The sequence below is a fragment of the uncultured Sphingomonas sp. genome (assembly GCF_913777625.1).
Taxonomy (GTDB): domain Bacteria; phylum Pseudomonadota; class Alphaproteobacteria; order Sphingomonadales; family Sphingomonadaceae; genus Sphingomonas.
Map to the genome: position 1 here is coordinate 55,129 of NZ_CAJYTI010000011.1, position 54,905 is coordinate 110,033.

Genomic DNA, 54,905 nt, shown 5'->3' on the forward strand with positions numbered 1-54,905 from the left:
TGATGCGGGCGTCAAGGCCGATGCGATCGACGAAGTCGTGCTCGTCGGCGGCATGACCCGCATGCCCAAGGTCCGTCAGATCGTGAAGGACTTCTTCGGCAAGGAGCCGCACACCGGCGTGAACCCGGACGAAGTCGTCGCCATTGGTGCTGCGATCCAGGCCGGCGTGCTCCAGGGCGACGTCAAGGACGTGCTGCTGCTCGACGTGACCCCGCTGAGCCTCGGCATCGAGACGCTGGGCGGCGTGTTCACCCGCATGATCGACCGCAACACCACGATCCCGACCAAGAAGTCGCAGGTCTACTCCACCGCCGATGACAATCAGCAGGCGGTGACGATCCGCGTCTTCCAAGGCGAGCGCGAGATGGCGGCCGACAACAAGATGCTCGGCCAGTTCGACCTGGTCGGCATTCCGCCGGCGCCGCGCGGCGTGCCGCAGATCGAGGTCACCTTCGACATCGACGCCAACGGTATCGTCAACGTGTCCGCCAAGGACAAGGGCACCGGCAAGGAGCAGCAGATCCGCATCCAGGCCTCGGGCGGCCTTTCGGACGGCGACATCGAGCAGATGGTCCGCGATGCCGAGAAGTTCGCCGAAGAGGACAAGAAGCGTCGTGCCGCGGCCGAAGCCAAGAACAACGCCGAGAGCCTCGTCCACACCACGGAGCGCCAGCTCGCCGAGAATGGCGACAAGGTCGACGCGGCGCTGAAGGGCGAGATCGAGGCGGCGATCGCCGAGACCAAGTCGGCGATCGAGAGCGGCGATGCCGATGCGATGACCGCCAAGGCGCAGAACCTCGCCCAGGTGGCGATGAAGCTCGGCCAGGCGATCTACGAGAAGCAGGCGGCCGAAAGCGCCTCGCCGAACGCAGCCGGCGCCGCTCCGGGTGGCGAAGCCGGGCACGAGGAAGTGGTCGACGCCGAGTTCTCGGAAGTGGACGACAACAAGGCGTAACGGATGAACCCGGGCCGTCATGCCAGCGAACGCTGGCATCTCCCGCCGCGCAGCCCGCGGTTGGAGACCCCAGCGTTCGCTGGGGTGACGGCCGAGGGTTGGGGGCCGAGTGAATGACCACCGAAGTCGATTATTACGAACTGCTCGAAGTCGAGCGCACCGCGGACGATGCGACGATCAAGTCGTCCTACCGCAAGCTCGCGATGAAATATCACCCGGACAAGAATGCCGGGTGCAAGGATTCCGAGGCGAAGTTCAAGGCGATCAGCGAAGCCTATGACTGCCTGAAGGACCCCCAGAAGCGCGCGGCGTACGACCGCTTCGGCCATGCCGCGTTCCAGAACGGCGGCGGCGGCCATCATGCCGGCCAGGGCGATTTCGGCGCGTTCAGCGACATTTTCGAAAGCGTGTTCGGCGAGTTCATGGGCGGCGGGCGCGGCGGCGGCCGGCCCCAGCGGCGCGGCGCGGACCTGCGCTACGACATGGAAATCTCGCTCGAACAGGCGTTCCACGGCCATTCGACCGACATCACCATCGACGTCTCGGGCCCCTGCGACAGCTGCCACGGCTCGGGCGCCACGCCGGGGACCAAGGCCAAGACCTGCACCACCTGCGCCGGCCACGGCAAGGTGCGCGCGCAGCAGGGCTTCTTCATGGTCGAGCGCACCTGCCCGACCTGCCACGGCGCCGGCGAGGTGATCGCCGAACCCTGCCGCAGCTGCCGCGGCGAGGGCCGGACCGACAAGACCAAGACGCTCAAGATCGAGATTCCGCCCGGCGTCGACGAAGGCACCCGCATCCGCCTGACCGGCGAAGGCGAGGCCGGCGCGCGCGGAGCCCCTGCGGGCGATCTCTACATCTTCCTCCACGTGACGCGCCATTCGCTCTACGAGCGCCAGGGCACGACGCTGTACGCCAATGCGCCGATCAGCTTCACGACGGCGGCGCTCGGCGGCGAGATCCGCATCCCGGGCCTCGACGGCGAGGAGCATGTGATCAAGATCCACGCCGGCACCCAGTCCGGCCGCGAGATGCGCCATCGCGGCGCCGGCATGCCGGTGCTGCAGGGCCGCGGCCGCGGCGACCTGGTCGTCCGCCTGGAGGTGGAGACGCCGACCAAGCTCACGGCCAAGCAGCGCGAGCTGCTCGAGGAATTCCGCAAGACCGAAACGGGCGAGGAATGCCCGCAGTCGAGCGGCTTCTTCGCGAAGCTGAAGGCGGCCTTGGGTTGAGCCTGGTTTCCCGCACCCATCGATCGTCATCCCGGCGAAAGCCGGGATCCATTGGGGTCGCCGTACCGGCTTTTGCCATGACGGAGTGGCGAATGGATCCCGGCTTCCGCCGGGATGACGGGCCGGTGGCATGACCCCCCGCGAACTGCTCGACACTGCCGACGTCCCCGGCGGCGAACCGCTGCGGCTGTTCCGCCGAGGCGACGATCACATGATCGTGCTCGAACGCAACGAGCTGATGAACAGCCGGATGAGCGGGTCGGAAGAAGCGCTCGCGGTGATGACGCTCGAACGGCTCGGCAAGCGCGAGGCGCGGCTGCTGATCGGCGGCTATGGCATGGGCTTCACCCTGCGCGCCGCGCTGGGCGTACTGGGCAATACTGCCAAGGTGACGGTGGCCGAGCTGGTCCCCAAGATCGTCGACTGGGCGCGCGGGCCAATGGCGGCGCTCACCAATGGATGCCTCGACGATCCGCGCGTGAAGATCGTGTTCGACGATGTCGGCCGCGTGATCGCCGACGGGCAGAATGCCTATGACGCGATCCTGCTCGACGTCGACAACGGCCCCGATGGGCTGACGCGCGTGGGCAACGACAGCCTCTATTCGATGCGCGGCCTCGATTCCGCCCGCCAGGCGCTGCGCCCCGGCGGCATTCTCGCGGTATGGTCGGCGGCGCCCGACCCCGCCTTTGCCCGCCGGATGCGCGACAGCGGCTTCCAGGTCGAGGAAGTGGCGGTCCGCGCACGCCAGAACGGCAAGGGTCCGCGCCACGTGATCTGGTTCGGCAAGCGCCGCTGAACCCTGTGGACAAGGTGCGGCGCTTCTGACCTATTTCGCCCCAAGGCCCACCGCGCTCCGGCGCAATGCGAGGCAGGACCATGGGGATGGATCGGACGTCGGGCGGCCTGGCCGCGATGCTGCTGGCAGGCAGCTTCCTGCTCCTCGCGGCACCCGCCGCCGCACAGACCGAGCCCCAGAAGAAGCAGGACGAGCTGGTCGTCCGCGGCCAGCGCATGCCCGCTGCCGAAGCGCCGCGCTCGGCGACCTGCGAGGCGTTGGCCCGCAATCCCTATTTCGCGGCGCTGAGCGGCTTCGCGGCCGACAAGGACGTCCTCGGCCCTACCGTGTACCTGCCCACCCGGTTGCCGCGAAACCCCGACTATAGCGCCCCGCCGCTGGTGCCGCCGGGCGCCCCGATCCCAAAGGCACCGAAGAGCCGCTTCGGCACGGCCCTGCTCTATTCCGGCGTGATCGACGCCGCAGGCACCACCTCCGATGTCGCGAGCACGGGCGACGACGGCAGCGCCGCAAGCGGATCCCCGGTGGCCGCCAATGCCTCGGCCGACGATGTCGCCGCCGCCTGCCGGGCCAGGTACCAGCCCAATGCCGGCAGCCCGGAAGTGACCAGCCGCCCGGTAAACATCCCGGTCGAGTTCGCCGGCCCGACGTCCAAGACCGATACCCGCGCCTCGCGCATCGCGCATGATGACACGCTGCCGATCGCGCTCCAGCTGTTTGACCAGCGCCGCTTCGCGGAGTCGCTGGTCTGGTTCAAGCGGGCCGCGAGCAAGCTGCCGCTGGGCGCGGGCGGTGACGAGGCCGCGCTCTATATCGGCAAGCTCTACCTCATGGGGCTCGGCGACCGGAGCGATCCGGCCGAGGGCGTGCGCTGGCTGGAAAAGGCCGCGACCGCGCGCTTCAGCCCGATCACCGACACACCGATGTTCAACCCCGACGTGCCCGAGCTCAACACCGCCTCGGGCGAGGCGTCGGTGATCCTCGGCAATGTCTATCGCACCGGCTTCAAGGGCATCGCCAAGGATCCCGAAGCCTCGCGCAAATGGTTCGCGCGGGCCCTCGCGGTAGGGCATGTCCCCGCCGCCAAGATGCTCGGCGACCTCTACCGCGACGGCGTCGACGTGGCCCGCGATCCCGCCAAGGCCGCATCCTATTACCGCCAGGCCGCCAAGCTCGACCTGCCAGCGGCGCAGGTGGCGCTGGCCCAGCTGCTGGAGACCGGCGACACGGGCGTGAAGGCGGCCCCCAAGGAGGCGCTCGCCTGGTACCGCGCCGCGGCCCGGCACGAGAATCCTGACGCGCTCTACGCGCTCGCCCGCGCCTATGATCTCGGCCAAGACGTGCCCGCCAATCTGGACGAGGCGCTCGGCCTCTACAAGCGTGCCGCACTTGCCGGCAGCGCGGGTGCGATGACCGCGCTCGGCACCTATTTCTACGAGGGCAAGCAGGTGGCCAAGGACGCAGCCGCCGCCCGCCGCTGGTTCGAGCAGGGGGCGAAGCGTGGCGATGCGGACGGCATGGTCGATCTGGCGGCAATGCAGATCCAGGGCCAGGGCGGCGACAAGGACGTGGTGCAGGCCTGGGTCTGGCTCAAGCGCGCCGCGACGCTGCGCCATCAGGCCGCCCCCGATGCCGTCGCGGCGCTCGAACGCCGCATGACCCCGGCCGAACGCGCCGCGGCGCTGGGCGCACTCGGCACGCGCTGAGGCTTTCCCCAAGAGTCATCCCGTCTGCGGAACGACATGGCGGGCTCGTGCATTTTTCGCGCTGCAAGCACGTGCCCAGAAGGAATACCGTTGATGTCCGATACGCCCGAAACCACCAGCCTGCTCGTCACCGCCCGGGTCGACGGCCTCAAGGTCCGCAGCCGCGACGGCGATTCGCTGGGCTCGGTCCAGGCGCTGATGGTGGAGAAAGGCAGCGGCCGCACACTCTACGCGGTGCTCAGCCTCGGCGGCTTTCTGGGCATGGGCAAGAGCTACTATCCCCTGCCCTTCGAGCTGATCGCCTATGATGCGGGCGGCGACGATTATGTCGTGACGATAGACCGCCGCGTGCTGGAAGGCGGCCCGAGCTGGGCGAGCAACGCGCCCGAATTCACCCAGGCCTATGCCGATCGCGTCTCGGGCTATTACGGCCTCTCCGCCGCGCGGGTGGACCGGGTGGCGCAGGACTGACCCCAATCCTCCCCTGTAAGCGGAGGTGGCGCGCGCAGCGCGACGGAGGGATGTAGACGCCTAAACTGCGGTCTACCGCAACAGCCGGGACACCCCCCCACCACCGCCTTCGGCGGCGGTCCCCAGCGTCGGGTCGATCATGCCGCCAGCATGATCTTGGATTGCCGGGGGCAATCCAACCCGACGCTCCTCCAGGGGAGGATCAAGTACCTCGTCGCAAGCGCTTCGCCAGGCCTTGGCCGCCGATTCGCTGCATTGCCCGCTTCGCCAGCGAAACCGCAGCGTCGAAGCCCATCAGCGCCGCCAGCAGCATCCGGTTCGCCAAGGTCGGGCGGAGCAGCAGCAGGTCGACACAGGCGACGCCCCCGCTCGCCATCTGGCGCTTGTGCTGGCCTTCCCCTTCCGTGAAGTCGAACCAGGCGAAGCGGTCGCCGAACAGGTCGCGCAGCGCTTCCAGTTGCAGCACCGCGCCCGGGGAGAGCGCCGCGACGTCGGGATCATGGCCGACATGGGTGTAGCGCAACGTGTCCGCGTCCGCCGTGCAGCACAGATAGGCGATCGGCCGATCCTGCAGATAGAGCAGCCACGCCCGCACGCGATCCTCGGCCGCCAGCCGCTGCAGCATCGCGAGATCCTCGGGCAACCCCGCCCCCAGCAACCGCTCCTGATAGGTCCGCGCCGACACCGCGCGGGCGAGCGGATGGAAGATTGCCAGTTCGTCCGCTGTGCGGAAGCGGCGCACGTCGAGCTGCCCGCCCGAGTCCGCTGCCAGCCGCTTCGCCTTGCGCTTGAGGCTCTGCCGGCTGTTGGCCGACAGCGCGGCGAACCAGCGATCGAACCCGATCGACAGGTCGACGAAGCTGCGTGTGTAGCGCTGCCGCACCAGCGCCAGCAGGCCGCCTCGCCGCAGGGTTTCGACCTGCGCTTCCGGCAGCGAGGTACCCAGATAGCCGTCGGCATCGCGCGGCAGGTCAGGGAGGGCAGGCGCATCTCCGGTGCGCGCCTGCCGCAGGTTGCACGGCACCCGTACCAGCCGTCGCCGCACCGTGCACAGCGTCCGCGCGCCGATCATGAAGCGCAGCGGCACCGAGGCGGCGCCACTCACCCCGCCCGCTCCTCGACCAGGTTGGACCAGAGCTGCTCGGCCTGGCGCAGGCCGGTGCGCAGATAGCTGGAGACCAGCGGCGCATCGTCCTGGTCGAGCGGCAGCGGCGGCCGGTCGGCAAAATGGGCGGTCGGCAGTTCGTCCCGCCGTGCCGCAAGCATCCGGCACAGGGCCTCGAACCGGCGGACATGCACCGCATTGGGCCGGGTGCCGGCGCGGTTGGCGAGTTCGAAGCCGTGGCTGACGATCGTCACCGCCGCATGGCGCTCGCGCACCGCATGGTCGAGCGCCGCCTGCATCTCGCCCACCGACAGCGCGCAGATCTGGAAGTGGCGCAGCCGGGCACCGGCGTCGATCAGCGTCACCGGTACTTCGACCAGCCCCTCGTGCAGCACCGGCGCGATCCGGCGCGGGACGAGCGAAATCGCACTCGGCCAGGGATGTTCGGAGCCGTCATGGCTCGAATCATAGACGAAGCCCTGCGCCGCCAGGGCGGCGAGCGTCGCGTCGTTCGCGGCATAGCTGCCGGCGCGGAAGGCGATCGGCGCCGGTGCCCCTGCCTCCATCAGCAGCGCCCGGGCCCGGGCGATCAGGTCGGCCTGCGCCTCCGGGGGATATTCGACCAGCTCGAACCGCCCCGCCCGCCGCTTGCGATCGCGCGCGGTGGCGTCGGACCAGGCGGGATGGAGATGCAGCTGCACTTCCTGCCCCGCCGCACGGATGGCCTCGACCACTGCCGCGATCGGCGCCAGCCCGTGCACCAGCGCCGGCATCGGATCGACGAAGAAGCACGCCTTCAAGCCATGTTCGGCCAGCCGCGCGAGCTGCCAGCCCACACCCACCCCGGCAGGCTCGAACGAGCGCGCCACCATCTCCGCCAGATCGAGACCGGCGACGTGGTGGCGCCACATCAGCTCGGTATCGATCGTCAGGAACACAAACGGCATGCCGGGTCTCGCTAGCGCCCCCGCGCGGGGTCGGTCGGTGTCCGGCGTACCCCCAGCATCATGAAGAATTCACGAAGGCAGCTGCGCCTCTGTGCGGAAATGCGCTGCGGCGACGTTCCAACCTGCCGCTCAGGGCTTGATCCCATAGCGGGCATAGTCCGCATCGACGCGCGGCCAGATCAGCCGGGCCGCCGCGAGATCCTCGGCCGCCGCCTTGTCGCCCGCCTTGCTGCGGATCACCCCGCGCAGGAACAGGCTGGAGCTTTGCAGCGGCGCCACCTCCAGCGCGGCATTCAGATCCGCCAGCGCATCGTCCATCCGCCCCATCCGGAAATAGACCATGGCGCGGCTGTCGAGGATCGAGGCGGGCTGCTCGGCCAGCTCGATCGCCTTGGTGCAGTCCTTCAGCGCCCCCTCCAGGCCGATATTGCCCGTTCCCTTGATCCAGCAGCGGCTGTTGAGCAGCAGCGCGTTCCCCGGCGACTTGGCGATCACCGGATCGAGCACCGCCACGCCTTCCGCCGCACGGCCCGCTTCGCCGAGCAGTTCCGCCTCGAGCGTCACGAAGCCGTTGCGCTCGCTGCCGCCCTTGGCCACCCGCTCCGCCGCCATCGCGACGGCCGCGTCGGTCTGACCGACATGCGCGGTATAGGTCGCCAGCAGGTTGGCGACTTCGGCATTACCCGGATCGAGCGCCTTGGCCGCCTGCGCATCGGCGAGCGCGCCCTTGTCGTCGCCCAGCGCCGCCTTGATCCCCGCCCGCTGCGTATACAGCCCCACGCTCGCCTGCAGCCCGATGGCATGGTCGAGATCGGCGAGCGCGGCCTTCCAGTCCCAGATGCCGGCAAAGAAATTGGCGCGGCTGCTCCACGGCCCGACGTCCTTGGGATTGGCGGCGATCGCGGCGGCATAGGCGTCGAGCAGCGGCTTGAGCCCACCGCTGCGCTTCGCCTCGGCGACCACCTTCCAGCGCGGCGCCACCTGCTCGGGGCCAAGCGCGGTCAGCAGCCGCGTCTTGGCGAGCGCCACCTGCGCGCGCACATCGGCCACCTTGGCCGCCGGCACCTCGGCCGCATCGGGGCTGCTGCGGTCCTCGACACGCAGTTCGCCCGCCTCCAGCGTGACCTTGCGGATCAGCGCGCGGCCGGCCAGCGAGGCGGGCAGCGTCTGGTCGCCGTCGAGCGCAAAGCCCTTGCCGCCATCGGGAAGCCGGATGCGCCAGCGCGCGACACCGCTGGCCAGGTCGTTGACCGCGACCGGGATGTCCGCCCATTCGGCACGGGTGCGATCCGGCTCGAAGCCCAGGCCGCTGATCGTCTTGTCGAGCACGGTCTTGAACCGGCCCTCCTCGCGATACCAGGGCGAGCTGGCGATGCCGCGCACCGTCACCGTCGTCGCCGCGGCATCGCCGTCATAGGCAATGCTGCGCTCGGCGATCAGCCCGTCGCTGACGAAGCCATTGGCAAAGTTGCTCGCCATCTGGTCGAGCTGCTCCTTGGTCGCCTGGCCCGATCCGGCATGGACCATTTCGGCAAGCGGCCCGCGCATCGTCAGCTTGAGGGTGAACGGCGTCGGCAGATCCAGCCCGGCACGCTGATCGAGGTCGACCTCCGCCTCGAAGGTCGGCCGCGCCGATGCCCGCACCGGCAGCGCAAGCAGCGCCGCGCCGTCGGGGCGCACCGGCAGCACGTTGCGGAACGGCGGCACGTCGCCCAGATCGGCGATCCGCGCGCCGCTGCTGGTACCGTCCAGCCACAGGCTCTGGCCGTCGATCATGGCGTGGACCAGCACATGGTTGAAGGCGCCGGGCGCCGGCAGCCTTTTCGGCACCAGATCCCCCGCCTCGGTGTTCGCCAGCACCGGCTCCGCCTCGACGTCGAGCGCGCGGAGCAATGCCAGCAGCAGCAGCGTCTTGGCCTTGCAGTCGCCGTAGCGGCGCGACCAGGTCTCGGCCGGTGCCTGGGGGGTATAGCTGCCGCCGTCCATGCCGACGAACAGGTAGCGGACATCGTCCTGCACCAGCCGCAGCGCCAGCGCCGCGCGGGTGCGCGGATCGCTCGCCTTGGCGCGGATCTTCGCCACCTCGGCGGCAAGCGGGCTGCCCGGCGCGATCAGCCCCTCGGTCCGATAGAGCGGCGCCATCACCTTCGATACGGCGGCCCAGCCGTCATAACTCGACGCCTCGATCAGCGTGATCGGCTTGAACCGGGCGGGCGCATCGTTCGGGATTTCGGGCTGCTTCGCCAGCGGCATCGCGATGTCGATCAGCTGATACTCGCCCTCGGTCACCGGCGCCGGCGCGGTGCCGCCCATGTGCACCTTCCAGGCGAGCTTGTTCGCCTTGGGCCAGGACAGCCGCGCCCGGGCGAATTGCGCGCGCACCGGCTCGGCGAGCAGCGGCAGGAAGGCCTGGGCATTGCCCTGCAGCGCCGCATCCTTATGCGTGGTCGAATAGCTCAGCCGCAGCACGTCGCCGACGCGCAGCCCCTCCACCGCTAGGCTGGCGGTGAGCGTGCCGCTGATCTGCCACTGCTCCAGCTGCTGCTCGCGGCGCAGCACCTGGAAGCGCTGCCCGGCCGCGATCAGGTCGATATGTTCGCTGCCGCGGATGATCTCGGCGCGGTGGATGATCAGGTCGCCGGCATCGGGCTGCCAGGGCAGCGTCACCGTGCCGACATTGCTGAGCATCTGGGCGGAGACGACGCGCTGCGCCTGGTCATAATAGGTCCACACCTGCCCGTCGGCGATCCGCGCCTGCTCGTCGAACAGCACGACCATCGGATCGCTCTCGGCATTGCGCTTGGGATCCGGGGCGGGCGCCGCCTTCACCCAGGCCGGCGCCGGTTGATAGAGCGGCTTGTCACCCGCATGCGCCACTCCGGCCGTGGACAACAGCACGGCCACCAACCCTTTACGCCCCCGCATATTTCCCGGTCCCCAAGACATTCAGGCGACGGAATGTACCGGGTTGCCGCGTGCGCTCAACTGTTTCTTTCCATCGACGGACCGAGCCGGTCAGGGTTTGATCCCCCAGCGGGCATAGTCGGTATCCACTTCCGGGTTGAGCAGCCGCGCATCGGCGAGATCGGCCGCCGCTTCGCTCTTCTTGCCCAGCCGCATCTCGACGACGCCGCGCATGTAGAGGCTGGCGGCGGCACCTTGCCGCTGGTCGAGCGCGGCGTTGAGATCGTTCAGCGACTGGTCCAGACGGTTGAGGCGAAAATACACCATGGCCCGGCTGTCGAGGGCGTTCGCCGTATCCTGCCCACCCAATTCAATCGCGCGATTGCAATGCTTCATCGCGTCCTCGAGTGCGAAGTTCATCGTCCCCGCAATCCAGCAGCGGTCGTTGCGCAATGCGCCATCGTCAGGCTTGTCGGCGATCGCCTTGTCGAGGGCGGCAAGCGCTGCTTCGCCCTCGCCGGCGCGGGCAAGCACCGTAGCCTTTGCCGATAGCAGGGCGGGAAGGTTCTCACCGCCCTCGTCGATGCGCGGATCCAACAGCGCGAGCGCGTCGTCTTTTTGCCCTGCTTCCGCCATCAGCATGGTCAGACGAGCGAGTAGCGGAACATTGCCAGGCTCTTGATCCCTGGCGGCCTCGAGGTCGGCGATGGCGCCCTTCTTGTCGCCCAACGACGCTCGAATTGTGGCCCGGGCAAGCAAGTTCTTGACGCTCGCGTCGATCGCGATCGCCTTGTCGTAGTCCGCTAGCGCCTGCTTGCGTTCAAAGATCAGATCGAGAAAGCTGCCGCGGGTGGCGTAGCGCGCCGCCTCGTCCGGGCGTTCGGCGACAAAATCGGCCAGCCGCTGCAACGTGACATCGTACAGATGTGCCTGCTTCGCCGCGCCCACGGTGCGCCAGCGACCAGGATAGCCGACCGCGGTCCGGACCTTCAGCTTCTGGTTCTGGAGTTCGGCCAGCTTGACGCGCACCGCCGAAAGCTCCGTGGGCGGTATCTCCGCGCCGGTCGCACTCTCCTCGGTGCGAACCGTCAGGGTATCCCCGTCGAGCGACAGCGCTGCCGTCACATGGCCGCCAGGCTTGTCGAGGTCGACTGCAGGCTTGCCGTCGATGGCAAAGTCTTTGCCGCCCTGGGGCAGCATCACCTGGATCGTCGTCGTTCGCCTTCCCGCATCGCCGGTAGCGACCGGAATAGTCTTCCAGATAGCGCGGGACCGATCGGGCAACCGCGTCGCATCAACCACGGCGAAGTCGCCATTGTAGCGCCGGTCGCCATATTGCCACGCAGCCATGGAGATCCCGCTGAAGCGGATCAGGGCAGTTCCGGCCTTGTCGTCGAAAGTGATATTCGCGGATGTCGTCAGCGCCCCACGCTGGAACGGACGGGGAGTGAACTGGCGAACGGCGTTGCGCAGCGCGTCCTTATCGGCATTGGCTGCAAACGCCTTCCACGCGCCCACCGCAGCCCCGTGCAGTTCCACTTGCACATCGAACGGCGCGGGCAGATTGACGCCGCCGCGCGCATCCATCTTCCCCGTCACGACAACCATAGGCCGCGCCGGCGCGCGGTTCGGCGCGGCGAGCAGCGACGCGCCCTCGTTGCGGAGCGGCAGCACCCAGCGATAGGCGGGGACATCGCCAAGGTCCTCGTAATGCGTACCGGTAGCCGTTCCCTCCAGCCACAATTGCTCGCCGCCGACCTTGGCGAGCACGAAAACATGATTGAACGCCCCCGCCGAGGGCAGCCGCGCCGCGACCAGATCGCCCTGCCCCAGATTGGCCAGCGCCGGCTCCGCCTCGATCCCCAGTTCGTGCAGGATGGCGAGCAGCAGCAGCGTCTTGGCCTTGCAGTCGCCATAGCGCAGCGACCAGGTGTCGGCAGGCTTTTGCGGCACGAGATTGCCGTTGTTCATGCCGTTCATCAGATAGCGGACCCGCTCCTGCACCAGCGCCACCGCAGCGGCGACGCGGTGGCGGGGATCCTTCTCCGCCGCGGCGATCCTGGCGACTTCCTGGGCCAGCGGGCTGCCCGGCGCGATCAGCCCCTCGGTCCGATAGAGCGGCGCCATCACCTTCGACACCGCCGCCCAGTCGGCGAAGGTCGACGCGTCCACCACCGGGGGACGGGTGAAGCGGCCGGGCGCGTCGGGCGCCGGATCGGGCTGGCGCGGCAAGGGCTGGGTGAAGACCAGCTCGTGCCAGCCGCCGCTGTCACTCTCGGCGGGCGTTGCACCCTCCGGATAGGCCTTCCAGTGCACCACGGCGCCGGTGGGCCAGAGCAGCCGCGTGCGGGCAAAGCCGATCTTGACCGGCTGCGAGATCAGCGGCCCGCGCGCTTCCGCATTCCCCTGCAGCGTGGCATCCTTCACCGTGCCGGAAATCCGCACGTCGAGCACATCGCCGACGCGCAATCCCTCCACCGCCAGCGTGGCGGTGAGGGTACCGTCGACCGTCATGTTCTCCAGCCCCTGCTCGCGCCGGAGCACCGTGAACTGCTTGCCCTGCAGCGCGTCGATGCGCTGGCCATCGCGCAGGATGTCGACGCCGTGCACGATCAGATCGCCATGCGCCGGGTTCCAGTTGACCGTCACCGTCCCCGCCTTGGACAAGGCCTCTAGCGAGGTCGGGCGGACCGCCTGCTCATAATAGGTCCAGCTGGTCCCGTCGCTGATCCGCGCCTGCACGTCGGTAACCAGCACCGCCGGTGAGGCGCTGGTCAACGTCTTGGTATCGATCGGGGGCGCGGGCTTCACCCAGGAGGGCACCGGCTGGTACAGCGGCTTATCCCCCGCATGGGCCACCCCCGCCGACGAAAGCAACACGCCAACCAACACACCACGCCGTACCATCAATCCGTCCCCACCCAGAAGTGAGGCAATGGTAACGGCCGCGCGGTGCTTCGCAAGTCGAGACGACGAAAAAACAAGAGGATGCCTCCCGTCTTGGAGACATCATCTTGTCTTCATCGGCGGTTATCGTGAATGGTAGAAGTCGTAGACCTGTTGCGCCACCGCCGCCGAGACGCCGGGCGCCTTCTGCAAGTCCTCGAGGCTGGCGTTGCGCACCGCGCGCGCCGTGCCGAAGTGCATCAGCAGCGCCTTCTTCCGCGCCGGGCCGATGCCGGGCACCTCGTCGAGCGGGCTCGCGCCGATCGCCTTGGCACGCTTGTCGCGGTGGGCGCCGATGACGAAGCGGTGGACCTCGTCGCGCAGCCGCTGGAGGTAGAAGAGCAGCGGCGCGTTGACCGGCAGCATCCGCTCGCTGCCGTCCATCAGGTGGAACACCTCACGGCCGTCGCGGCCGTGATGCGGGCCCTTGGCGACGCCGACCATGCACACGTCCTCGATGCCCATTTCCTCGAGCACCGCCTTGGCGGCGTTGAGCTGGCCGCGGCCGCCGTCGAGCAGCACCAGGTCCGGCCAGTCGCCCTGGCTGCGATCGGGGTCCTCGTCCTGCGCGCGGGCGAAGCGGCGGCTGAGCACCTCGCGCATCATCCCGTAATCGTCGCCGGCGATGGTCTCGGGACGCTTGATGTTGAACTTGCGATACTGGCTCTTGCGGAACCCTTCCGGCCCCGCGACGATCATCGCGCCCACCGCGTTGGTGCCCTGGATATGGCTGTTGTCGTAGACCTCGATGCGGTTCGGCGGCTCGGGCAGGTCGAACAGGTCGGCCATCTCGCGCAGCAGCTTGGCCTGGGTCGTGCTCTCGGCGAGGCGGCGGTCGAGCGCTTCCTCGGCATTGCGCTTGGCCTGGTCGAGCAGGCGGCGGCGGGTGCCGCGCTGGGGGACCGACAGCGCCACCTTGTGCCCGGCGCGCTCGCTCATCGCCTCGGCGAGCAATTCGGCCTCGGGCAGATCGCGATCGACGAACACGTTCCGCGCGGGCGGTACTTCCTCGTAGAATTGCATCAGGAAGGCGGCGAGCACCTCGTCCTCGGGCACGTCCTGGGTGTGGCTGGGGAAGAAGCTGCGATGGCCCCAATTCTGCCCGCCGCGGATGAAGAAGGCCTCGATGCCGATCACGCCGGACTTGGCAGCGAGCGCGAAGATGTCGGCATCGCCCACCCCTTCGGCGTTGATCGCCTGGCTGCCCTGGATGAAGGTGAGCGCCTTCAACCGGTCGCGCAGGATCGCGGCCAGCTCGAAATCGAGATTCTCGGCCGCCGCCTGCATCTGCTCGCCCAGCTTGGCCTGGACCTTGGTCGACTTGCCCTGCAGGAAGTCGCGTGCGTCGTTGACCAGCTCGGCATAGCCGTCCTGATCGATCCGCCCGACGCAGGGCGCCGAGCAGCGGCGGATCTGGTAGAGCAGGCACGGCCGGTCGCGATTTGCGAAGAAGCTGTCGGTGCAGCTGCGCAGCAGGAACAGCTTCTGCAGCGCGTTGAGCGTCTTGCGCACCTGCCCCGCCCCCGCGAACGGCCCGAAATAATCGCCCTTTGCCCGCCTTGCGCCCCGATGCAGCTGGACGCGGGCGAAGTCGTGATCGTGGCGCAGCAGGATGAACGGGAACGACTTATCGTCGCGCAGGAGCACATTGTAGGGCGGCCGATAGCGCTTGATCAGCTGCGCCTCGAGCAGCAGCGCCTCGGCCTCGTTGTTGGTGGTGACGATCGTCATCGACCGGGTCTGCGCGACCATGCGCTGGAGCCGCTTCGACAGGCGGTTGACCTGGGTGTAGTTGGTCACCCGGTTCTTCAGCGCGCGCGCCTTGCCGACGTACAGCACGTCCCCGCGGGCATCCTGCATGCGGTACACGCCGGGACGAATCGGCAGCGTCTGCAGCACGTTGCGGATCGCGGCGACGCCGGCCTCCAGGTCCGGCGTCTCGGCACCGCGGACCGCGAAGGTGGCCTTTTCCTCGTTGAATCGCTCGGGGGAATTGGGGTCGTTCATTGCCGCCGATGTAGGGGCGAGGCGCTCACCTTGCCACTAAATCTCCCCTCCCGCTTGCGGGAGGGGGACGGCGGCAGCGAACGCCCCACATATCCTCCCCCGCCAGGGGGAGGTGGCCCGCGGCAGCGGGTCGGAGGGGGAGGAAGCACGACGGCCGAGAGGTTCTGGTATCCTCACCCTCCGTCGCCTCCGGCGCCACCTCCCCCTGGCGGGGGACGATAGCCTTGCTACTGCGCCCCCGCCTCGTTCTCCAGCTGGTCCACCTGCGCCTCGATCCGCCGCATCGCCTGGTCCGCCCGCGCCTTCACGTCGGTCGCGCGCGCATGATCGGTCGCCGCGTGGCGCACTGCCACCACCGCCACAAACGCAGCGAGCGCCAGTGCCACCAGGGCACCGGCGCTCAGCCAGCGATAGGATTTATGTTCCGCCATCACCGCCCCATAGCATGGGCGGCGTGGCGGGCCAGCTCAGTTGAGCCGGCCCAGCCCGGCAATGGCCTTGTCGACCAGCGCCTTGTCAGCCTCGGCGCCGTGCTTCTCCGCGATCACCGCGGCAGCGGCGGTCGTGGCGGCATCGGCAGCCTTGGTGCGGATCGCCTGGATCGCGCTGCGCTCGGCGGCGGCGATCTTGTCCTCGGCCATGCGGGTACGGCGGGCGATCAGCTCGGCCGCATCGGCCTCCGCCTTCGTCTGCATCGCGGCCGCCTCGGCCTGGGCGTTGGCGAGCACGGCCTTGGCATCCGCATCGGCAGACGCGGTGCGGGCCTTCGCCTCGGCCAGCATCGCCTCCGCTTCCGCGCGCAGCTTCGACGCTTCGTCGAGCTGGGTGCGGATCTTGGAAATCTGCTTGTCGAGCATGGCGCCGATCATGCCCGGCACCTTCTTGACCAGGATGATCAGCACGACGACGAGCATCGAGATCGCCACGAAGCCCGGCGCAGTGATCACGCCGAACACAGCCGGCTCGTGATGGAGTTCCACCGTACCGACCTCGGCGTTCAGGGAATGAGCTTGTTCAGCCATGGGCAAGCGCCGCCTTTACCTTCTGTTCGACGCTGGCGCGGTCGACCGCGACGCCCGACAGACGCGCAACGATCGCTTCGACCGCCTCGACGGTCGCCGCCTCGATCTCGCCGATCGCCGCCTGCTCGCGCTCGGCGATGCTGCGGGTCGCGTCGGCCAGCCGTGCTTCATCGGCCGACGTGGCAGCCTTGAGCTTGGCTTCGGCGGCGGTCGCCGCCTGCGCCTTGGCGCCGGCGGTCACCCGCAGCGCCTCGGCACGGGCAGCGTCCAGCCCCGCCTGATAGGCCTCGTCCGCGGCCTTGGCGGCGTCGCGCGCCGCTTCGGCCGCCGCGAGGTCGCCGCTGATGCGGGCGGAGCGATCTTCCATCGTCCGCTCGATCTTCGGCACCATCGCCTTGCCGATCCCGAAGTAGATCAGGGCAAATACGATCGCGAGCCAGAAGACCTGCGAGGCGTAGATCTCCGGGATCTGATCTAACTGCGGCATCGGCCGAGGCCTCCGTTCTGCTTACTTGACGACGAAGAGGATCAGGATCGCGACGACGAACGCGATCAGGCCCAGCAGTTCCGACGCGGCGAAACCGATGAACAGGCGGCCCTGCTGGCCGTCTGCCGCACCCGGGTTGCGCAGCGCGCCCTCGAGGAACGAACCGAACACGTTGCCCACGCCGAGCGCGGCGAGGCCGATACCGATCGCAGCCAGGCCGGCACCGATGTACATTGCACCAAGATCAGTCATGTCTAGCTCCCTAGATAATTCGGTAGAAACGATAAGTCGAAACGGAACGACTTAGTGCAGGTGCACCGCGTCGTGGAGATACAGCGAAGTCAGCAGCGCGAACACATAGGCCTGGATCGCGCAGACCAGCAGCTCGAGCGCGCTGACGCCGACGATCATCGCGAAGCTCAGCACGCCGACCACGCCACCCAGCGGCGTGCCGCTGGTGAAGCCCTGGACGACGAAGCTGCCGAACACTTCGAGCAGGATGTGCCCGGCGGTCATCGCGACGAACAGTCGCAGGCCCAGCGAGAACGGACGCACCAGGAACGAGACGAGCTCGACCGGAATGATCACCGGCATCAGCCAGCCCGGCGCGCCGTGCGGCACGAACAGCGAGAAGAACTTGAAGCCGTGCTTGATCAGGCCGACCGCGAGGACGATGCCGAACGAGAAGAAGGCGAGCACCGCGGTGACGGTGATGTGGCTGGTGACCGCGAAGGTGTGCAGCCCCGGCAGCACCGCCAGCGGCAGCACGCCGACCAGGTTCGCGAACAGGATGAAGAAGAACAGCGAGAAGATGTACGGCGCGAACTTCTTGCCGCCCTTGCCGATGTTCACGTTCACCATCGAGTCGATGAACCCGACCGCGCCTTCCACCATCAGCTGCCACTTGCCCGGGATCAGCTTGCGCTGCATGCCGCCCACCATGAAGAGGAACAGCAGCGCGGCGACCACGAACATGAACAGCGCCGAGTTGGTGAAGGAGATGTCATAGCCGAACAGGTCAATATGGCGGCCCAGAATGGGCTCGACCTTGAACTGCTCCATCGGATCGATTTTGCCGGCGCTCACTCTGCGCGCTCCTTCGAAATCTTGTAGATGTTGCGAAACGCCACGATCACGCTGAGCACCAGCAGGATCAACAGAGCCCAGGGGCTCGTTCCCAGCCAGCGATCGAGCGCGAAACCGATCACCCCGCCGCCCAGCGGTGCGCCGATCAGTTCGGCGAGCACCCGCGAGCCCTGCTTATAGCCCTTTTCGGGCTTGCGCACCGGCGTCTGGCCCTCGCGCACCGCCGCCTTCGCATCGGCGATGCGACGGTCGAGGTCGGAACGGATAGGGTCGTCAGACAAAGCGAGCACGGCGATCCAGATATGAAAAAGCCGCCGCGCATAGGGCGGGCGACAAACAGCATCGCAAGCCGATGGCCGCGATGTACGGGCGCTTTAGGAAGACCAATCGACCGAGTCAACCGTTGCAACATTCGCTGCTTCATCACGAATTCATCGGGGGACAACACCTTCGCACCCGCGGAAATCCGCCGTTCGTGGCTGCTGCGGCGCAACGGTGCGCGAGGGCCGCGCGGTTTCGCGCCCTCGCATTGCGGGCCATCGGCGATCGCTGCATAGTTGCGCGGATGTCCGACGATGCGCCTGACAATAGCGGCCACCGCGCGCGCCTGCGCCAGCGCCTGTTCGAGGGCGGCACGGAGGCGCTGCTCGATCACGAGCTGGTCGAGTATCTGCTGGCGCTGACCATTCCGCGGCGCGACACCAAACCGCTCGCCAAGACGCTGCTCAAGGAATTCGGCGGCCTGCCCGGCCTGCTCGCCGCCGACCCGGAGGCGATGCTGCGGATCGACGGCGTCAAGGACACGCAGATTGCCGCGCTCAAGGCGGTGCATGCCGCCGCGCTCCGCCTGCTCCAGGCCAGGGTTCGCGAACAGCCGGTGCTCGCCAACTGGCAGGCGCTGCTCGACTATCTGCGGGCGGACATGGCCCCGCACGTGATCGAGCGGGTGCGCGTGCTCCACCTCAACAGCCGCAACCTGCTGATCCGCGACGAGCTGATGAACGAAGGCTCGATCGACGAGGCGCCGATCTATGTGCGCCAGGTGATCGCCCGTGCGCTGCATCTGGGCTCGGCGGCGCTGATCCTGGTCCACAACCACCCCTCGGGCGACCCGAGCCCGAGCCGAGCCGACATCGACGTGACGCGCAGAATCATGGAAGCCGGCAAGCCGCTCGGCATCACGGTGCACGACCACCTCATCATCGGCAGCGAGGGCCATGCGAGCTTAAGGGCGAAGGGGCTGATGTAGGAGCCGCAGTAGATAGCGCATCGTCCCCCGCCAGGGCAGGGCGATCGCATGTGGATCGAGATCGCGCTCGCCCGAAAGTACGTCGTCATTCCCGCGAAGGCGGGAATCCATTTGCCAGGACGCCCGCGGAAAGAACCGAAACTTCGGCGTCAATGGGTCCCCGCCTTCGCGGGGATGACGGCGTGGGATTGCCATTTGCGACTGCCCCCCTGGCGGGGGAGGACCGGGGAATCCCCTACTTCTTCCGCTTGAAGTCCACCGAGACGACGTTCGAGCCGTCCTCGACCGGCTTGGCCACGGGGCCGTCGCCGTCATTCTCGGCATCGTCATGCTCGTGCGGCTCGGGGCCTTCGGGGCCCTCGGTCGCCTGGAAGCGCAGCTCGAAATTCACCGCCGGATCGTGGAAGCCGGTGATCGCCGCGAACGGGATCGTCAGGATCGACGGAATCTGGTTGAAGCTGAGCCCCACCGAGAATTTCCGGTCGTCCACCGTCAGGTCCCAGTAGCGGTGCTGGAGGACGATGGTCATCTCGTCCGGGAACCGCTCCATCAGCCGCTGCGGGATGTCGACCCCGGGCGCCTGCGTCTTGAAGGTGATGTAGAAATGATGCGCGCCCGGCAGGCTGCCCGACTGCGCCACCGAGCCGAGCACACGGCCCACCACGGCGCGCAGGGCTTCCTGCACGATCTCGTCATACGGAATCAAACTATCGGGCACGGTGCCGTTCATGCTCCCTTGGGTAGCGGCTGAAATGTTGGGGTCAAGATTGCATGCACGGCCATCGGCGTTATGTGCACCTTCATGCGTATCGCGACCATCAGCCGCAAGACCAGCGAAACCTCGATCGACGTCACCGTCAACCTCGACGGCACCGGCGTCTACACCATCAGCACGGGCATCGGATTCTTCGATCACATGCTCGAGCAGTTGAGCCGCCACTCGCTGATCGACATGGACGTCAGGACCGTGGGCGACCTCCATATCGACCAGCACCACACGGTGGAGGATACCGGGCTCGCGATCGGCGAAGCCATTGCGAAAGCGCTGGGCGACAAGAAGGGCATCCGCCGCTACGCCGACGCGCTGTCGCCGATGGACGAGACGCTGACCCGCGTCGCGGTCGACATTTCCGGCCGCCCCTATCTCGTCTGGAAGACCGAATTCAGCCAGAAGAAGCTCGGCGAGATGGACACCGAGATGTTCGAGCACTGGTTCCACAGCTTTGCCCAGACCGCCGGCGTGACGCTGCATGTCGAGACGCTGTACGGCAGCAACAACCACCATATTGCCGAAGCCGCGTTCAAGGGCCTGGCCCGCGCACTGCGCGAGGCGGTGGAGATCGATCCGCGCAAGGCGGATGCCATCCCGTCGACCAAGGGAGTGCTGTGATGATCCTCGTGCTGCTGACCTACAAGGTGGATATCGCCCAGATCGACGCACTGCGCCCCGCGCATGTCGACTGGCTCAAGCAGGGCGTCGCCGATGGCCGCCTGCTGGTCGCCGGCCGCAAGGTGCCGGTGACCGGCGGCTTCTTCATGGCGCGCGGATCGCTGGACGAGGTGCAGGCCTGGGCCGCCACCGATCCGTTCGCGACCGCGGGTGCGGCCGAATACGCGTTCATCGAAGTCGCCCCGAGCGTCCTCGCGCCGGGGCTGGAGTCGCTCGGCCAGTGACCGTCGCGCTGATCGATTACGGCGCGGGCAACCTCCATTCGGTGCACAATGCGCTGAAGGCGGCGGGTGCTGCCGACATCGCGGTGACGGCGGACCCGGCCGTCGTGCTGGCCGCCGACCGGGTGGTGCTGCCGGGTGTCGGCGCGTTCGGCGCCTGCGCCTCGGGCCTGCGCGGGCTGCCGGGCATGATCGAGGCGCTGGAGACGCGGGTGCTGCGCGACGCGGTGCCGTTCCTCGGCGTGTGCGTCGGCATGCAGTTGCTGGCGACCACCGGCGAGGAACTGGGCAGCCATGCCGGGCTCGGCTGGATCCCCGGCACGGTGCGGCAGCTTCCCGCTAGCGCGAATCTGCGCGTGCCGCACATGGGCTGGAACGACGTGGTCCCCACCGTCGACCACCCGCTGATCGAGCGCGGCGAGGCCTATTTCCTTCACAGCTTCGCCTTTGACGGCGACGCGGTGCTCGCCACCACCGAACATGGCGGCCCGGTGACCGCCGCGATCGGCCGCGACAATATCGTCGGCCTGCAGTTCCACCCCGAGAAGAGCCAGCGCTACGGCATCGCACTGCTGGAGCGGTTCCTCGCGTGGAAGCCTTAGAATGCCTCGGCGCACGCCCCTTTTTTGCGGAGCCGTCGGACGTCCCAAACCAGCCCGTCATCCCCGCGAAGGCGGGGATCCATTGGCGCTGAATTCGAAGTTCCTTCCCCCGGCGGTACGGCAAATGGATTCCCGCCTTCGCGGGAATGACGGGGGTTTCTTGGCGGGAAATTTCCCCTTCAACATCCGTCGCAATACGCCTGCCTCAAACGAGAAGGCAGTTTGGAAGAAATCATGACCCTGCACATCTTCCCCGCCATCGACCTCAAGGCCGGCCAGGTCGTCCGCCTCGCCGAAGGCGACATGGCCCGCGCCACCGTGTACGGCGACGATCCCGCCGCCCAGGCCGAGCTGTTCGCACAGGCAGGCGCCGAATGGCTGCACGTCGTCGACCTCGACGGTGCGTTCGCCGGCGAATCGGTCAACGGCCTCGCCGTCGCCAACATCCTGGCGCGGACGCCGAGCAAAGTGCAGCTCGGCGGCGGAATCCGGAACCGCGAATCGATCGCCCGCTGGCTCGACCTGGGCGTCACCCGCGTCGTGATCGGCACCGCCGCGCTGGAGAATCCGGACCTCGTCCGCGAGGCCGCCCGCGCCCATCCCGGCCAGATCGTCGTCGCGGTGGACGCCCGCGACGGCATGGTCGCGACGCATGGCTGGGCCGATGTGTCGGACGTGAGCGTGGTCGATCTCGCCCGCCGCTTCGAGGATGCGGGCGTCGCGGCGCTGCTCTTCACCGATGTCGGCCGCGACGGGTTGCTCAAGGGCTGCAATGTCGAGGCGACCGTGGCGCTCGCCCGCGCCGTGTCGATCCCGGTGATCGCCAGCGGCGGCGTCACCGACATCCACGACATCCATGCGCTCCGCAAACACGTGGCCGACGGTATCGAAGGGGTGATCTCGGGCCGCGCGCTCTACGACGGCCGGCTGGACCTCGCCGAGGCGATCGAGGCCGGGCGATGACCGTCCGCGCCCGCGTCATCCCCTGCCTCGACGTGGCGAACGGCCGCGTCGTCAAGGGCGTCAACTTCGTCGAGCTGCGCGACGCCGGCGATCCGGTCGAGCAGGCCCGCGCCTATGATGCGGCGGGCGCCGACGAGCTCTGCTTCCTCGACATCACCGCCAGCCACGAGGCGCGCGGTACCATCCTCGACGTGGTGCGCCGCACCGCCGAGGTGTGCTTCATGCCGCTCACCGTCGGCGGCGGGGTGCGCAGCGTCGAGGATGCCCGCGCGCTGCTGCTCGCCGGCGCGGACAAGGTCGCGGTGAACAGCGCGGCGGTGTCGCGGCCGGAAGTGGTCGCCGAGATCGCCGACCGCATGGGCAGCCAGTGCGTCGTCGCCTCGGTCGACGCGCGGCGAACCGGCAACGGGCGCTGGGAGGTGTTCACCCATGGCGGCCGCCGCGAAACCGGCATCGACGCGGTCGAGCACGCGCTGCGCCTCGCCGAACTGGGCGCGGGCGAGCTGCTCGTCACCTCGATGGACCGCGACGGCACCCGCGACGGCTATGACCTCGACCTGATCCGCACCATCGCCGACCAGGTGACGGTACCCGTGGTCGCCTCGGGCGGCGTCGGCGGGCTGGACGATCTGGTCGCGGGCATCCGCGACGGCCATGCCTCGGCGGTGCTGGCAGCGTCGATCTTCCACTTCGGCCAGGCGACGATCGCCGAGGCGCATGCCGCGCTGGCAGCGGCGGGGATACCGGTTCGGGGGTAAAGGGAGCGCCTATGCTCTCTCCGACCCTAGTTGCGGTCGCAGAGCATATCTGTCATTTGGATGCTCCGTACTTTGCCGGAGCGAGTTATGCGCTTGAAAATCCCCGCGCTGGTCCTTTTCATTTGCACGCCGGTCATGGCTTATAGTGGCGGCAACCACCAAGATGTTCAAGTGAGCAAGAAGTTGACGGTGTGGGGTCCCAAAGCGGGGGTTACGCGCTTTCTTGCACTGCAAGGTGCGCTAAAACCTGCATTGGCGGTGTCGGCACCCAAATCTCTTGGAACAGACAAGGCCGAAGCCACCGTCACGCTTCCCGCTGGCTACAAGGGTGAAGACGTCGTTCACACGACGCGCGAGGCCTTGGCTGCTGGACTCTGGTACAAATACGAGGAACGTCGATCCGCTGTGACGACTCGATCCTAGAATCCTAGCGTCTCGAAGACCTTATAGCCTACTCGACAGCAGGCCAGCAGCTGCCCACCAACTCCCGGTGTTTGCGGCAATGACCGACGGCGACGTAAAACGCAGCAGCCGCCGTCTTGCAGCACCAAAACTGTTCCCTATATGTACCAATTGCCGTCTTCTGGCGGCGGCTCTTTGATCCTGTTTGGCACCGCTTTTACTGCTCACGAAGCGATGCGCTTCGCGGCACCTGCCCAATTCCGACGGTCTAACTTCGGCTAGAAAGCCCGGGCAACTCTCCACACGCCTAAACTTCCTGAACTTCGCAGGCCGTTTCGATCCCGTCCCCCCACCAGTCGTCACCCCAGCGAACGCTGGGGTCTCCGGGGGCCTGGGCGAGCCGGCGCCACGCTCCTGCAGGACATGCCGGCGTTCGTTGGCATGATGCTGGGGATGGGTCGCCGTGCATGCAGCCTGGCCTAAACTTCCTAAACTTCGGTCGGTGGCCACCACCCCGGCGCAGCGGTCCTCCGCCAGTTTCTGCTACCTACCCCGACTTCAAACTTCAGCGGCACGCGCTCGCGCCTCAAACCGCGGTCGGCCGGCTCAGCACATACCACGCGCACCCCAGCATCGCCGCCGCCACGCCGACCGCCAGCCACGGCCCCGGCCGCGCACCCCAGGCGAACAGGCCGTAGCCGAGCGCCATGCCCGCACACGCCATCGCCTTGCCCTTACGCGGGATCGCGCCCTGTTCGCGCCAGGCGACCAGCGTCGGGCCGAATCGCGGATGGTCGAGCAGCCACGCCTCCAGCCGCGGCGAGGAGCGGGCGAAGCAGCCGGCGGCGAGGATCAGGAAGATCGTCGTCGGCATCAGCGGCAGCAACGCGCCGACGAAGCCGAGGCCCACGAACACGAACCCCAGCCCCAGCCACAAGGGCCGCGACAGCCGCCCCTGCCCTGCCCCCGATTCGCGTTCCTGCACCATCGTCATCCTGCCCTGCTGCCGCGAATCGCTCGCAGCGACCATAAGGGAAGCCCCGCAATCCCGCGCCCCAGGATTGACAGCGCCGCACGGCTCCCGCAGCCGGAGATCATGGCCGACCTTCTCGACACGCTCGAACAGACCATCCGCGACCGCCGCCTGGGCGACCCTGCGACCAGCTATGTCGCCAAGCTCACCGCCCGCGGCCGCGCCAAGATCGCGCAGAAGCTGGGCGAGGAAGCCACCGAAGCGGTGATCGCCGCGATCCAGGACGATCGCGACGAGCTGGTGAAGGAATCGGCGGACCTCGTCTTCCACCTGCTCGTGCTGCTGGCGGACATGGGGCTGAGCCTCGACGATGTCCGCGTCGAGCTGGCGCGGCGCGAGGGCGTGTCCGGCATCGCCGAAAAGGCGGCGCGGGGGGCGTGACCCCGCCGGCCCTTCGATCCTCCCCGGAACGGGGAGGGGGACCGCCGCCGAAGGCGGTGGTGGAGGGGGACCGCCGCACCGGACTCGCTTGCTGTACGCCCCCTCCACCATTCGCTGCGCGAATGGTCCCCAGCATCGGGTCGATAGTGCCCCCGGCACGATCTTGGATTGCCGGGGGCAATCCAACCCGATGCTCGTTCCGGGGAGGATCTAAGTTACGGAGCTACCAATGCCGATCGATGCCACCAAGCCCTATGACGACCAGAATGTCTTCGCGAAGATCCTGCGCGGCGAGATCCCGGCGAAGAAGGTCTATGCGGACGACTACGCCCTCGCCTTCCACGACATCGCCCCCCAGGCGCCGCACCATATCCTGGTGATCCCCACCGGCGCCTATGTCAGCTGGGACGATTTCTCGGCCAACGCCTCGGACGCCGAGATCGCCGGCTTCGTCCGTGCGGTGGGGGCGGTGGCCCGCGCGGCGGGGCTGGTCGAGCCCGGCTACCGGCTGCTCGCCAACACCGGCCTCGACGCCGGCCAGGAGGTGCCGCACTTGCATGTCCATGTCTTCGCCGGCCAGCCGCTCGGCCCGATGCTGGCGCGCTGAGCTTCGGTTTCGGCGCAATATTGTTTCGCGTTGGTACGCCGTAAGGGATTGCACGCCCCGGATTTGGGGTTAGGCTCCGCGCTTTACCAATTTGGGGGCGGCGCAACGCTCGCCGCATAGGGGACCAGGAAATGATATTCGGGCGCGTAAAGCCTCTCGATGCCATTCTAGCCACAGCCGAAAAGAAATCGCTCCACCGCTCGCTGGGCGCCTTCCAGCTGACCATGCTCGGCATCGGCGCGGTGATCGGCACCGGCATCTTCGTGCTCACCGCCGAAGCCGCGCAGAAGGCCGGGCCGGGCATGATGATCTCGTTCGTCATCGCCGGGTTCGTCTGCGCGGTGGCGGCGCTCTGCTATGCCGAAATGGCGGCGATGGTGCCGGTTTCGGGCTCGGCCTATACCTACAGCTACGCCGTGATGGGCGAGTTGGTCGCCTGGATGGTCGGCTGGGCGCTGATCCTCGAATATGCGATCGCGGCGGGGGCCGTCTCGGTTGGCTGGTCCGGTTACATGATGGGATTCATCCAGCACAATTTCGGGATCGAGGTGCCGCTGCAATTGATCCGGGGGCCGTTCGACGGCGGCCTGATCAACCTGCCCGCGATGGCGGTCGCCGCGATCGTCACGGCGCTGCTGGTCAAGGGCACCAAGGAAAGCGCCACGGTCAACGCGGTGCTGGTCGGCATCAAGATCCTCGCCCTGGCGATGTTCGTGATCGTGACCATTCCGGTGCTCAAGACCGGCCAGTTCACGCCGTTCGCGCCGCTGGGCTTTGCCGGTATCTCGGGCGCGGCAGCCTCGATCTTCTTCGCCTATGTCGGCTTCGACGCGGTCTCGACCGCCGCCGAGGAGACCAAGAATCCGCAGCGCAACATGCCGATCGGCCTGATCGGCAGCCTCGCGATCTGCACCATCTTCTACATGCTGGTGGCCGCCGGCGTGATCGGCACGGTCGGCGCGCAGCCGGTCCACGGCCCCGCGGGCGAAGTGCTGTCGCCGGGTACCCCGGCGCTGTCGCAGGCCTGTGCGGCGATGGCGGAGCAGGTCGTGGTCTGCTCGAAGGAAGCGCTGGCCTGGACGCTGCGCTCGATCGGCCATCCGTTCCTCGGCTGGCTGGTGGGTGCCGCGGCGATCATCGCGCTGCCTTCGGTCATCCTGATGATGATGTTCGGCCAGACCCGCATCTTCTTCGTGATGAGCCGCGACGGCCTGCTGCCCGAGTTCTTCTCGCGCGTGCATCCGAAGTGGCACACACCGCACGTCATCACCATCCTCACCGGCGTGTTCGTGTCGCTGTTCGCGGCGTTCTTCCCGGTGGGCCTGCTGGCGGACGTGTCGAACTCGGGCACGCTGTTCGCCTTCGCCGCCGTGTCGATCGCGGTAATGGTGCTGCGCAAGACCGATCCGAAGCGCCACCGCCCGTTCCGCACGCCGGCGATCATGATCACCGCCCCGGTCGCGATTGCGGGCTGCCTGTATCTGTTCGTCAGCCTGTCGGGCCCGACGATCGCGCTGTTCTTCGGCTGGGCGGCAGTCGGCCTGGTTGTCTATTATGGCTATAGCCGCTCGCGCAGCCATGTCGGCCGCGGGATCGACGACCGGGACGGACCCGACGCCTATGAGGATCTGGAGCCGCCGGTGCCCGGCACCCGCTGATCCTTCCCGTACAGGCAAAAAGAAAGGGCCGGAGGAGCGATCCTCCGGCCCTTCTTCTTTGACTGGCCTGGGCGATCAGCCGATCTTGGCGGCGGCGAGCGCCTTCAGATCCTTCTCGGCGCGGGCGCCATAGTGCTGGATGATCTCCGCCGCGCAGATCGCGCCGAGCTGGAGCGATTCCTTCAGGCCCCTGCCCTGCGCCTGGCCGTGCAGGAAGCCGGCGGCGAACATGTCGCCCGCGCCGGTGGTGTCGACCAGCGCGCCGATCGGCTCGGCGGAGACTTCCACCCGCTCGTCGCCCTGAAGGGCGATCGCCCCCTTCTCGCTGCGGGTGACGACGAGTAGCGGCACCTTGCCATGGATGTGCTGCACCGCCGCTTCGAAATCCTCGTGCCCGCACAGCGCCAGCAGTTCGGCCTCGTTGGCGAACAGGATGTCGATCAGGCCGTCGGCGATCAGCTGGCGGAAATCGTCACCGTGGCGCGAGATGCAGAACACGTCGGACAGGGTGAAGGCCACCTTGCGGCCGGCGGCGCGGGCGATCTCGATCGCCTTGCGCATCGCGGCGCGCGGCTCTTCCGGATCCCACAGATAGCCTTCGAGATAGAGGATCGCACCGTTCCCGATCAGCTGCTCGTCCAGCGCGCTGGCGGGGAGGAACTGCGAGGCGCCGAGGAAGGTGTTCATCGTGCGCTGGCCGTCCGGCGTCACGAAGATCAGGCAGCGCGCGGTGGTCGGCTGGCCGGGGCGGACGGCGGTGTCGAAATGCACGCCGGCGGCGCGGATGTCGTGCGCGAAGACGGTGCCGAGCTGGTCGTCGGCCACCTGGCCGATGAACGCCGCCTTGCCGCCGAGCGCGGCGATGCCCGCGACGGTGTTCGCCGCCGAACCGCCCGAAACCTCACGACCCGGGCCCATCTTGGCATAGAGCGCATCGGCCTCTTCCGGCGAGAACATCAGCTGCATCGAACCCTTGGGCACGCCGATCGATTCGATGAAGGCGTCGTCCGCCTGGGCGAGAATGTCGACGATAGCGTTGCCGATCGCGACCACGTCATAGCTGGGGTTGGTCAAGGTTCAGGGCTCCAATTGCAATGGGCGTCGCCCTAGAGAGAGGCAGATACAAGTGCAACCAAGGGAAACCCGTTTGAACGCCATGCAGATCGTCAAGCCGTCCGCGCCGCTCGCCGCGCTGTTGCTCGCCGCGTGTTCGGGTACGGTGCCGACCGCGCGACCGGCGGCCCCGCTGGCTGTGCCGGGCCGGGTGCCGGTGCCGGAGCAGCCGGCCAATCTCGCGCCGATCCGCGGGCTGAACGCGGCGCAGCTGCTCGCCCGCTTCGGCCAGCCGCGGCTCGACGTTACCGAGGGCAAGGGCCGTAAGCTGCAGTTCGTCGGGCCGATCTGCGTGCTCGACGCCTATCTCTACCCACCCGAGCATGGCAGCGGCGCGGCGACCGTCACCTGGGTCGATGCACGGCAACGCGACGGCAGCCCGCTCGACCAGGCGAGCTGCGTCGCGGCGCTGAGCAGGCGGAAGTAAAGGCGCGGTCCGCTCTCACAAACGATCGTCATTCCCGCGCAGGCGGGAATCCATTCGCCTGTGCGCCGGGGGGAAGACCGCGGCTTCAGCGCCAATGGATCCCCGCCTGCGCGGGGATGACGTGCTCTTACGTCTGCCGCCCCCGCGCCAAACGATCCTACGGCAGCAGGATCGTCGACCCCGTGGTCCGTCCGCCCTCGATCGCGCGGTGGGCTTCCGCCGCATCCTGGATCGCAAACCGCTGGCCGATCTCGGGCTTCACCGCACCTTTCTCCAGCATCGCGAACAGCCGCGCGGCGCCCGCCTCGCGCTCCTCCGGCGTGGCATAATAGTCGAACAGCTTCGGCCGCGTGACGAACAGCGAGCCATGCTGGTTGAGCGTGGCGAGCTTGACGCCCTCCACCGATCCGCTGGCATTGCCATAGCTCACGATCAGCCCGCGCCGCGCCGCCGCGCCCAGCGACGCCTCCCAGGTCGCCTTGCCGATCCCGTCGAACACGACCGGCACGCCCGCACCGCCGGTGATCTCCTTCACCCGCGCCGCGACATCGTCCTCGCGCGAGAGCAGCACATGATCGCAGCCGACCGCACGGGCCTTCTCCACCTTGTCCGCATGGCCGACCGTGCCGATCACCGTCGCGCCGATCGCCTTGAGCCACGCCACCGCGATCTGGCCGACGCCGCCCGCGGCGCTGTGGACCAGCACCGTCATGCCCGGCTGCACCTTGGCCGCGCGCTCGACCATGAATTCGACCGTGCAGCCCTTCAGCAGCACTGCCGCTGCGGTTTCGGCACTAATATCGTCGGGCAGCTTGAACAGGCTGTCCGCCTTCAGGTTGCGTGCAGTGGCATAGGCGCCCAGCGCGGGGCCGAAGGTCGCCACGCGGTCGCCGACCGCAAAGCCCGTCACGCCCGCGCCCACCGCCTCGATCACGCCGGCGCTCTCGCCACCCAGGCCGGAGGGGAGCTGCACGGGATAGACACCGGTGCGGTGGTACACGTCGATGAAGTTCAGTCCCACCGCCTGGGTGCGCAGCCGCACCTCGCCGGGGCCGGGATCGGGCAGGTCGACCTCGACCCATTGCAGCACCTCGGGCCCGCCCGTCGTGTCGAATCGAATTGCATGTTCCATCGCCGATCCCTTCCTTGCCGTCTCCAGCTAGGGATGCGGACCGCGGGCGCAAGGGTGCTTCAGCCCTGGTTCAGCCCGCCCAGCCCATCAGGGCGCGACAATCGGGGGAAGTCCGGCCATGTCTCTTGCGTTGATGCTGCTCGCGCTGGCCGGGATCGGCGATCGCGCAATCCCGTCTCCGCCCTGTACCACAGACGACCCGGCGCGAGCGGGCCAGGTCGCGGCCCTGCCCCGCTGGGCGCGCGCCGCGCTGCCGATGCCGATGGCGGACCGCGACCAACCCTTCAACCCGAGCGATATTCTCCAGGCCGGCGGGCCGCCGCAGCGCCGGCTGATCTGCGCCTATCGCCGCGACGCCGAGTGGGTGGTGGAATATGAGCAGGGCGGGATCGGACATTTCCGGAAGCGGGTCGTCCTGCGCCCGCCCGCAAAGGCGGGCTGAAGCCTCCCGCCTCAGTGCACCGTGCCGAGCGCCTTGGGCACGGAGAGCAGCACCACCAGTCGTTCGATCTGGCGCCAGCGGCAGAAGTGGATGACGTTGCCGCGATCGCGGCTCGCATCGGCGCGGGCCGCGGCTTCGCCGCAGGCCGCCTCGCCGAACCGGCGAATCAGCTCCGCCGCGTCGACCACTTCGTCCCGATCGCTCAGATAGGGATAGACGTCCATTCCAACTCCAACGCAACGGCGAGCCCCCTAGCCCGTGTCGACCTGATACACCGGTTTCCCTTCCCCTCGGGTGGACGAGGCTGGTGAACGAACGGGCAACCATAGGCCGGGCTGGCGTGCGCGGCGATTTCGTGGCAAAGGGCACCATGCAGTCCACCCCTTCGCGCACGCCGATGGCCGGCGGCTTCCTGTTGACGACGAGCATTCTCGTCGGCGCAGTGGCCGGAGCCCTACGCGGTCAAGCGACGGTGGGGCTGCTGGCCGGTCTGGCAGTGGGGTTCGCCCTCACGCTCGCCGTCTGGCTGATCGATCGCGCGCGAGGATAAAAGGGGCGCGCCTGCCACTGTCGTACGGGCTTGCGGTGCGCCGCGCGTAGCCCCAATTTTAGGGTCTCAATGTCTATTTCGAATCTCCCGACGCGCCTCGCCGAGGCGCTGGAACAGCGTGGCTATTCCACGCTGACCCCCGTTCAGTCCGCCGTTCTGGAAGACCAGGCCGCGGGCCGTGACCTCATCGTTTCCGCCCAGACCGGGTCGGGCAAGACGGTCGCCTTCGGCCTCGCCATGGCGCCGGAGCTGCTCGCCGGCGAAGAGATGCTGCCGCCCGCCGGCGCGCCGCTCGCCCTCATCATCGCGCCGACGCGCGAACTCGCGCTGCAGGTCAGCCGCGAGCTGATCTGGCTCTACAGCCCGGCCGGTGCGCGCATCGCCACCTGCGTCGGCGGCATGGACGCCTCGAAGGAGCGCCGCACGCTCAACCACGGCGCGCACATCGTCGTCGGCACGCCGGGCCGTCTGCGCGACCATCTGGAACGCGGCGCGCTCGACCTGTCCAGCCTCCGCGTCGCAGTGCTCGACGAGGCCGACGAGATGCTCGACATGGGCTTCCGCGAAGAGCTCGAAGCGATCCTCGACGCGACGCCCGAAGGCCGCCGCACGCTGCTCTTCTCGGCGACGATGCCGCGCCCGATCGTCGCGCTGGCCAAGCGCTACCAGCGCAACGCCTTCCAGATCACCACCAAGAGCGACGATCGCGGGCATGGCGACATCAGCTACCAGGCGGTGACCGTCGCGCCCGCCGACATCGAGCATGTCGTGATCAACCTGCTGCGCCTGCACGAGGCGGAGACAGCGATCCTGTTCTGCGCGACGCGCGACAATGTCCGCCATCTCCATGCCAGCCTGATGGAGCGCGGCTTCGCGGCCGTGGCGCTGTCCGGCGAGCATTCGCAGTCCGAGCGCAACCACGCGCTGCAGGCGCTGCGCGATCGCCGTGCCCGCGTCTGCGTCGCCACCGACGTCGCCGCGCGCGGCATCGATCTGCCGACGCTGACGCTGGTGGTCCATGTCGAGCTGCCGCGTGATGCCGAGACGCTCCAGCACCGTTCGGGCCGCACCGGCCGTGCGGGCAAGAAGGGCACCGCGGTGCTGATCGTCCCCTATCCGCGCCGTCGCCGCGTCGAGCAGATGCTGCACGGCGCGCGCATCCCGGCCGAGTGGATCGACGCGCCGACCCCCGAGCAGATTCGTGCAGCGGACCGCGAGCGCCTGATCGCCGCCCTGCTCCAGCCGATCGAGACGGACGAGGAAGACGTGGCACTGGCCGAGCGCCTGCTCGCCGAAAAGACCCCGGCCGAGATCGCCGCGGCGCTGGTCCGCGCGCATCGCTCGCAGCTGCCCGAGCCGGAAGAGCTGATCGAGGCGACGCCGGAAGCACGCCGCGCCGCGCAGCAGGAGCGTCACCGCCCCGGCTTCGACGACACGGTGTGGTTCCGCATGGACATCGGCCGTCGCCAGAACGCCGATCCGCGCTGGATCCTGCCGCTGATCTGCCGCCGCGGGCACATCACCCGCAACGAAGTCGGCGCGATTCGCATCGCGGCGAACGAGACGCACTTCCAGATCCCGTCGCAGCTGGCGGCGAAGTTCGCGGCTGCGGTCGACAAGTTCGCGCGCACCGCGGGCGACGATGACGACGGCATCCGCATCGAGCGGTCGACCGAAGCGCCGCAGCCCGGCGCGCGTGCCGATGGCCCCGTGCGTCGCGGCCCGCCGAACCGCAGCAACGCCAACGGCAAGCCCGGCGGCTTCCGCAAGGGCCCGCCGCGCCGCTGAAGGTTGGGATATGCTCCCCTTCCCACGCGGAGGGGGAGCTGGCGTTCTACTTTTAAGCCGCCATCCCGGCGAAAGCCGGGATCCATTCGCCACTACACCGCAGCAAAAGCCACGCCGGCGACCCCAATGGATTCCGGCTTTCGCCGGAATGACGGCGGTGAGATCGCGGGCGAGCTGCTGGCCGCTCGCCCCTACTCCGCCCGGTGGCGTTTCCGGCCATCCAGCGCGGAGAGCACCCCGCGCAGCGTGCGCAGTTCCTGGCTCGACCAGCGCGGCTTGGTCAACAGCGTGCGCAAGGTGCGCTTGGTCGACGGCACCCGGTCGGGCGGAAAATAATAGCCCGAATCGTCGAGCATCGCATCGAGCTGGCCGATCATCCCGTCCAGTTCTTCCTGCGGCGCCGGCGGATCGAGATCGACCGCGGGCGGGCTCTCCAGCCCGACATGCTTCGACCATTCATAGGCGACCAGGATCACCGCTTGGGCAAGGTTCAGCGAACCGAACTCGGGATTGATCGGCACGGTGATGATCGTGCGGGCAAGCGCGACATCGTCGGTCTCCAGCCCCGAGCGCTCCGGCCCGAACAGGATCGCGCTGCGCGTCGGCGCGCCGTGGATCTCGCGCGCGGCGACCTCGGGCGTCACCACCGGCTTGGTCACGCCGCGCTTGCGCACCGTGGTGGCATAGACCTGCGCGCAGTCCGCCACCGCATCCGCGACGCTCTCGAACACCTGCGCCTTTTCCAGCACGATGTCGGCGCCGCTCGCCGCGGGGCCAGCCGAGGGGTTCGGCCAGCCGTCGCGAGGGCTCACCAGCCGCATCTCGGTCAGCCCGAAGTTGAGCATGGCGCGCGCGGCCTTGCCGATATTCTCGCCCAGCTGCGGGCGGACGAGCACGATCACGGGAGACTTCAACTTTTGCCGACCTCGCTGACGTTACCGGCGAATTCCTCGAAATCCTTCGCCTCACGAAAATCCTTATACACGCTGGCGAAGCGGATATAGGCCACCGAATCCAGGCCCTTGAGCGCCTCCATCACCAGCGCGCCGATCCGCTGGGAGGGGATTTCGCTCTCGCCCGTCGTTTCCAATTGTCGCTGAATGCCGGAGACCAGCCGCTCGATCTGGGCGGGCTGGATCGGCCGCTTGCGGCAGGCGGTGGAGACCGAGCGCATCAGCTTCTCGCGCTCGAACGGCTCTCGCCGCCCCTCGACGCCATTGGCCCCGCTCTTCACGACGGTCAGGTCGCGCAGCTGGATGCGCTCGAAGGTGGTGAAGCGCGCCCCGCACGCCTCGCACTGCCGGCGCCTGCGGATCGCCGCCCCGTCGTCGGTGGGGCGGCTATCCTTTACCTGGCTGGCTTCATTCGAACAGAAAGGGCAGCGCACTTAGCCGCCGTAGATCGGGAAGCGTTCGCACAGCGCGCGGACGCGGGCCTTCACATCGGCCTCGACCGCGGCGTCGCCCGCTTCGCCCTTGGTGCGCAGCCCTTCGAGCACGTCGGCAACCATGTTGCCGATCTCGCGGAACTCGGCCGGGCCGAAGCCGCGGGTGGTGCCCGCCGGCGAGCCGACGCGGATGCCGCTGGTCTTCATCGGCGGCAGCGGATCGTTGGGGATGCCGTTCTTGTTGCAGGTGATCGCGGCGCGCTCCAGCGCCTCGTCGGCGTCCTTGCCGGTCACGCCGAGCGGCGTGAGGTCGACCAGCGCGAGATGCGTGTCGGTGCCGCCCGAGACGAGGTTCGCACCGCGCTCCTTCAGCGTCGCCGCCAGCACCTTGGCGTTCTCGACCACCGCCGCGGCATAGCTCTTGAACTCGGGGCGCAACGCCTCGCCGAACGCAACCGCCTTGGCGGCGATCACGTGCATCAGCGGACCGCCCTGCAGGCCGGGGAACACCGCCGAGTTGATCTTCTTGGCGATCGCCTCGTCATTGGTCAGGATCATGCCGCCACGCGGCCCACGCAGCGTCTTGTGCGTGGTGGTGGTGACGACATGGGCATGGCCGAACGGGGTCGGGTGGACGCCGCCGGCGACCAGGCCGGCGAAGTGGGCCATGTCGACCATGAACATCGCGCCGACTTCGTCCGCGATCGCGCGGAAGCGGGCGAAGTCGATGTGGCGCGGATAGGCCGAGCCGCCGGTGATGATCAGCTTCGGCTTGTGCTCGCGGGCGAGCGCGGCGACCTGGTCATAGTCGATCAGGTGATCGTCGGGGCGCACGCCGTACTGGACCGCGTTGAACCACTTGCCGCTCATCGCCGCGCGGGCGCCGTGGGTCAGGTGGCCGCCGGCATCGAGGCTGAGGCCGAGGATGGTGTCGCCCGGCTTGGTCAGCGCGAGCATCACCGCGCCGTTGGCCTGCGCGCCCGAGTGCGGCTGGACGTTGGCGAAGCCGCAGCCGAACAGCTGCTTGGCGCGGTCGATCGCCAGCTGCTCGACCTCGTCCGAGGGGTGGCAGCCTTGGTAATAGCGCTTGCCGGGATAGCCCTCGGCATATTTGTTGGTGAACACCGAGCCCTGCGCCTCGAGCACCGCCTTGGAGACGATGTTCTCGGAAGCGATCAGCTCGATCTGATACTGCTCGCGAGCGAGCTCGTGCTCGACACCGGCGAACACTGCCGGATCGACGTCGGCGAGCGATTTGGTGAAGAAGCCATCCGGCTGAAGGCCTGCCGTAACGGGATTGGTGCTCATGCGGGGCTCCTTTCGGGGTTGCCAAGCTTCTCCACGCGACGCTGGTGGCGGTCGCCGAGGAAAGCCGTTTCGAGGAAACTGGTGATGCAGGCCTTGGCCATCTCGATGCCGACCAGCCGCGCGCCGAGCGCGATGACATTGGCATCGTTGTGCTGGCGCGCAAGGCTGGCGGACAGCGGCTCGGAGACGAGCGCGCAGCGGGCGGCGGGGTTGCGGTTGACCGCGATCGAGATGCCGATCCCCGATCCGCACAGCGCCACGCCGAAGGTCGCGTCGCCGCGCTCGATCGCCTTGCCCAGGCGATAGCCATAGTCCGGATAGTCGACGCTCTCGGGGCCGTTGGTGCCGAGATCGAACACGTCGTGGCCGAGGCCACGCAGCCAGTCGACGAGATCCGCCTTCAATTCGTAGGCGGCGTGATCGGAGGCAAGGGCGATGCGGTGTTGCATGGCGGCCCTCTACGCGCGTGTGCGCCCGCTGGCTAGACACCCCGGGGACCATATGGCGAAGACTCTGTCCGGTCGCAGGACCACCGGGCGCGATCAGCCCGATCGCTGCGCCATCAGCCAGGTGCGGATCGCGCTGGCAAGGTTCGGGGGCGCGTCGGCACCGATCCGGGCATGGTCGATCGCCGCGACCAGCGCGCTGAGCGGGAGCGCGGCGTCCACCGCCGCCGCCTCGAGCGCCGCCCAGAAAATCGGCTCCAGGCTGATCGAGGTGGCATGCCCGGCGATCGTGATCGAGCGCTTTACCGGCCCGTGAAAGCCGCCCGGCGGCGCCACGATCTCCAGCGCCACCGCGTCACTCGGTGTCGAAGAGTGCGGCCAGCTGCTCGACCATCGTGCCCGCGAGCTGCTCGGCATCCATGATCGTCACCGCGCGGCTGTAATAGCGGGTGACGTCATGGCCGATGCCGATCGCCGCCAGCTCGACCGGCGAGCGCGCCTCGATCCAGCCGATCACCTGACGCAGGTGCCGCTCGAGATAGGAGCCGGAGTTCACCGACAGCGTCGAGTCGTCGACCGGCGCACCGTCCGAGATCACCATCAGGATCTTGCGGTCCTCGGGCCGCGCGATCAGCCGGCTGTGCGCCCAGAGCAGCGCCTCGCCGTCGATATTCTCCTTGAGCAGCCCCTCGCGCATCATCAACCCGAGCGACTTCTTGGCACGCCGCCACGGCTCGTCGGCCTGCTTGTAGATGATGTGGCGCAGATCGTTGAGGCGGCCCGGCTGCGCGATGCGCCCCTCGCCCAGCCACTTCTCGCGCGACTGGCCGCCCTTCCAGGCCCGCGTGGTGAAGCCGAGCACTTCGGTCTTCACGCCGACGCGCTCCAGCGTGCGCGCCAGGATGTCCGCGCTGATCGCCGCGATCGAGATCGGGCGGCCGCGCATCGAGCCCGAATTGTCGATCAGCAGCGTCACCACCGTGTCCTTGAACTCGGTATCGCGCTCCACCTTGTAGCTGAGCGACTGCATCGGGTTGACCACCACCCGCGCCAGCCGCGCCGCATCGAGCAGGCCCTCGTCCTGGTCGAAGTCCCAGCTGCGGCTCTGCTGCGCCATCAGGCGGCGCTGCAAGCGGTTGGCGAGCTTGGTCACCGCGCCCTGCAGATGCACCAGCTGCTGGTCGAGGTACGAGCGCAGCCGCTCCAGCTCGTCGGTGTCGCACAGATCGGTGGCGGCGACGACTTCGTCGAACTGGGTGGTGTAGGCGCGATATTCGAAGCTCGGCGGCAGGTCGCTCCACGGGCGATTGGGGCGGACCGGCATCATGCCGTCGTCGCCGTCGTCGCCCGGCTCGCCGTCGCCATCGTCCATGCCTTCGGACTGCTGCTCCTGGTCGCCTTCCTCGCCCTGCTCCGACTCGCGCTGCTCGCCGCGCGCCTCGGTCTGGCCCTCGCCCTGCTGCTGCTGGGACTCGCCTTCCTCTTCGCCCTGCTCCTGCTGCTCCTCCTGGCCCTCGTCCTCGCCGCCGCCTTCATCGGCCTCGTCGGGGACCATCTCGCCCTCGGTCAGCTCGAGATCCTGGAGCAGCTTGGCGGCGAGCGCGGCGAAGGCGTTCTGGTCGTCGATCGCCATCGCCATGGCGTCGAGATCGGCGCCGGCCTTGTCCTCGATCCAGTCGCGGACCAGCGCGAGGCCGAGCGCGGCGCTGGAGGGCGATTCGCGGCCGGTCAGCCGCTCGCGGACCATCAGCCCGAGCGCGGTGGACAGCGGCACTTCGTCGCGGGTGCGGGCGCGGCCGATCGGATCGGAGCGCAGCCGCATCGCCAGCGCCTGCTCCAGATTGTCGGCGATGCCGGCATAGCCGCGCGAGCCCAGCGCCTCGACGCGCGCGGTCTCGATCGCGTCATAGACGGCGCGGGCCACCGGCTCGCGGGGGGCGGTGCGGCCGTGCAGCGTCGCGTCGTGGTGGCGCATGCGCAGCGCGAAGCTGTCGGCAAAGCCGCGCGCCTCGGCGATCTGCTCGGGCGGCAGGGTGCGTGACGGCATCGGCACCTTGATCGTCTTGCCGCTTTGGAACGGCGCATCGGCGGTGAAGCCGAATTCGAGCTCGGTCGCGCCCGACAGCGCGCGCGAAGTTCCCGCGAGCACGTCGCGAAGCCGGTCGAGAGGATTGTCCTGCGCCATCGCTCCCACATGCGCCGCACGGGGCAGATGTCAAGGAACGCGCGGAGGAATGGCCGAGGGGGAAGTTCCGCAGCGCATTCCCACCCGTTCGTCATCCCCGCGAAGGCGGGGATCCATTGGGGTCGCCGCTGCGGCTCCTGCTGCGAACGCACTGGCAAATGGATCCCCGCCTCCGCGGGGATGACGATGGAAGCGTGGAGAAGGTGAAAGACGAAAAGGCGCCGACACATCTGCCGGCGCCCCTTCGGTTACTTCACGCCCAGGAAGGGCACCGGACCCGAACCGCCCATATAGGTGGGCAGCTGCCCGTTCCATTTCTCCACTGCGCGCAGCGTGACGATCTCCGGGTTGGTGCGGATTGCCTCCGCCTCGACCTGGATCGCCTTGGCGTCGCCTGCCGCCTTGGCGATGCGCGCCTCGGCGTCTGCCTTGGCGGTCTCGACATTGGCCTTGGCGGCGAGCGCCTGCTGCTCGTTGGCGATCTTGGCATTGATCTGGTTGAGCACCGCCTCGGGCACCACGACATTGCCCGCCCAATAGACCTGCTCCACCTGCAGCCCCACCGGCGCGAAGAAGGCCTGCACCCGCCGGGTAGCGGTCGCGATCAGCTCGGCCTTGTGGGTGCCGTAGATCTCCTCGACGCCCAGCTGCGCGGCACGCTCGACGATCGCGTTGCGGATCGCGTTGCGCAGCGGCCCGGCGATGATCTCGTCCATGTCCGTGCGGTAGCGCTGGAACAGGATCGAGGCGTGCGCCGGATCGACATGATAGGACACGCCGACGTCCGCCTTCAGCGACAGGCCGTTCTTGTCCTGGAAGGTGAAGGCCTCGTCGATCGGGCTCTGCTCGGTGTGCGACGCGGTCCAGGTATAGGTGCGGGTGAACACCGGATACTGGTAGATATGCGTGCCGGGCAGCGCGATGTACCAGCCGACCGGCAGCGACTCCGGCCGCACGCCCCCGGCGATGTTGTTCACCCGGATACCCACCTGCCCCGGCTCGACCCGCGCGAAGCTGCTCAGGCAGAAGATGCCCGCCGCCACCGCGACGGTGATCCACACCCAGCTGCGCCCCAGCATCCGAAACACGCCGAAGCCACCACCGAAATTCCCCGGTTGATATGCCATGTTCAACGTCCATGAAGATGGAGGAGAAGCGTCCTCCCGCGCCACATTCGCGCGTGGGCGACCCCAATGTCGCCCACGCGTGGACACGCGCGGCCGAACTGATCGGACCGATGGTCGATGGTCAGGTGGAGGTCGGGCGGGATGCGCGGCCGAAAGACTTCGGTGACGCAGGCAGGACGACACAGCAACAGCCAAATCGCGGAACAGATGCCGGGAAGACCGGCGATCCCACAATCCTACAGCTCAAGCCAAAACGTCGTTGATCCCTGCTCCTTGTGCAGCACCGAATGTGGAGACGAATCTACGCCTTTTGTTGCGGTGCGCAAGCGAATCCGGAAGGCCGACTTACGATTTTTGGAGCGCTGCCGATCAGCCCAGCATCGCCTGCAGCGCGGGCGAGATTTGCTCGACGACGCGCTCCCCGTCGCGCGTGACCATGTGCACGGCGAGTCCCTGCCGCTCCGCCAGCGTCATGCCCGCAGGCCCGAGCACGGTGAGCGCCGTCGCCCAGGCATCGGCCCGCATCGCCTCGCGGTGCAGCACGGAAACGGAGACGACCTGGTTGTCGATCGGCCAGCCGGTGCGCGGGTCGATCGTGTGGGCATAGCGGCGCCCGCCACGTTCGAAGAAGCGGCGGTAATCGCCCGAGGTCGCGACCGACAGGCCATGCAGCGCGACCCGCAATGGCGCCAGGGTGATGCCCGGCACCGCCTCCAGCTCGACCCACCAGGGCTGGCCATCGGGCTTGATGCCTTCGCCGCGGAGCTCGCCGCCGATCTCGATCAGGAAATCCTCGATGCCGAGCGAGACCAGCCGCTCGGCCACCGCGTCGACGGCATGGCCCTTGGCGATGCCCGAAAGGTCGATCTGCACGGCCTCGCGCCGGCGGATGCGGCGGGCGTCCGCATCGAATTCGAGATGGCGCACGCCGGACATGTTGCGCGCCTCGCCGATCGCATAGGCGCCCGGCAGATCGTCGCGCGGGCCGGCGGGGCCGAAGCCCCACAGATCGGCGAGCACGCCGGCCGCAGGATCGAACGCGCCGTCGCTCAGGCGGTGCACGTCGAATGCCGCGGCCAGCACCCGCACCGCCTCGGGCGACAGTGGGTGCCAATGGCCGAGCATCCCGCGGTTGAACCGGCCGATCCGCGATCCGCTCTCCCAATGGCTGAACTCGGCGATCATCCGCGCGAGCACAGCCTCGACGGTCTCGCGAATGTCCTCGGGAGGATCAACGACGACCAGGCGCCAAGTGGTGCCCATGGTCGCCCCGCCGAAGGTGGCGACGGGCGCAGCCGAGCGGCGCCGGTGGAATGCCGCCGGCGACAGGCTCTCGGGTACAGCGATACGCGGTTCTACAATCAGGGGGCCAGTACCTCCAGCGTGGTCGTGTAGCTCACACGACGGCCGGAGGAAACGCCTGCCATGCCCTGCGGGCCACCCATAGCGGGACGCGCGGCGGCGCCCTGCGCCTGCGGACGCGGGCCTTCGCCCTCGGGCTGCGGGGCGGTGGGGGTGACGTTGATCCAGTACATGCCGGCTTCCGGCCACTTGATCGTCACCTTGCCCTGGGCATCGGTGCGCAGGTCCAGCTGCTTCTGCGCCGCACGGTAACGGCCGTTGCCGAGAATGGTGGTGACGTAGAGGCCCGCTGCGGGCTTGCCGTCCAGGAGGAACTGGAAGGTCGCCGGCTCATTCGAGACGAGATCGTTCGGATGCGTCACCGGCACCAGTTCGATGCCCTGGCCGGTCGGCTTGAACACGGTGTTGGTCGGCGCACCCTGGGTCACGAAGATCTCGTTGCGGGCCAGCATCTCGCTGGTCTGCACGTCGGTCGCACCGGCGGGGATCACGCTCGCCAGCTGCGCCTTGGTGGTGCCGCGCGGGATCATCTTGGTCTCGCCGTTCAGCGTGTAGCGGCCGAACACGCCCTGGTTCACCACCGCGATGCGATAGGTGCCCTGCTGGGTGAGGTGCACGTCGAAAGTGGCGCGGAACTGGCCGACATTGTGATGCTCGGCCTTGCCCTCGCTGCCGTCGGGCTGGGTAATCACGGGGAGCACGCCGAGCGGGCGGTGGTCGAAATAGAAGAGGTCGTTGGACACCGCAGCGTCGACCGTCACCCAGTTATCGGTGCCCGAGACGACCGTCGAGGACGGCAACAGCCACATGCGATGGGCGATCGCGGCGGGAGCGGCGAGCGCCGCGACGGCGGCAACGGCGAACAGCGGCTTGCGGAACTGCATGACTGGAAATCCCCCGATTAGCGCTTGAGCGTGAACGAAACGGCGCCGAGCTCGCTCGTGCCCTTGGTGGTGGCGGTGGCGCTGCTGCCGTTCCAGCTGAACGGCAGGCGCACCAGATCCCGGCCGCCGACTTCGCGCGCGGCTTCCACCACCAGCGTGTACTGGCCCGGTATCAGCGCGGGCATGCCGCCCTTGCCGGCGACGAGGCGCAGCTTCTGCACGCCCGGCGCGCGGGTGGCGCCGCTGATGCCGTCGGCCGGGAAGCTCATCGTCCGCCCCGAGGCGCGCCACCACTGGCGCACGTCGTGCAGCCACTTGGTGCCTTCTCCGCCGCGCTTGTCGACATCGTACCAGACCGAGAGCGTGCGGGGCGCCTGCCCTTCCTTCTCGAGCCAGACGGCGACATAGGGCTTGTGATATTCGGCCACGCGCATGCGCGGCAGTTCGATCGACAGATCCATGGTCTGGGCCGCCGCCGCGTTCGGCAGCAGCGCGCCGGCGCCGAGCGCGGCGGTGGTCAGTCCGGTCAGGCGAAACTGCATGAAACCCCCTTAATGGATGAGGAACAGCGCGATCAGCGCAGGAATGGCGAGGCCGGCCGCGACGATCGGCCAGGTGCTCTTGCGGTGCTTGGCGTGCATCCACAGCAGCACCAGTCCGGTGAGCGTGAAGACCAGGCAGGCAAAGGCGAACACGTCGATGAAGGTTTTCCACGTCGTGCCGGCGTTGCGGCCCTTGTGGAGATCGTTGAGATAGGCGATCCAGCCGCGCGAGCTGATTTCGCTGGTCACCTTGCCGGTGGCGCGATCGATCGCGATCCAGCCGTCGCCGCCCGGGCGCGGCTGGGCGAGATAGATCTCGTAGGGCGACCATTCGGCGACGCCCTCGGCCGACATCCTCAGGTTGGCGCGCAGCCAGCCCGCGACCGGGGCCGGCAGCGGCTGCTTGGCATCGGGCTTGTCGTCCGGCTTGACCAGCGGCAGCAGCGCCGGCGGCAGCTGGGCGGCGCGGTCGACCGTCTTCGCGCTGCCCTCGATGTCGGCAGCATGGTTGAGCGTGAAGCCGGTGATCGCGAACAGCAGCAGCCCGACCAGGCTGATCGCCGAACTCATCCAGTGCCAGGTATGGAGCTGCTTGAGCCAGAAGCTCTTGCGGCTGCGCTTGCGCGCGGCAGGCGGGGACGGGGCGTGCATCAGGCTGGAACGATCTCGACTGCGGAAACGAAGCGCCGCGATAACGCGAACCATTCGCAATTACAACGGCCGAAAATGTAACAGGATGTCGCCGGTCGCACGGCGCGGCGGAGCCGGCGGAAACGCAGCGTTCGCGATCCTATGCCCTGGTTTGTCTGGGCGGGAGCGGCGCCAGCGGCTATCCCCGTCGCAACAACACGGAGACCGACGATGCGCGACGACCTGGTGACCCAGACGATCGAGCCGACCACGCACGACCTGGGCGGCTTCAAGGTGCATCGCACCCTCCCCTCGCGGCCGCGCACCATGGTGGGGCCGTTCATCTTCTTCGACCAGATGGGCCCGGCGATCCTCGACGTCGGCACCGGCATCGATGTGCGCCCGCACCCGCATATCAACCTCGCCACCGTCACCTATCTGTTCGCCGGCGCGATCGACCACCGCGACTCGCTCGGCACCTTCGCCACGATCGAGCCGGGTGCGGTGAACCTGATGACGGCCGGCCACGGCATCGTCCATTCGGAACGCTCGCCCTCGGCCGAGCGCGAGAAGGGCCCGGAACTCAGCGGCATCCAGACCTGGCTCGCGCTCCCCGAGGCGATGGAGGAAATGGACCCCGCCTTCGAGCATGTCGCCGCCGGCGACCTGCCGATCGTCGAGGCGCACGGCGCCCGCGCCCGCGTGATCATGGGGGAACTCTGGGGTGCGTCCGCCCCCACCACCACCTATGCCCAGACCATCTATGGGGACATCGCGCTCGACGCCGGCGCCAGCATCCCGATTGATCCTGCGGCAGACGAGCGCGCGCTCTATGTCGCGAGCGGCGACGCCAGCCTCGACGGCATGCCACTGGTGCCGATGACGCTCTATATCCTCCGCCCGGGCATTCGCGCGACGCTCCGCTCCGAGCGGGGCGCGCGGGTGATGTTCTGCGGCGGCGAGGCCTTCACCACGCCGCGCCACGTCTGGTGGAACTTCGTCTCCTCCAGCCGCGACCGGATCAACCAGGCCAAGGAAGACTGGAAGGCCGGCGCCTTCCCCAAAGTGCCGAACGACGACAAGGAGTTCATTCCGATCCCGGAAGTGCCCAAGACCGTCAGTTACCCCTAATTTCCCTGTACTTGCAGCCCGGGCGGAACCGTCGCATCCTAGGGGCGGGGCAAATCCCGGGCGCATGGAGAGGATGTTGCCACGGGGCACAGGGAGCAGTGCGTGACCACCATCCGACAGACGATGTTGCCGCTTTCCACCGGCGTGACGCTCGACGTGGCGCTGGCGGGCGATCCCACCCACCCGCCGGTGATCCTGCTGCACGGCTTTCCCGAATCGCACCGGACCTGGCGTCACCAGATCCCCGCCCTGGCGGAGCGTTATTTCGTCATTGCCCCGGACCAGCGGGGCTATGCCGAATCGTCCAAGCCGCAAGGCGTGGAAGCCTATGCCGCCGACCGGATCGCCGCCGACCTGTTCGCGCTAGCCGATGCCCTCCATCTCGATCGCTTCACGCTGGTCGGGCATGACTGGGGCGGCGCGATCGCCTGGATGGCGGCGCTGCGCGAGCCCAAGCGCGTCGCGCGCCTGGTGATCCTCAACGCCCCGCACCCGCAGGTCTTCCAGCGCAAGCTGTTCGACGATCCCGGCCAGCGCCGCGCCAGCCAGTATATCCGCTTTTTCCGCGAGACCGATCTCGACCGCGCGCCGGACAAGACCGCGCTCGAGCAATTCCTCCTCTCGCTGTTCGGCGAGCATCTGCAAGTGACGGTGCCGCCCGAGGAAAAGGCGATCTATCTGTCCCAATGGAGCCAGCCTGGCGCGCTGACCGCGATGCTTAACTGGTACCGCGCGACCCAGATCGTGGTGCCGGCGATGAACGAGGATCCCCCCCGGCCGAGCTGGGTCGACGGCCCCTTCCCGCTCCAGCCGCAGCCGACCCTGGTGCTGTGGGGGATGCGCGATCGCGGGTTGCTCCCCTGCCTGCTCGACGGGCTGGAGACGCTGATCCCCGACTATACGCTGGTGCCGATCCGCAGCGCCGGCCATTTCCTGCCCTGGGAAGCCCCGGAGGAGGTGACGACCGCGATGCTCGAATGGCTTGCGGTGCACCCGCTCTAAAAAAAAGCCCGGCCGAAGCCGGGCGTCAGGTGGGGAAGGAACCGGAAGCCGGTCTTAGAAACGGAATCGCACCCCGGCGCTGAAATACCGGCCCTCGTACCGCGTATCGATCGGGTAATATTGCGACTCGTTGAAGTAGCGATAGTTGCTGAATGGCTGCGCGAGGATGTTGTTCACCTCCACGGTCAGCGTGATGTTCTCGACCGGCGTGTACGATCCCGAGAAATCAAGCCGCGAGATCGGCCGCACCTGCTGGCCGGTATAGGCCGCATCGTTCGAGTTACGGCTGTAGAAGTCGACATAGGAGCTGCGATAATTGTACGATACACGCAGCGAAACCTTATCGCGCTCGTAAAAACCGCCGAGGTTGTACGTCCACTTCGACAGGCCGGTCAGCGGCACCATCGCGCGCGCCTCGCCCAGCGCCTTGGGCAGCTGGTTCTTGGCGTCGACATAGGTCAGGTTGGCCTGCGCGCCGAAGCCGCTCAGCCAGCCGGGCAGGAAGTCGAAGAAGCTCTGGGCCGAAACCTCGAAGCCCTTGATCTTGCCCGTACCTGCATTTTCCGGGCGGCTGACCTGGATCAGGCCGAAGGTGGGGTCGTTGACGTCGCGGGTGTAGCTGCTGATGAAGCCCTTGAGATCCCGGTAGAATAGCGCACCGCTGACCGCGCCGTTCCTGCCGAAATAATATTCGATCGTGGCGTCGTAATTCTTCGAGGTCAGCGGCTTCAGGTCCGGGTTGCCGCCCGAGCCGAACGCGGCGTAGCGCGCATTGCTGCCGGTGCCGGTACCGAAATCGGTGTTGCGGCTGATCGTGAAGGCCGGATTGAGATCGCCGAAGCTCGGCCGCGTGCGCGTCATGGTAAAGCCCAGCCGCGCCTGCAGCCCCTGCATCAGCTTGGCGCGGAGGCCGAAGCTGGGCAGCACGTCGACATAGTTCTGCCGGTTGACGTTCGTGACCGAGGTGACGGTGTCGACCTTGGTCACCGGATCGGTCACCGTCACCTTCGACGTGCCGACATAGCGCCCATCGGTGTTGACGATGCGCACGCCGAACGAGCCGTCGATCGGGATGCCCACGTCGAAGGCATAGCTGCCCTGCGCATAGGCCGCGTAGCTCGATTCCTTCGAGTAGAAGCCGCCATAGGGATCCATCGGGATCGCCTGGGTGGCGAACTTCGCCAGCGCGTCCTTATACCCTTGGTCGTTCGGATTGGCCGCGACGATCTTCTGCAGCGACGCATAGGAGAGCTGGCGCAGCGCCTCGGCATTGCTCTGAATGGCGTCGTAGGAAGGCATCAGCCAGTTGCGGAACGGCGGGCCGTCGCCGCGAAAGCCGTCCTGCACCTGCTCGAGATTGCCGGTCGGCAGGCTGGCGAGCGGGATGCTCAGCGTCGGCGTGTAGGCGTAGCGATTGCCCTGCCGCTTCTTCGCATCGCGATCGGTGGCGCGGAGGCCGAACTTGATCTTCGGCAGCCACTGGACATCGGTTTCCAGCGCGACGTCGCCCCGCCACTGGATGCCCGCGCCGGTGACGTAATATTCCTTCTGGTAGAAGCCGCGCCATACATAGTTGGCGGGGTTGGTCATGTCGTAATTGCCGAGGTCGAACCACGACGACTTGTTCTTCTCGAAGATCACGTTGACCGGCGGCGCCGCGGCGGTCTGGCCGTCGAGGCTCGACTCGTTGTTGCCATATTCCGAGAAGGTATAGGCAAAGTCGCTCGAGATCACCGCGCGCCCGGTCGTCCAGACGAAGCCGCCGGCGGCCTGGTAGGTATTGGTATAATCCCGCGTGGTCGAGCGGAAGGTCTCTGCCGGATAGCCGCCGGTCTTGCTGATGCTCACCAGCTTGTTCGGCTGGCCGTCGACCCGGACGATGTTGAACAGGTTCGGTGGAACCTCCACCCCCGCAGCGTTCTTCGGCGCGGCGCGGAGCAGCGACACGTCGAAGCTCTCGGTCGAACCCTGGTTGCGATAGGCCTGCCACAGCCCGTCGACATAGATTTCGAGATTGTGCGCCGGCTTCCACTGGAACGAGCCGTTGACCGACGGCCGCTCGCGCAGCCCGCGCGGATAGTAGAGGCCGACGCTGTACGGCAGGCGGAAGTCGGCAGCCTGGCCGGCCGGCAGCGTTGCCTTGCTGTTCGCCACCGGATCGACGCCGCCATTGGTGTAGCGGATCGCGTTGTTGAAATAGAAGCGGTTGTAGGCGACGTTGACCAGCGCCCCCATCTCGCCGATCGGCGTGTTCCAGCGATCGCTGATCAGCAGATTGCCGTTCGGGTTCGTCTTCTTCGACTGGTCGTTGTACGAGGCGCGGATCGCGCCGGCGATCTCCAGCCCCTTGAAATCGAACGGGCGGCGCGAGCGCACATTGACCAGCCCGGCCAGGCCGGGCTCGATCAGTTCCGCCGTCGCCGACTTGTATACCTCCAGCGCCGCCAGCGCGCCCGCGGGAAAGTCGTGCACCTGCACGGTGCGGTTCTCGGCAGTGAAGATCTCGCGCCCGTTGAACGAGGTGCCCACGTCCGGAAGGCCGCGGATGAGGATTCCCGAGGCTTCGTCGGCATAGCGATTGACCTGCACGCCCGGCAGCCGTGCGAGGCTCTCCGATGCGTTATTGTCTGGCAACTTTCCAATGTCCTCCGCGACGATCGCGTCGAGGATCGATTCCGAATTGCGCTTGAATTCGCGCGCGGAGGCAAGGCTGGCGCGAATGCCGGTAACCAGGATTTCTTCTTCCGCCGCCGCGCTAGGCGCCGACGCCGAGGTGCTATCCTGGCCAGAATCTCCGGGATTTGCGTTCGATTGTGCCCAAGCCGGCGACACGCTCGCCAGCGTGGCCGCGGCTACGCCCAACAACAGAACCTGCTTGTAAGACACGTCGTCCTCCCCTTTTGCCCTCCGCCGGCTCGGGCTTTCCCGATCGCCACTGCAGAACGAACCGGTCTGGCCCGAGGCCGACCGTGATCGGTTAAGTCTGACAAAAAGAAATGGGTGTCAATGATGCGGTAATGAAAATTTAATGTCGGTAATGAAAGCGTTTTGCCGCAGGCGGTTGGCCGCCGCGCACCGCCGTCGAAGCGCGCGGCCGGTGATTGCACCGGGGCTCAGGCGAATCGGACGCGCGGGTACGCGTCAGCCGTCGGGCGCGCGCATGACATAGGGGTCGGTGGCGAAGGGCGGCGACAGCCCTTCCACCCAGGCGCCGTGCGCGTGGGTCCGGGCCACTATTTCCATCGGCGTGTCGCCGGGCCAGCCGCGGACGCGAACCTCGTGGGCGGCCAAATCGCGATTGGGTTCCATCATGACCCAGCCCAGCGGCCGATCGACCGTGGCAGCGGCGCCGGCAGCCTCCATCGCGGCGGCGATCTGCGCCTGCGCCGCGGGGCGCAGATATTGCCATACCACCGAATGCATCAACACGCGGGCCACCCCCGCCGGCTGCGGTTCCGCGAGGCGTGTGACCAGCCATTCGGCCGCATCGCCTCGCTCCAGCCGCACGGGGTCGGCGCGCAGCATCGCGATCGCGGTTCCCAGCCGGGCCTGCCGCTCCACGGCATCGACCCAGCAATAGGCCTGCAGCCGATCGGCGTCGCGATCGTCGTGCAGGTCGAGCGGCGCGATATCGACACCCCGCGCCGACACGATCTCGACCGGCGCGTCGGGCGGCGCCACGCCGCGCCACGCCGGCCGAAGCATCAGCGCCGACGCGGCAGGACCCGCCGCCACCCCGCCCAGATCGAAGCCATAGCGGCCGATCATCAGGTTCAGCCCCCCGCTTGACCCGATCTCCAGCAGCTCGAACCGCGGCCCGAAGCGCCGGGCGAGATGCAGGATGCCGGTCATCAGGCCCGAGGACCGGGCGGGCTCGTTGGTCTGGGGCGGGCCGTACAGCCACGGCATCAACGGGAGATCATAGGCCGAGAGTACCGCGTCCAGCGCCGCGCCGGTCCGGCCAAGATCGGTCTCCTCGCCGGTGAAGATGCGGCGCAGCTCGGGCACCCCGCGCCGATGGAGCGCGTGCAGCCCGCCGACCAGCCGCAGCACCAGCGCATCCGCCACCGGCTCGCCCGGCCAGTCGAGCACGCGCCGGCCGGTTTCGCTGGCGCGGGTGATCCCCTGCCCCAGCGCGGTACAGATGCGCGCGGTGATCGGCGCGTCCATGGCGGCACAATAGCCGGCCTGGATGGCAAAACTCTTGCGGTTCTCGGCTTCGGACGCCATGCGCTTCCCCTTTGGCGCGTGTTGCGCCCATGGCCGCCCCCAAGTAAAGCCCCCGCACCCATGACCGAGCCGTTGATCCTTGCCGTGCCGAAAGGCCGGATTCTCGAAGAGGCGCTGCCCTTGCTGGCGGCGGTCGGCATCGTGCCCGAAGCGGCCTTTTCCGATAAGAACTCGCGCGCGCTGCGCTTCGCGACCAACAACCCCGCGATCGACCTGATCCGGGTGCGCGCGTTCGACGTGGCGACCTTCGTCGCGCACGGCGCCGCGCATCTGGGCATCGTCGGCTCCGACGTATTGGCCGAGTTCGATTATTCGGAGCTGTACGCGCCCGTAGACCTGGGCATCGGCCACTGCCGCATCTCGGTCGCAGAACCCGTGGCGCTCGCCGAACAGGACGATCCGCGCGGCTGGAGCCATGTCCGCGTCGCGACCAAATATCCGCACATCACCCGCGCCCATTTCGAAGCCCGCGGGGTGCAGGCCGAGTGCGTCAAGCTCAACGGCGCGATGGAGCTGGCCCCGGTGCTGGGCCTTGCGCCGCGCATCGTCGACCTCGTTTCTTCGGGTCGCACGCTCCAGGAGAACGGCCTTGTCGAAGTGGAGGTCATCGCGCAGGTGACCAGCCGCCTGATCGTCAACCGCGCCGCGTTCAAGACGCGCGCCAGCGAAGTCGTGCCGCTGGTAGACGGCTTCCGAAAGGCCGTGGCATGATCCGCCTCAATTCCGCCGACGCCGGCTTCGCCGACTCCTTCACCGCGCTGGTCAATGCCCGCCGCGAGGCGGACGACGATGTCGCGCGCAACGTCACCCACATCATCAAGCGCGTGCGGGACGAAGGCGATGTCGCGCTGCGCGACCTGACGCGACTGTTCGACAAGCATGATCTCGCGTCGTCCGGCTGGACGATCGACCGCGCCGACTGCCTCGCCGCCTATGAGGGGCTGAGCCCCGAACTGCGCGCCGCGCTGGAACTCGCCGCCGAACGGATCGCGGTCTACCATGCCAAGCAGCGCCCCGAAGACCGCGACGAGACCGACGCGCAGGGCATCCGCCTCGGCGCGCGCTGGACGCCGGTCGATGCGGCGGGCGTGTACGTGCCCGGCGGTCGCGCGGCCTATCCCAGCTCGGTGCTGATGAACGCCATTCCCGCCAAGGCGGCGGGCGTGCGGCGCCTCGTGATGGTCACGCCCACGCCGAACGGCGAAGTGAACCCGCTGGTCCTCGCCGCCGCGCATGTCGCCGGCGTCGACGAGCTGTACCGCGTCGGCGGCGCGCAGGCCGTGGCCGCGCTCGCCTATGGCACCGAGACGATCGCCCCGGTCGACGTCGTCACCGGCCCGGGCAATGCCTGGGTGGCGGAGGCCAAGCGCCAGCTGTACGGCGTGGTCGGCATCGACATGGTCGCGGGCCCGTCCGAGATCGTCGTGGTGGCGGACGGCAGGAACGATCCCGACTGGATTGCCGCCGACCTGCTCAGCCAGGCCGAGCACGATCCCACCAGCCAGTCGATCCTGTTCACCGACGACGCGGCCTTCGCCGACAAGGTCGCCGCAGCCGTCGACGCACAGATCGCCACGCTCGCCACCGGCGCCACCGCGCGCACCAGCTGGGACGCCAACGGCGCGATCATCGTCGTGCCCGATCTGCCCAGCGCGATGCCGCTGGTCGATCGCCTCGCGCCCGAGCATCTCGAACTCGCCTGCGACGACGCCGAGGCGCTGTTCGACATGGTCCGCCACGCGGGCTCCGTCTTTCTCGGCCGCTATACGCCGGAAGCCGTCGGCGATTATGTCGCCGGCCCCAACCATGTGCTGCCCACCGGGCGGCGCGCGCGCTTCGCATCGGGCCTTTCCGTGCTCGATTTCATGAAGCGTACCTCGTTCCTGAGCCTGGATCCGTCCGGGCTCGCCGCGATCGGCCCCGCTGCCGTTGCGCTCGCAGAAGCCGAAGGCCTGCCCGCGCACGCAAAGTCGGTCGCGATCCGTTTAAAGTGATAGAAGTAGAACATGGCCAGTCCGCAAGCTAAGTCCCGTTCCAAGGCGCGCGCCGCCGCCCGCCTCGCCGCCGTCCAGGCGCTCTACCAGCGCGAGATGGAGGGCACCTCGATCCCCGCGCTGCTGCACGAGTTCCACCAGCACCGCCTCGGCGCGATCATCGAGGACGTCGAATATGCCGACGCCGACATCGCGTTCTTCGACGATGTCGTCAGCGGCACCGACGCCCGCCGTGAGGAGATCGACGGCATCGTCGCCGCCAAGCTGAGCACCGGCTGGACGCTGGAGCGGCTCGACAAGCCGATGCGCCAGATCCTGCGTGCCGGCACCTACGAGCTGCTCGCCCGCAAGGACGTGCCGACCGCCGCGGTGATCAGCGAATATCTCGACGTGACCGACGCCTTTTACGATCGTCGCGAAAAGGGGTTCGTCAACGGCATCCTCGACGCGATCGCCAAGGAAGCCCGCGCCTGATGCGCGCCCCTGCCCCCGGACGGGCGGGATGAACGAAGCCGCATTCCTCGCCGGCCTGCGCCGCCTGCCGCTCCATCCCGGAGCGCGCGGGCTGCACGACGATGCGGCCATGCTCGGCGATCTCGTCCTCACCCATGACGTGCTGGTGGAGGGTGTCCATTATCTGCCGGACGATCCGGCGGAGGATGTCGCCTGGAAACTACTCGCAGTGAACCTGTCCGATCTCGCCGCCAAGGGCGCGGTGCCGGAAGGGGTGCTGCTCGGCTATCCGCTGGCCGGCGACGACGCCTGGGACGCGGCGTTCCTCGCCGGGCTGGACGCTGCGCTGGCGGCCTTTGCCTGCCCGCTGATCGGCGGGGACACGGTACAGGCGGCGGCAGGTGCCCCGCGCACCCTGTCCCTCACCGCGATTGGGCGCTCCTCTCACGCCCCCGCCCGCAGCGGCGCGCAGGCCGGCGACCTGCTCTACGTGACCGGCACGATCGGCGATGGCGGTGCAGGGCTTGCGGTGGCGCAGTCCGGCGACGGTCCCGCAACGCTGCTCGCCCGCTATCGCCGCCCGACCCCGCGGCTCGCCGAGGGGCAGGCGCTCGCCCCCGGCGTGCATGCGATGATGGACGTATCCGACGGGCTGCTGATCGACGCCGCGCGGATGGCGGCGGCGAGCGGGCTCGCGGTGACGATCGATCTCGCCGCCGTACCGCTTTCGGCCGATTTCCAGGCGGTGCTCGGGCGGGATCGCGCGGCGCGTCTCGCGGCCGCGACCGCCGGCGACGATTACGAACTGCTCTTCGCCGCGCCCCCGGGACTGCTGCTGCCGCTCGATGCGACCTGCATCGGCGGGTTCGGCGAGGGCGAGGGCCTGATGCTCCACGATGCCGGCACGCCGCTCCCGCTGCCGGGCCGACTCGGCTTCGAGCACGGCGCCTAGTCGAACAGCCCGTCCTGCGATCCTGCGGGCGGGTTGAGCCCGAGATGCTTCCACCCCGGCCCGTTCAGGCACCGCCCCCGCGCCGTGCGGGCGATCAGGCCGAGCTGGATCAGATAGGGCTCGATCACTTCCTCCACCGTGTCGCGCGGCTCGCTGAGGCCGGCGGCGAGCGTCTCCACCCCCACCGGGCCGCCACGATAGACGTCGGCGATCATCATCAGATAGCGGCGGTCCATCGCATCGAGCCCGAGCCCGTCCACCTCCAGCCGATTGAGCGCCGCGTCGGCCACCTTGGCGTGCACCACCGCCTCGCCGAACACATTGGCGAAGTCGCGCACCCGACGCAGCAGCCGCCCGGCGATGCGCGGGGTGCCGCGCGACCGCCGCGCGACTTCGCGCGCGCCGTCGGAGGAAATGGCGAGGCCCAGCAGCCCGGCGGCGCGGGTCACCACCCGCTCCAGCTCGTCGACCGTGTAGAATTGCAGCCGCACCGGGATCCCGAACCGATCGCGCAAGGGGGTGGTCAGCAGCCCCTGCCGCGTCGTCGCGCCGACCAGCGTGAAGCGCGGCAGCTCGATCCGCACGCTCCGCGCCGAAGGCCCCTCGCCGATCATCAGGTCGAGCGCGCGGTCCTCCATCGCCGGATAGAGGACCTCTTCCACCGCGGGATTGAGCCGGTGGATCTCGTCGATGAACAGCACGTCGCCGTCCTCGAGATTGGTGAGCAAAGCGGCGAGATCGCCCGACTTGACGATCACCGGGCCCGAGGTGGAGCGGAACCCCACCCCCATCTCGCGCGCGATGATCTGGGCGAGCGTGGTCTTGCCGAGGCCGGGGGGCCCGAAGAACAGCACATGGTCCAGCGCATCGCCGCGCGCCTTGGCGGCATCGATGAACACGCGGAGATTCTCGCGCGCCGCCTGCTGCCCGACGAACTCGTCGAGCGATTTCGGGCGCAACGCGGCATCGACGTCTTCGGCGCGGCGGCCGGCGGTGAGGAGGCGATCGGGTTCGGTCATCAGGCTGGGATCATTCTGTAGCCGCCGGCGGTGCACCGGTCGACGGGAAGGGCTGGCAAAGCTGCGGGCAAGCGCGCATCTGGGCAGGCATGGTCGATCTGTATCTCGCCACCGCCGTTTCCGACGCGCTCCGCGCCGACCTGGCCGCCCGCTTCACGCTGCACGAGGGCGAGCCGCCCGCCACGACTCGCGCCATCGTCGGCGGCGGGCAGATGCGGCTCGACGCGGCGATGCTCGATCGGCTGCCCGCGCTGGAGATCGTGGCAATCAACGGCGTGGGCTATGACGGGCTCGACCTCGACGCGTTGCGCGTGCGCGGCGTGCGGGTGACGACGACGCCGGGCGTGCTGACCGAAGACGTCGCCGATCTCGCCATCGCGCTGCTGCTGGCGGTGTTCCGCCGGATCGCGGCCAATGACGCAGCGGCGCGCGGCGGCGGCTGGAAGGTGCCGCTGGGCAGGCGCGCGAGCGGGCGCCGGATCGGCATTTTCGGGCTGGGCAAGATCGGCACCGCGATCGCCGAACGCGCCGCGCCGTTCGCGGGCGAACTGCTCTACACGGCGCGCGGCGAAAAGCCGGTCGCGTGGCGCTATCTGCCCGACATCGCCGCACTGGCCGAAGCGAGCGACGTGCTGATCCTCGCCGCGCCCGGCGGTGCGGCAACCGACAAGATCGTCGATGCGACGGTGCTTGGGCGGCTCGGGCCGGAGGGGGTGCTGATCAACGTCGCGCGCGGCAGCCTGGTGGACGAAGCCGCGGCGATCGCGGCGCTGCAAAACGGCACGATCGCGGGCGCCGGGCTCGACGTCTTCGCCGAGGAGCCGCATGTGCCCGAGGCGCTGCGCGCGCTGGAGCAGGTGGTGCTCGCGCCCCACCAGGGCAGCGCCACGGTCGAGACGCGCGCCGCGATGGCAGCGCTGGTGCTGGCCAATCTCGACGCGCATTTCGCCGGCCAGCCCCTGCCGACGGCGTTGCGCTTCTAGATCCTCCCCGGAACGGGGAGGGGGACCAAGACGCGTCAGCGGCTTGGTGGAGCGGGGCCTCCCCGCGCGAGCCCCTTGCGGCGGTCCCCCTCCACCACGCGGCTGCGCCGCGCGGTCCCCCTCCCCGTTCCGGGGAGGATCGAAGAAACCCTGCCCCGTCATCCCAGCAAGGTGCTCAGCACCTCGGGATGGAAGCTCCATCCTGCGAACCCGCACAGTCCCAGGAACAGCCCGAAGCCACCGAACACCCAGGCGACGATCAGCAGCCAGCTGCTCTCCGCCAGCGCCGATACCGCGGCGATCGAGATGGCGGTGGCGATCGCCGCGTCGCTGGCGTCGAACTGGTCGTCATGGATGTTGAGCGCGTCATATTGCGCTTCCTGGGCCTTGGCCTGCTCGGCGAGCTTGGGGGCCTCGGCCTTGTACTTGGCGATGTCTGCGTCCAGCCCCTTCAGGATCGGCGCGACCTTGGCCGCATCGGGCGACACCGCCGCGATCTGGGCGCGGCTGGTCTCGGCGAGATGCTGCTTGGTCTTGGTCGCCTGATATTCGTTCCACAGATCGACCGAGCTCGACTGCGCCTGCTCCATCGCCTGGACGATGTTGCCGTCCTTGATGTTGCACAGGCCCGTGGCGACCGAGAGCACCACGACGGTGATCGCGACACGGCGGTTGAGGCGCTTGTCCTTGGCTTCGGCGGAGACTTCGATTTCCATGGCTATTCGACTTCCGATCCAGATCCTCCCCGGAACGGGGAGGGGGACCAAGGCGCGCAAGCGTCTTGGTGGAGGGGGCTATCCACGGGCGAGTCCGGTGAGGCAATCCCC

At 68.3% G+C, this 54,905-nt stretch carries 58 protein-coding genes (1 of these 58 running past the window's edge); 27 read left to right on the forward strand and 31 right to left on the reverse strand.

Annotated elements, in window-relative coordinates; translation table 11 throughout:
- The 5 genes from dnaK to QZ814_RS07625 all read left to right on the forward strand — a co-directional run.
- Window positions 1–955: the 3' portion of a molecular chaperone DnaK gene (gene dnaK / locus QZ814_RS07605; protein WP_294330589.1), read on the forward strand. Its footprint begins 959 nt before the window's first position; 955 of the gene's 1,914 nt are visible here — the last part of the coding sequence; its start codon lies off the left edge, out of view; its stop codon occupies window positions 953–955.
- A 113-nt stretch (window positions 956–1,068) separates the two neighbouring features.
- A complete protein-coding gene (gene dnaJ, locus QZ814_RS07610) occupies window positions 1,069–2,187 on the forward strand; it encodes a molecular chaperone DnaJ (protein ID WP_294330590.1) in 1,119 nt (372 codons plus the stop codon).
- Window positions 2,188–2,317: 130 nt separating this feature from the next.
- Window positions 2,318–2,986, forward strand: a complete 669-nt coding sequence (locus tag QZ814_RS07615; protein WP_294330592.1) for a spermidine synthase — start codon at window positions 2,318–2,320, stop codon at window positions 2,984–2,986.
- Between the two features lie 86 nt (window positions 2,987–3,072).
- Window positions 3,073–4,692, forward strand: coding sequence for an SEL1-like repeat protein (locus QZ814_RS07620; RefSeq protein ID WP_294330593.1), 1,620 nt, complete (start codon window positions 3,073–3,075; stop codon window positions 4,690–4,692).
- Window positions 4,693–4,785: 93 nt separating this feature from the next.
- Window positions 4,786–5,163, forward strand: a complete 378-nt coding sequence (locus QZ814_RS07625; RefSeq protein WP_294330595.1) for a PRC-barrel domain-containing protein — start codon at window positions 4,786–4,788, stop codon at window positions 5,161–5,163.
- Window positions 5,164–5,365: 202 nt separating this feature from the next.
- On the opposite strand, the gene QZ814_RS07630 is transcribed toward QZ814_RS07625, so the two are convergent.
- The 11 genes from QZ814_RS07630 to QZ814_RS07680 all read right to left on the reverse strand — a co-directional run bounded on the left by QZ814_RS07630 (window position 5,366) and on the right by QZ814_RS07680 (window position 17,948).
- Entirely contained in the window at window positions 5,366–6,268 is a 903-nt protein-coding gene (locus QZ814_RS07630; protein ID WP_294330596.1) for a GNAT family N-acetyltransferase, read from the reverse strand.
- The gene (locus tag QZ814_RS07635; RefSeq protein WP_294330598.1) at window positions 6,265–7,215 is read right to left on the reverse strand and encodes a polysaccharide deacetylase; all 951 of its coding nucleotides are present in this window, start codon (window positions 7,213–7,215) and stop codon (window positions 6,265–6,267) included. Before QZ814_RS07635 ends, QZ814_RS07630 begins: the two co-directional genes overlap by 4 nt.
- A 129-nt stretch (window positions 7,216–7,344) precedes the next feature.
- A complete protein-coding gene (locus QZ814_RS07640) occupies window positions 7,345–10,113 on the reverse strand; it encodes a DUF3857 domain-containing protein (protein WP_294330599.1) in 2,769 nt (922 codons plus the stop codon).
- Window positions 10,114–10,230: 117 nt separating this feature from the next.
- On the reverse strand, window positions 10,231–13,026 hold the full coding sequence (locus QZ814_RS07645) for a DUF3857 domain-containing protein (protein ID WP_294330601.1): 2,796 nt from the start codon (window positions 13,024–13,026) through the stop codon (window positions 10,231–10,233).
- 123 nt (window positions 13,027–13,149) lie between these two features.
- Complete coding sequence (uvrC, locus tag QZ814_RS07650) at window positions 13,150–15,072, reverse strand: excinuclease ABC subunit UvrC (RefSeq protein WP_294330602.1); 1,923 nt, start codon at window positions 15,070–15,072, stop codon at window positions 13,150–13,152.
- A 227-nt stretch (window positions 15,073–15,299) separates the two neighbouring features.
- The gene (locus tag QZ814_RS07655) at window positions 15,300–15,503 is read right to left on the reverse strand and encodes a hypothetical protein (protein ID WP_294330604.1); all 204 of its coding nucleotides are present in this window, start codon (window positions 15,501–15,503) and stop codon (window positions 15,300–15,302) included.
- A gap of 36 nt (window positions 15,504–15,539) precedes the next feature.
- Entirely contained in the window at window positions 15,540–16,094 is a 555-nt protein-coding gene (locus QZ814_RS07660; protein ID WP_294330605.1) for a hypothetical protein, read from the reverse strand.
- Window positions 16,087–16,581, reverse strand: coding sequence for an ATPase (locus QZ814_RS07665; RefSeq protein ID WP_294330606.1), 495 nt, complete (start codon window positions 16,579–16,581; stop codon window positions 16,087–16,089). Before QZ814_RS07665 ends, QZ814_RS07660 begins: the two co-directional genes overlap by 8 nt.
- Window positions 16,582–16,602: 21 nt before the next feature.
- Complete coding sequence (locus tag QZ814_RS07670; RefSeq protein WP_010544368.1) at window positions 16,603–16,815, reverse strand: F0F1 ATP synthase subunit C; 213 nt, start codon at window positions 16,813–16,815, stop codon at window positions 16,603–16,605.
- 69 nt (window positions 16,816–16,884) lie between these two features.
- On the reverse strand, window positions 16,885–17,643 hold the full coding sequence (locus QZ814_RS07675) for a F0F1 ATP synthase subunit A (RefSeq protein WP_294330727.1): 759 nt from the start codon (window positions 17,641–17,643) through the stop codon (window positions 16,885–16,887).
- 20 nt (window positions 17,644–17,663) lie between these two features.
- Window positions 17,664–17,948 carry an AtpZ/AtpI family protein gene (locus tag QZ814_RS07680; RefSeq protein WP_294330608.1) on the reverse strand — a complete coding sequence of 95 codons (285 nt, stop codon included), beginning with the start codon at window positions 17,946–17,948 and terminating at the stop codon, window positions 17,664–17,666.
- Window positions 17,949–18,232: 284 nt separating this feature from the next.
- On the opposite strand from QZ814_RS07680, the gene radC reads away from it, so the two are divergent.
- Window positions 18,233–18,916: a DNA repair protein RadC gene (gene radC / locus QZ814_RS07685; protein ID WP_294330609.1), complete on the forward strand. Its 684-nt coding sequence runs from the start codon at window positions 18,233–18,235 to the stop codon at window positions 18,914–18,916.
- A 235-nt stretch (window positions 18,917–19,151) separates the two neighbouring features.
- Here the strand turns inward: radC and QZ814_RS07690 are convergent, their stop codons facing one another.
- Window positions 19,152–19,646 carry a ClpXP protease specificity-enhancing factor SspB gene (locus QZ814_RS07690; RefSeq protein ID WP_294330611.1) on the reverse strand — a complete coding sequence of 165 codons (495 nt, stop codon included), beginning with the start codon at window positions 19,644–19,646 and terminating at the stop codon, window positions 19,152–19,154.
- A gap of 72 nt (window positions 19,647–19,718) precedes the next feature.
- Here QZ814_RS07690 and hisB point away from each other — a divergent pair, with 72 nt between their 5' ends.
- From hisB to QZ814_RS07720, 6 genes are all read left to right on the forward strand, one after another.
- Entirely contained in the window at window positions 19,719–20,306 is a 588-nt protein-coding gene (gene hisB / locus QZ814_RS07695) for an imidazoleglycerol-phosphate dehydratase HisB (RefSeq protein WP_294330613.1), read from the forward strand.
- Window positions 20,306–20,590 (forward strand): YciI family protein, encoded by a 285-nt coding sequence (locus tag QZ814_RS07700; RefSeq protein ID WP_294330614.1) that lies wholly within the window; start codon window positions 20,306–20,308, stop codon window positions 20,588–20,590. The genes hisB and QZ814_RS07700 overlap by 1 nt, the downstream gene beginning before the upstream one ends.
- Window positions 20,587–21,189 carry an imidazole glycerol phosphate synthase subunit HisH gene (gene hisH, locus QZ814_RS07705; RefSeq protein ID WP_294330615.1) on the forward strand — a complete coding sequence of 201 codons (603 nt, stop codon included), beginning with the start codon at window positions 20,587–20,589 and terminating at the stop codon, window positions 21,187–21,189. Before QZ814_RS07700 ends, hisH begins: the two co-directional genes overlap by 4 nt.
- Before the next feature lie 234 nt (window positions 21,190–21,423).
- Window positions 21,424–22,152, forward strand: coding sequence for a 1-(5-phosphoribosyl)-5-[(5-phosphoribosylamino)methylideneamino]imidazole-4-carboxamide isomerase (gene hisA, locus QZ814_RS07710; RefSeq protein WP_294330618.1), 729 nt, complete (start codon window positions 21,424–21,426; stop codon window positions 22,150–22,152).
- The gene (hisF, locus tag QZ814_RS07715; RefSeq protein WP_294330620.1) at window positions 22,149–22,910 is read left to right on the forward strand and encodes an imidazole glycerol phosphate synthase subunit HisF; all 762 of its coding nucleotides are present in this window, start codon (window positions 22,149–22,151) and stop codon (window positions 22,908–22,910) included. Before hisA ends, hisF begins: the two co-directional genes overlap by 4 nt.
- 87 nt (window positions 22,911–22,997) lie before the next feature.
- Window positions 22,998–23,333, forward strand: a complete 336-nt coding sequence (locus tag QZ814_RS07720; RefSeq protein ID WP_294330624.1) for a hypothetical protein — start codon at window positions 22,998–23,000, stop codon at window positions 23,331–23,333.
- 565 nt (window positions 23,334–23,898) lie between these two features.
- Here the strand turns inward: QZ814_RS07720 and QZ814_RS07725 are convergent.
- Window positions 23,899–24,300 carry a YbaN family protein gene (locus tag QZ814_RS07725; protein ID WP_294330729.1) on the reverse strand — a complete coding sequence of 134 codons (402 nt, stop codon included), beginning with the start codon at window positions 24,298–24,300 and terminating at the stop codon, window positions 23,899–23,901.
- A gap of 108 nt (window positions 24,301–24,408) precedes the next feature.
- On the opposite strand from QZ814_RS07725, the gene QZ814_RS07730 reads away from it, so the two are divergent.
- The 3 genes from QZ814_RS07730 (at window position 24,409) to QZ814_RS07740 (ending at window position 26,991) form a co-directional block, all read left to right on the forward strand.
- The gene (locus QZ814_RS07730) at window positions 24,409–24,726 is read left to right on the forward strand and encodes a phosphoribosyl-ATP diphosphatase (RefSeq protein WP_294330627.1); all 318 of its coding nucleotides are present in this window, start codon (window positions 24,409–24,411) and stop codon (window positions 24,724–24,726) included.
- Window positions 24,727–24,955: 229 nt separating this feature from the next.
- Entirely contained in the window at window positions 24,956–25,333 is a 378-nt protein-coding gene (locus QZ814_RS07735) for an HIT domain-containing protein (protein ID WP_294330628.1), read from the forward strand.
- A 131-nt stretch (window positions 25,334–25,464) separates the two neighbouring features.
- Window positions 25,465–26,991, forward strand: coding sequence for an amino acid permease (locus QZ814_RS07740; protein WP_294330630.1), 1,527 nt, complete (start codon window positions 25,465–25,467; stop codon window positions 26,989–26,991).
- Window positions 26,992–27,066: 75 nt separating this feature from the next.
- On the opposite strand, the gene QZ814_RS07745 is transcribed toward QZ814_RS07740, so the two are convergent.
- Entirely contained in the window at window positions 27,067–28,065 is a 999-nt protein-coding gene (locus QZ814_RS07745) for an adenosine kinase (protein WP_294330632.1), read from the reverse strand.
- 73 nt (window positions 28,066–28,138) lie between these two features.
- Here QZ814_RS07745 and QZ814_RS07750 point away from each other — a divergent pair, with 73 nt between their 5' ends.
- Entirely contained in the window at window positions 28,139–28,531 is a 393-nt protein-coding gene (locus QZ814_RS07750; protein ID WP_294330634.1) for a hypothetical protein, read from the forward strand.
- Window positions 28,532–28,688: 157 nt separating this feature from the next.
- On the opposite strand, the gene QZ814_RS07755 is transcribed toward QZ814_RS07750, so the two are convergent.
- The gene (locus QZ814_RS07755; RefSeq protein ID WP_294330636.1) at window positions 28,689–29,663 is read right to left on the reverse strand and encodes a quinone oxidoreductase; all 975 of its coding nucleotides are present in this window, start codon (window positions 29,661–29,663) and stop codon (window positions 28,689–28,691) included.
- A gap of 118 nt (window positions 29,664–29,781) precedes the next feature.
- On the opposite strand from QZ814_RS07755, the gene QZ814_RS07760 reads away from it, so the two are divergent.
- Window positions 29,782–30,105 carry a hypothetical protein gene (locus QZ814_RS07760; protein WP_294330637.1) on the forward strand — a complete coding sequence of 108 codons (324 nt, stop codon included), beginning with the start codon at window positions 29,782–29,784 and terminating at the stop codon, window positions 30,103–30,105.
- Window positions 30,106–30,116: 11 nt separating this feature from the next.
- On the opposite strand, the gene QZ814_RS07765 is transcribed toward QZ814_RS07760, so the two are convergent.
- On the reverse strand, window positions 30,117–30,329 hold the full coding sequence (locus QZ814_RS07765; protein ID WP_294330639.1) for a hypothetical protein: 213 nt from the start codon (window positions 30,327–30,329) through the stop codon (window positions 30,117–30,119).
- Between the two features lie 83 nt (window positions 30,330–30,412).
- Here QZ814_RS07765 and QZ814_RS07770 point away from each other — a divergent pair, with 83 nt between their 5' ends.
- Both QZ814_RS07770 and QZ814_RS07775 read left to right on the forward strand, forming a co-directional pair.
- Window positions 30,413–30,655, forward strand: coding sequence for a hypothetical protein (locus tag QZ814_RS07770; protein WP_294330640.1), 243 nt, complete (start codon window positions 30,413–30,415; stop codon window positions 30,653–30,655).
- 69 nt (window positions 30,656–30,724) lie between these two features.
- Complete coding sequence (locus QZ814_RS07775; protein ID WP_294330641.1) at window positions 30,725–32,443, forward strand: DEAD/DEAH box helicase; 1,719 nt, start codon at window positions 30,725–30,727, stop codon at window positions 32,441–32,443.
- Window positions 32,444–32,634: 191 nt separating this feature from the next.
- Here QZ814_RS07775 and QZ814_RS07780 read toward each other — a convergent pair whose 3' ends face one another.
- The 7 genes from QZ814_RS07780 to QZ814_RS07810 form a co-directional block, all read right to left on the reverse strand.
- Window positions 32,635–33,345: an RNA methyltransferase gene (locus QZ814_RS07780; protein ID WP_294330643.1), complete on the reverse strand. Its 711-nt coding sequence runs from the start codon at window positions 33,343–33,345 to the stop codon at window positions 32,635–32,637.
- Between the two features lie 8 nt (window positions 33,346–33,353).
- Window positions 33,354–33,830, reverse strand: coding sequence for a transcriptional regulator NrdR (nrdR, locus tag QZ814_RS07785; protein ID WP_294330645.1), 477 nt, complete (start codon window positions 33,828–33,830; stop codon window positions 33,354–33,356).
- Window positions 33,831–35,138 carry a serine hydroxymethyltransferase gene (gene glyA / locus QZ814_RS07790; protein ID WP_294330647.1) on the reverse strand — a complete coding sequence of 436 codons (1,308 nt, stop codon included), beginning with the start codon at window positions 35,136–35,138 and terminating at the stop codon, window positions 33,831–33,833.
- The gene (rpiB, locus tag QZ814_RS07795) at window positions 35,135–35,587 is read right to left on the reverse strand and encodes a ribose 5-phosphate isomerase B (RefSeq protein WP_294330648.1); all 453 of its coding nucleotides are present in this window, start codon (window positions 35,585–35,587) and stop codon (window positions 35,135–35,137) included. Before rpiB ends, glyA begins: the two co-directional genes overlap by 4 nt.
- Before the next feature lie 93 nt (window positions 35,588–35,680).
- Window positions 35,681–35,935 carry a ribbon-helix-helix domain-containing protein gene (locus QZ814_RS07800; RefSeq protein ID WP_294330650.1) on the reverse strand — a complete coding sequence of 85 codons (255 nt, stop codon included), beginning with the start codon at window positions 35,933–35,935 and terminating at the stop codon, window positions 35,681–35,683.
- Window positions 35,936–35,939: 4 nt separating this feature from the next.
- Complete coding sequence (cobT, locus tag QZ814_RS07805) at window positions 35,940–37,769, reverse strand: cobaltochelatase subunit CobT (RefSeq protein WP_294330652.1); 1,830 nt, start codon at window positions 37,767–37,769, stop codon at window positions 35,940–35,942.
- Window positions 37,770–38,017: 248 nt separating this feature from the next.
- Window positions 38,018–38,896 (reverse strand): SPFH domain-containing protein, encoded by an 879-nt coding sequence (locus QZ814_RS07810; protein WP_294330653.1) that lies wholly within the window; start codon window positions 38,894–38,896, stop codon window positions 38,018–38,020.
- A gap of 11 nt (window positions 38,897–38,907) precedes the next feature.
- Between QZ814_RS07810 and QZ814_RS07815 the strand changes: the two genes are divergently transcribed.
- On the forward strand, window positions 38,908–39,159 hold the full coding sequence (locus QZ814_RS07815) for a hypothetical protein (RefSeq protein ID WP_294330655.1): 252 nt from the start codon (window positions 38,908–38,910) through the stop codon (window positions 39,157–39,159).
- A gap of 106 nt (window positions 39,160–39,265) precedes the next feature.
- Here QZ814_RS07815 and QZ814_RS07820 read toward each other — a convergent pair whose 3' ends face one another.
- From QZ814_RS07820 to QZ814_RS07835, 4 genes are all read right to left on the reverse strand, one after another.
- Entirely contained in the window at window positions 39,266–40,159 is an 894-nt protein-coding gene (locus QZ814_RS07820; protein WP_294330657.1) for an FAD:protein FMN transferase, read from the reverse strand.
- A gap of 98 nt (window positions 40,160–40,257) precedes the next feature.
- The gene (locus tag QZ814_RS07825; RefSeq protein ID WP_294330659.1) at window positions 40,258–41,142 is read right to left on the reverse strand and encodes a DUF4198 domain-containing protein; all 885 of its coding nucleotides are present in this window, start codon (window positions 41,140–41,142) and stop codon (window positions 40,258–40,260) included.
- 17 nt (window positions 41,143–41,159) lie between these two features.
- Window positions 41,160–41,684 carry a DUF2271 domain-containing protein gene (locus QZ814_RS07830; RefSeq protein WP_294330660.1) on the reverse strand — a complete coding sequence of 175 codons (525 nt, stop codon included), beginning with the start codon at window positions 41,682–41,684 and terminating at the stop codon, window positions 41,160–41,162.
- A gap of 9 nt (window positions 41,685–41,693) precedes the next feature.
- Window positions 41,694–42,335, reverse strand: a complete 642-nt coding sequence (locus tag QZ814_RS07835; RefSeq protein WP_294330731.1) for a PepSY-associated TM helix domain-containing protein — start codon at window positions 42,333–42,335, stop codon at window positions 41,694–41,696.
- Between the two features lie 210 nt (window positions 42,336–42,545).
- Here QZ814_RS07835 and QZ814_RS07840 point away from each other — a divergent pair, with 210 nt between their 5' ends.
- Both QZ814_RS07840 and QZ814_RS07845 read left to right on the forward strand, forming a co-directional pair.
- A complete protein-coding gene (locus tag QZ814_RS07840; protein WP_294330662.1) occupies window positions 42,546–43,445 on the forward strand; it encodes a pirin family protein in 900 nt (299 codons plus the stop codon).
- 102 nt (window positions 43,446–43,547) lie between these two features.
- On the forward strand, window positions 43,548–44,447 hold the full coding sequence (locus tag QZ814_RS07845; protein ID WP_294330663.1) for an alpha/beta hydrolase: 900 nt from the start codon (window positions 43,548–43,550) through the stop codon (window positions 44,445–44,447).
- Window positions 44,448–44,501: 54 nt separating this feature from the next.
- Here the strand turns inward: QZ814_RS07845 and QZ814_RS07850 are convergent, their stop codons facing one another.
- Both QZ814_RS07850 and QZ814_RS07855 read right to left on the reverse strand, forming a co-directional pair.
- Window positions 44,502–47,312 carry a TonB-dependent receptor gene (locus QZ814_RS07850; RefSeq protein WP_294330665.1) on the reverse strand — a complete coding sequence of 937 codons (2,811 nt, stop codon included), beginning with the start codon at window positions 47,310–47,312 and terminating at the stop codon, window positions 44,502–44,504.
- A 276-nt stretch (window positions 47,313–47,588) separates the two neighbouring features.
- Window positions 47,589–48,677 carry a DUF2332 domain-containing protein gene (locus tag QZ814_RS07855; RefSeq protein ID WP_294330666.1) on the reverse strand — a complete coding sequence of 363 codons (1,089 nt, stop codon included), beginning with the start codon at window positions 48,675–48,677 and terminating at the stop codon, window positions 47,589–47,591.
- A gap of 60 nt (window positions 48,678–48,737) precedes the next feature.
- Here QZ814_RS07855 and hisG point away from each other — a divergent pair, with 60 nt between their 5' ends.
- From hisG to thiL, 4 genes are read left to right on the forward strand one after another with little or no spacing between them, the layout of a single operon-like run.
- The gene (gene hisG, locus QZ814_RS07860) at window positions 48,738–49,388 is read left to right on the forward strand and encodes an ATP phosphoribosyltransferase (protein ID WP_294330668.1); all 651 of its coding nucleotides are present in this window, start codon (window positions 48,738–48,740) and stop codon (window positions 49,386–49,388) included.
- Window positions 49,385–50,671 carry a histidinol dehydrogenase gene (gene hisD / locus QZ814_RS07865; protein ID WP_294330670.1) on the forward strand — a complete coding sequence of 429 codons (1,287 nt, stop codon included), beginning with the start codon at window positions 49,385–49,387 and terminating at the stop codon, window positions 50,669–50,671. Before hisG ends, hisD begins: the two co-directional genes overlap by 4 nt.
- Window positions 50,672–50,683: 12 nt before the next feature.
- Complete coding sequence (nusB, locus tag QZ814_RS07870; protein WP_294330673.1) at window positions 50,684–51,145, forward strand: transcription antitermination factor NusB; 462 nt, start codon at window positions 50,684–50,686, stop codon at window positions 51,143–51,145.
- Window positions 51,146–51,173: 28 nt separating this feature from the next.
- On the forward strand, window positions 51,174–52,076 hold the full coding sequence (gene thiL, locus QZ814_RS07875) for a thiamine-phosphate kinase (RefSeq protein WP_294330674.1): 903 nt from the start codon (window positions 51,174–51,176) through the stop codon (window positions 52,074–52,076).
- Here the strand turns inward: thiL and ruvB are convergent.
- Window positions 52,073–53,095 (reverse strand): Holliday junction branch migration DNA helicase RuvB, encoded by a 1,023-nt coding sequence (gene ruvB / locus QZ814_RS07880; protein ID WP_294330676.1) that lies wholly within the window; start codon window positions 53,093–53,095, stop codon window positions 52,073–52,075. The two genes, thiL and ruvB, sit on opposite strands and share 4 nt — an antisense overlap.
- Before the next feature lie 89 nt (window positions 53,096–53,184).
- Here ruvB and QZ814_RS07885 point away from each other — a divergent pair, with 89 nt between their 5' ends.
- Complete coding sequence (locus tag QZ814_RS07885) at window positions 53,185–54,078, forward strand: 2-hydroxyacid dehydrogenase (protein ID WP_294330679.1); 894 nt, start codon at window positions 53,185–53,187, stop codon at window positions 54,076–54,078.
- 158 nt (window positions 54,079–54,236) lie between these two features.
- On the opposite strand, the gene QZ814_RS07890 is transcribed toward QZ814_RS07885, so the two are convergent.
- Window positions 54,237–54,794 (reverse strand): DUF4337 family protein, encoded by a 558-nt coding sequence (locus tag QZ814_RS07890; RefSeq protein ID WP_294330682.1) that lies wholly within the window; start codon window positions 54,792–54,794, stop codon window positions 54,237–54,239.
- Window positions 54,795–54,905: the final 111 nt, after the last annotated feature.

Bases quoted from the DNA above. Each gene is read 5' to 3' on its own strand.
- QZ814_RS07830 (WP_294330660.1), bottom strand. From the start codon at position 41,684: ATGCAGTTTCGCCTGACCGGACTGACCACCGCCGCGCTCGGCGCCGGC.
- rpiB (WP_294330648.1), bottom strand. From the start codon at position 35,587: ATGCAACACCGCATCGCCCTTGCCTCCGATCACGCCGCCTACGAATTG.
- QZ814_RS07820 (WP_294330657.1), bottom strand. From the start codon at position 40,159: ATGGGCACCACTTGGCGCCTGGTCGTCGTTGATCCTCCCGAGGACATT.
- hisD (WP_294330670.1), top strand. From the start codon at position 49,385: ATGATCCGCCTCAATTCCGCCGACGCCGGCTTCGCCGACTCCTTCACC.
- QZ814_RS07720 (WP_294330624.1), top strand. From the start codon at position 22,998: ATGCGCTTGAAAATCCCCGCGCTGGTCCTTTTCATTTGCACGCCGGTC.
- QZ814_RS07655 (WP_294330604.1), bottom strand. From the start codon at position 15,503: ATGGCGGAACATAAATCCTATCGCTGGCTGAGCGCCGGTGCCCTGGTG.
- QZ814_RS07690 (WP_294330611.1), bottom strand. From the start codon at position 19,646: ATGAACGGCACCGTGCCCGATAGTTTGATTCCGTATGACGAGATCGTG.
- QZ814_RS07675 (WP_294330727.1), bottom strand. From the start codon at position 17,643: ATGGAGCAGTTCAAGGTCGAGCCCATTCTGGGCCGCCATATTGACCTG.
- glyA (WP_294330647.1), bottom strand. From the start codon at position 35,138: ATGAGCACCAATCCCGTTACGGCAGGCCTTCAGCCGGATGGCTTCTTC.
- hisF (WP_294330620.1), top strand. From the start codon at position 22,149: ATGACCGTCCGCGCCCGCGTCATCCCCTGCCTCGACGTGGCGAACGGC.
- QZ814_RS07775 (WP_294330641.1), top strand. From the start codon at position 30,725: ATGTCTATTTCGAATCTCCCGACGCGCCTCGCCGAGGCGCTGGAACAG.
- hisG (WP_294330668.1), top strand. From the start codon at position 48,738: ATGACCGAGCCGTTGATCCTTGCCGTGCCGAAAGGCCGGATTCTCGAA.
- QZ814_RS07825 (WP_294330659.1), bottom strand. From the start codon at position 41,142: ATGCAGTTCCGCAAGCCGCTGTTCGCCGTTGCCGCCGTCGCGGCGCTC.
- QZ814_RS07840 (WP_294330662.1), top strand. From the start codon at position 42,546: ATGCGCGACGACCTGGTGACCCAGACGATCGAGCCGACCACGCACGAC.
- QZ814_RS07760 (WP_294330637.1), top strand. From the start codon at position 29,782: ATGTCTCTTGCGTTGATGCTGCTCGCGCTGGCCGGGATCGGCGATCGC.
- QZ814_RS07620 (WP_294330593.1), top strand. From the start codon at position 3,073: ATGGATCGGACGTCGGGCGGCCTGGCCGCGATGCTGCTGGCAGGCAGC.
- QZ814_RS07670 (WP_010544368.1), bottom strand. From the start codon at position 16,815: ATGTACATCGGTGCCGGCCTGGCTGCGATCGGTATCGGCCTCGCCGCG.
- QZ814_RS07735 (WP_294330628.1), top strand. From the start codon at position 24,956: ATGCCGATCGATGCCACCAAGCCCTATGACGACCAGAATGTCTTCGCG.
- hisA (WP_294330618.1), top strand. From the start codon at position 21,424: ATGACCCTGCACATCTTCCCCGCCATCGACCTCAAGGCCGGCCAGGTC.
- QZ814_RS07625 (WP_294330595.1), top strand. From the start codon at position 4,786: ATGTCCGATACGCCCGAAACCACCAGCCTGCTCGTCACCGCCCGGGTC.
- QZ814_RS07700 (WP_294330614.1), top strand. From the start codon at position 20,306: ATGATCCTCGTGCTGCTGACCTACAAGGTGGATATCGCCCAGATCGAC.
- QZ814_RS07890 (WP_294330682.1), bottom strand. From the start codon at position 54,794: ATGGAAATCGAAGTCTCCGCCGAAGCCAAGGACAAGCGCCTCAACCGC.
- QZ814_RS07665 (WP_294330606.1), bottom strand. From the start codon at position 16,581: ATGCCGCAGTTAGATCAGATCCCGGAGATCTACGCCTCGCAGGTCTTC.
- nusB (WP_294330673.1), top strand. From the start codon at position 50,684: ATGGCCAGTCCGCAAGCTAAGTCCCGTTCCAAGGCGCGCGCCGCCGCC.
- QZ814_RS07740 (WP_294330630.1), top strand. From the start codon at position 25,465: ATGATATTCGGGCGCGTAAAGCCTCTCGATGCCATTCTAGCCACAGCC.
- radC (WP_294330609.1), top strand. From the start codon at position 18,233: ATGTCCGACGATGCGCCTGACAATAGCGGCCACCGCGCGCGCCTGCGC.
- QZ814_RS07635 (WP_294330598.1), bottom strand. From the start codon at position 7,215: ATGCCGTTTGTGTTCCTGACGATCGATACCGAGCTGATGTGGCGCCAC.
- ruvB (WP_294330676.1), bottom strand. From the start codon at position 53,095: ATGACCGAACCCGATCGCCTCCTCACCGCCGGCCGCCGCGCCGAAGAC.
- QZ814_RS07815 (WP_294330655.1), top strand. From the start codon at position 38,908: ATGAAGATGGAGGAGAAGCGTCCTCCCGCGCCACATTCGCGCGTGGGC.
- QZ814_RS07660 (WP_294330605.1), bottom strand. From the start codon at position 16,094: ATGGCTGAACAAGCTCATTCCCTGAACGCCGAGGTCGGTACGGTGGAA.
- QZ814_RS07755 (WP_294330636.1), bottom strand. From the start codon at position 29,663: ATGGAACATGCAATTCGATTCGACACGACGGGCGGGCCCGAGGTGCTG.
- hisB (WP_294330613.1), top strand. From the start codon at position 19,719: ATGCGTATCGCGACCATCAGCCGCAAGACCAGCGAAACCTCGATCGAC.
- dnaJ (WP_294330590.1), top strand. From the start codon at position 1,069: ATGACCACCGAAGTCGATTATTACGAACTGCTCGAAGTCGAGCGCACC.
- QZ814_RS07765 (WP_294330639.1), bottom strand. From the start codon at position 30,329: ATGGACGTCTATCCCTATCTGAGCGATCGGGACGAAGTGGTCGACGCG.
- QZ814_RS07835 (WP_294330731.1), bottom strand. From the start codon at position 42,335: ATGCACGCCCCGTCCCCGCCTGCCGCGCGCAAGCGCAGCCGCAAGAGC.
- QZ814_RS07810 (WP_294330653.1), bottom strand. From the start codon at position 38,896: ATGGCATATCAACCGGGGAATTTCGGTGGTGGCTTCGGCGTGTTTCGG.
- QZ814_RS07645 (WP_294330601.1), bottom strand. From the start codon at position 13,026: ATGGTACGGCGTGGTGTGTTGGTTGGCGTGTTGCTTTCGTCGGCGGGG.
- QZ814_RS07725 (WP_294330729.1), bottom strand. From the start codon at position 24,300: ATGGTGCAGGAACGCGAATCGGGGGCAGGGCAGGGGCGGCTGTCGCGG.
- thiL (WP_294330674.1), top strand. From the start codon at position 51,174: ATGAACGAAGCCGCATTCCTCGCCGGCCTGCGCCGCCTGCCGCTCCAT.
- cobT (WP_294330652.1), bottom strand. From the start codon at position 37,769: ATGGCGCAGGACAATCCTCTCGACCGGCTTCGCGACGTGCTCGCGGGA.
- QZ814_RS07855 (WP_294330666.1), bottom strand. From the start codon at position 48,677: ATGGCGTCCGAAGCCGAGAACCGCAAGAGTTTTGCCATCCAGGCCGGC.
- QZ814_RS07615 (WP_294330592.1), top strand. From the start codon at position 2,318: ATGACCCCCCGCGAACTGCTCGACACTGCCGACGTCCCCGGCGGCGAA.
- uvrC (WP_294330602.1), bottom strand. From the start codon at position 15,072: ATGAACGACCCCAATTCCCCCGAGCGATTCAACGAGGAAAAGGCCACC.
- QZ814_RS07885 (WP_294330679.1), top strand. From the start codon at position 53,185: ATGGTCGATCTGTATCTCGCCACCGCCGTTTCCGACGCGCTCCGCGCC.
- QZ814_RS07730 (WP_294330627.1), top strand. From the start codon at position 24,409: ATGGCCGACCTTCTCGACACGCTCGAACAGACCATCCGCGACCGCCGC.